Annotated in this window: 50 protein-coding genes and 4 pseudogenes; 27 read left to right on the top strand and 27 right to left on the bottom strand. The window is 39.7% G+C overall.

What is annotated here, in order from left to right; translation table 11 throughout:
• The first annotated feature begins 80 nt into the window (after nt 1-80).
• The 3 genes and pseudogenes from AC5JMK_RS16490 to AC5JMK_RS16480 form a co-directional block, all read left to right on the top strand.
• Nucleotides 81-392 (top strand): hypothetical protein, encoded by a 312-nt coding sequence (locus tag AC5JMK_RS16490; RefSeq protein WP_495910586.1) that lies wholly within the window; start codon nt 81-83, stop codon nt 390-392.
• Entirely contained in the window at nt 393-566 is a 174-nt protein-coding gene (locus tag AC5JMK_RS16485; protein WP_495910587.1) for a hypothetical protein, read from the top strand.
• Between the two features lie 258 nt (nt 567-824).
• Nucleotides 825-1,280 (top strand): annotated as a pseudogene (locus AC5JMK_RS16480) (hypothetical protein); the annotation flags it as partial.
• Nucleotides 1,281-1,311: 31 nt separating this feature from the next.
• Here the strand turns inward: AC5JMK_RS16480 and AC5JMK_RS16475 are convergent.
• The 8 genes from AC5JMK_RS16475 to AC5JMK_RS16440 form a co-directional block, all read right to left on the bottom strand.
• On the bottom strand, nt 1,312-1,500 hold the full coding sequence (locus AC5JMK_RS16475; RefSeq protein WP_495910585.1) for a DUF6887 family protein: 189 nt from the start codon (nt 1,498-1,500) through the stop codon (nt 1,312-1,314).
• Entirely contained in the window at nt 1,497-1,673 is a 177-nt protein-coding gene (locus AC5JMK_RS16470) for a DUF6888 family protein (protein ID WP_495910584.1), read from the bottom strand. Before AC5JMK_RS16470 ends, AC5JMK_RS16475 begins: the two co-directional genes overlap by 4 nt.
• A 400-nt stretch (nt 1,674-2,073) precedes the next feature.
• On the bottom strand, nt 2,074-2,475 hold the full coding sequence (locus tag AC5JMK_RS16465) for a hypothetical protein (protein WP_495910583.1): 402 nt from the start codon (nt 2,473-2,475) through the stop codon (nt 2,074-2,076).
• A 144-nt stretch (nt 2,476-2,619) separates the two neighbouring features.
• Nucleotides 2,620-4,104, bottom strand: coding sequence for a coiled-coil domain-containing protein (locus AC5JMK_RS16460; RefSeq protein ID WP_495910582.1), 1,485 nt, complete (start codon nt 4,102-4,104; stop codon nt 2,620-2,622).
• 2 nt (nt 4,105-4,106) lie between these two features.
• Nucleotides 4,107-4,556, bottom strand: coding sequence for a hypothetical protein (locus AC5JMK_RS16455; protein ID WP_495910581.1), 450 nt, complete (start codon nt 4,554-4,556; stop codon nt 4,107-4,109).
• A gap of 147 nt (nt 4,557-4,703) precedes the next feature.
• A complete protein-coding gene (locus AC5JMK_RS16450) occupies nt 4,704-5,306 on the bottom strand; it encodes a hypothetical protein (protein WP_495910580.1) in 603 nt (200 codons plus the stop codon).
• Nucleotides 5,297-5,719, bottom strand: a complete 423-nt coding sequence (locus tag AC5JMK_RS16445) for a hypothetical protein (protein ID WP_495910579.1) — start codon at nt 5,717-5,719, stop codon at nt 5,297-5,299. The genes AC5JMK_RS16450 and AC5JMK_RS16445 overlap by 10 nt, the downstream gene beginning before the upstream one ends.
• An 18-nt stretch (nt 5,720-5,737) precedes the next feature.
• A complete protein-coding gene (locus AC5JMK_RS16440; RefSeq protein ID WP_495910578.1) occupies nt 5,738-6,199 on the bottom strand; it encodes an ECF-type sigma factor in 462 nt (153 codons plus the stop codon).
• 77 nt (nt 6,200-6,276) lie between these two features.
• On the opposite strand from AC5JMK_RS16440, the gene AC5JMK_RS16435 reads away from it, so the two are divergent.
• The 3 genes and pseudogenes from AC5JMK_RS16435 (at nt 6,277) to AC5JMK_RS16425 (ending at nt 8,361) form a co-directional block, all read left to right on the top strand.
• Entirely contained in the window at nt 6,277-6,774 is a 498-nt protein-coding gene (locus AC5JMK_RS16435; protein ID WP_495910577.1) for a hypothetical protein, read from the top strand.
• Between the two features lie 66 nt (nt 6,775-6,840).
• Nucleotides 6,841-7,969, top strand: a pseudogene (locus AC5JMK_RS16430) (IS630 family transposase).
• Nucleotides 7,970-8,022: 53 nt separating this feature from the next.
• A complete protein-coding gene (locus AC5JMK_RS16425) occupies nt 8,023-8,361 on the top strand; it encodes a hypothetical protein (RefSeq protein WP_495910576.1) in 339 nt (112 codons plus the stop codon).
• A 219-nt stretch (nt 8,362-8,580) separates the two neighbouring features.
• Here AC5JMK_RS16425 and csaB read toward each other — a convergent pair whose 3' ends face one another.
• The 6 genes and pseudogenes from csaB to AC5JMK_RS16395 all read right to left on the bottom strand — a co-directional run bounded on the left by csaB (nt 8,581) and on the right by AC5JMK_RS16395 (nt 15,206).
• Nucleotides 8,581-9,621 (bottom strand): polysaccharide pyruvyl transferase CsaB, encoded by a 1,041-nt coding sequence (gene csaB, locus AC5JMK_RS16420; RefSeq protein ID WP_096676455.1) that lies wholly within the window; start codon nt 9,619-9,621, stop codon nt 8,581-8,583.
• Between the two features lie 535 nt (nt 9,622-10,156).
• Complete coding sequence (locus tag AC5JMK_RS16415; protein WP_096676454.1) at nt 10,157-11,332, bottom strand: AbrB family transcriptional regulator; 1,176 nt, start codon at nt 11,330-11,332, stop codon at nt 10,157-10,159.
• A 46-nt stretch (nt 11,333-11,378) separates the two neighbouring features.
• A pseudogene (locus tag AC5JMK_RS16410) lies at nt 11,379-12,772 on the bottom strand (DICT sensory domain-containing protein).
• A 197-nt stretch (nt 12,773-12,969) separates the two neighbouring features.
• The gene (locus AC5JMK_RS16405) at nt 12,970-14,469 is read right to left on the bottom strand and encodes a UDP-N-acetylmuramoyl-L-alanyl-D-glutamate--2,6-diaminopimelate ligase (RefSeq protein WP_096676452.1); all 1,500 of its coding nucleotides are present in this window, start codon (nt 14,467-14,469) and stop codon (nt 12,970-12,972) included.
• Between the two features lie 188 nt (nt 14,470-14,657).
• Complete coding sequence (locus AC5JMK_RS16400; protein ID WP_096676451.1) at nt 14,658-14,945, bottom strand: glutaredoxin family protein; 288 nt, start codon at nt 14,943-14,945, stop codon at nt 14,658-14,660.
• Between the two features lie 42 nt (nt 14,946-14,987).
• Nucleotides 14,988-15,206 (bottom strand): carbonic anhydrase, encoded by a 219-nt coding sequence (locus AC5JMK_RS16395; protein WP_495910575.1) that lies wholly within the window; start codon nt 15,204-15,206, stop codon nt 14,988-14,990.
• A gap of 930 nt (nt 15,207-16,136) precedes the next feature.
• Here AC5JMK_RS16395 and AC5JMK_RS16390 point away from each other — a divergent pair.
• Nucleotides 16,137-17,780, top strand: coding sequence for a fasciclin domain-containing protein (locus AC5JMK_RS16390; protein ID WP_495910574.1), 1,644 nt, complete (start codon nt 16,137-16,139; stop codon nt 17,778-17,780).
• Nucleotides 17,781-17,931: 151 nt separating this feature from the next.
• Nucleotides 17,932-19,569 (top strand): tetratricopeptide repeat protein, encoded by a 1,638-nt coding sequence (locus AC5JMK_RS16385; protein ID WP_495910573.1) that lies wholly within the window; start codon nt 17,932-17,934, stop codon nt 19,567-19,569.
• Between the two features lie 14 nt (nt 19,570-19,583).
• Here the strand turns inward: AC5JMK_RS16385 and AC5JMK_RS16380 are convergent, their stop codons facing one another.
• Nucleotides 19,584-20,294 carry a rhomboid family intramembrane serine protease gene (locus AC5JMK_RS16380; protein ID WP_096676448.1) on the bottom strand — a complete coding sequence of 237 codons (711 nt, stop codon included), beginning with the start codon at nt 20,292-20,294 and terminating at the stop codon, nt 19,584-19,586.
• A gap of 253 nt (nt 20,295-20,547) precedes the next feature.
• On the opposite strand from AC5JMK_RS16380, the gene AC5JMK_RS16375 reads away from it, so the two are divergent.
• On the top strand, nt 20,548-22,719 hold the full coding sequence (locus AC5JMK_RS16375; RefSeq protein WP_495910572.1) for a tetratricopeptide repeat protein: 2,172 nt from the start codon (nt 20,548-20,550) through the stop codon (nt 22,717-22,719).
• A gap of 185 nt (nt 22,720-22,904) precedes the next feature.
• Complete coding sequence (locus AC5JMK_RS16370; protein WP_495910571.1) at nt 22,905-23,618, top strand: SDR family oxidoreductase; 714 nt, start codon at nt 22,905-22,907, stop codon at nt 23,616-23,618.
• Between the two features lie 96 nt (nt 23,619-23,714).
• Here the strand turns inward: AC5JMK_RS16370 and AC5JMK_RS16365 are convergent, their stop codons facing one another.
• Both AC5JMK_RS16365 and AC5JMK_RS16360 read right to left on the bottom strand, forming a co-directional pair.
• Nucleotides 23,715-24,038 (bottom strand): slr1957 family protein, encoded by a 324-nt coding sequence (locus AC5JMK_RS16365; protein ID WP_096676445.1) that lies wholly within the window; start codon nt 24,036-24,038, stop codon nt 23,715-23,717.
• 721 nt (nt 24,039-24,759) lie between these two features.
• Nucleotides 24,760-25,269 (bottom strand): pentapeptide repeat-containing protein, encoded by a 510-nt coding sequence (locus AC5JMK_RS16360; protein ID WP_096676444.1) that lies wholly within the window; start codon nt 25,267-25,269, stop codon nt 24,760-24,762.
• 15 nt (nt 25,270-25,284) lie between these two features.
• On the opposite strand from AC5JMK_RS16360, the gene AC5JMK_RS16355 reads away from it, so the two are divergent.
• Nucleotides 25,285-25,869, top strand: coding sequence for a YraN family protein (locus tag AC5JMK_RS16355; RefSeq protein ID WP_096676443.1), 585 nt, complete (start codon nt 25,285-25,287; stop codon nt 25,867-25,869).
• Nucleotides 25,870-26,032: 163 nt separating this feature from the next.
• Here the strand turns inward: AC5JMK_RS16355 and AC5JMK_RS16350 are convergent, their stop codons facing one another.
• Nucleotides 26,033-26,422 (bottom strand): hypothetical protein, encoded by a 390-nt coding sequence (locus AC5JMK_RS16350; RefSeq protein WP_096679026.1) that lies wholly within the window; start codon nt 26,420-26,422, stop codon nt 26,033-26,035.
• 242 nt (nt 26,423-26,664) lie between these two features.
• On the opposite strand from AC5JMK_RS16350, the gene queA reads away from it, so the two are divergent.
• Both queA and AC5JMK_RS16340 read left to right on the top strand, forming a co-directional pair.
• On the top strand, nt 26,665-27,837 hold the full coding sequence (gene queA / locus AC5JMK_RS16345) for a tRNA preQ1(34) S-adenosylmethionine ribosyltransferase-isomerase QueA (protein ID WP_096676442.1): 1,173 nt from the start codon (nt 26,665-26,667) through the stop codon (nt 27,835-27,837).
• Nucleotides 27,838-28,176: 339 nt separating this feature from the next.
• Entirely contained in the window at nt 28,177-29,208 is a 1,032-nt protein-coding gene (locus AC5JMK_RS16340; protein WP_096676441.1) for an HlyD family secretion protein, read from the top strand.
• Nucleotides 29,209-29,385: 177 nt separating this feature from the next.
• Here AC5JMK_RS16340 and AC5JMK_RS16335 read toward each other — a convergent pair whose 3' ends face one another.
• On the bottom strand, nt 29,386-31,542 hold the full coding sequence (locus AC5JMK_RS16335; RefSeq protein ID WP_495910570.1) for a polyribonucleotide nucleotidyltransferase: 2,157 nt from the start codon (nt 31,540-31,542) through the stop codon (nt 29,386-29,388).
• A 211-nt stretch (nt 31,543-31,753) separates the two neighbouring features.
• Nucleotides 31,754-32,091, bottom strand: a pseudogene (locus AC5JMK_RS16330) (GNAT family N-acetyltransferase); the annotation flags it as partial.
• A 156-nt stretch (nt 32,092-32,247) separates the two neighbouring features.
• On the opposite strand from AC5JMK_RS16330, the gene AC5JMK_RS16325 reads away from it, so the two are divergent.
• Both AC5JMK_RS16325 and AC5JMK_RS16320 read left to right on the top strand, forming a co-directional pair.
• Entirely contained in the window at nt 32,248-35,499 is a 3,252-nt protein-coding gene (locus AC5JMK_RS16325) for a sll1366 family intein-prone helicase (RefSeq protein ID WP_495910569.1), read from the top strand.
• A gap of 206 nt (nt 35,500-35,705) precedes the next feature.
• Nucleotides 35,706-36,542: an SWIM zinc finger family protein gene (locus AC5JMK_RS16320; protein WP_495910568.1), complete on the top strand. Its 837-nt coding sequence runs from the start codon at nt 35,706-35,708 to the stop codon at nt 36,540-36,542.
• Between the two features lie 117 nt (nt 36,543-36,659).
• On the opposite strand, the gene AC5JMK_RS16315 is transcribed toward AC5JMK_RS16320, so the two are convergent.
• The gene (locus AC5JMK_RS16315; protein WP_096676436.1) at nt 36,660-37,250 is read right to left on the bottom strand and encodes a glyoxalase-like domain protein; all 591 of its coding nucleotides are present in this window, start codon (nt 37,248-37,250) and stop codon (nt 36,660-36,662) included.
• Nucleotides 37,251-37,452: 202 nt separating this feature from the next.
• Here AC5JMK_RS16315 and AC5JMK_RS16310 point away from each other — a divergent pair, with 202 nt between their 5' ends.
• Both AC5JMK_RS16310 and AC5JMK_RS16305 read left to right on the top strand, forming a co-directional pair.
• A complete protein-coding gene (locus AC5JMK_RS16310) occupies nt 37,453-38,091 on the top strand; it encodes an RNA polymerase subunit sigma-70 (protein ID WP_096676435.1) in 639 nt (212 codons plus the stop codon).
• Between the two features lie 88 nt (nt 38,092-38,179).
• Complete coding sequence (locus tag AC5JMK_RS16305) at nt 38,180-39,268, top strand: tetratricopeptide repeat protein (RefSeq protein ID WP_096676434.1); 1,089 nt, start codon at nt 38,180-38,182, stop codon at nt 39,266-39,268.
• A 251-nt stretch (nt 39,269-39,519) separates the two neighbouring features.
• Here AC5JMK_RS16305 and psb30 read toward each other — a convergent pair whose 3' ends face one another.
• Nucleotides 39,520-39,642: a photosystem II reaction center protein Ycf12/Psb30 gene (psb30, locus tag AC5JMK_RS16300; protein WP_016859765.1), complete on the bottom strand. Its 123-nt coding sequence runs from the start codon at nt 39,640-39,642 to the stop codon at nt 39,520-39,522.
• A gap of 674 nt (nt 39,643-40,316) precedes the next feature.
• Here psb30 and AC5JMK_RS16295 point away from each other — a divergent pair.
• The 4 genes from AC5JMK_RS16295 to AC5JMK_RS16280 all read left to right on the top strand — a co-directional run bounded on the left by AC5JMK_RS16295 (nt 40,317) and on the right by AC5JMK_RS16280 (nt 43,577).
• Entirely contained in the window at nt 40,317-40,676 is a 360-nt protein-coding gene (locus tag AC5JMK_RS16295; RefSeq protein ID WP_495910567.1) for a YkgJ family cysteine cluster protein, read from the top strand.
• A gap of 71 nt (nt 40,677-40,747) precedes the next feature.
• Nucleotides 40,748-41,320: a shikimate kinase gene (locus AC5JMK_RS16290; protein WP_495910566.1), complete on the top strand. Its 573-nt coding sequence runs from the start codon at nt 40,748-40,750 to the stop codon at nt 41,318-41,320.
• An 83-nt stretch (nt 41,321-41,403) separates the two neighbouring features.
• The gene (locus AC5JMK_RS16285; RefSeq protein WP_096676431.1) at nt 41,404-42,885 is read left to right on the top strand and encodes a leucyl aminopeptidase; all 1,482 of its coding nucleotides are present in this window, start codon (nt 41,404-41,406) and stop codon (nt 42,883-42,885) included.
• Between the two features lie 206 nt (nt 42,886-43,091).
• Nucleotides 43,092-43,577 (top strand): helix-turn-helix domain-containing protein, encoded by a 486-nt coding sequence (locus tag AC5JMK_RS16280; protein ID WP_096676430.1) that lies wholly within the window; start codon nt 43,092-43,094, stop codon nt 43,575-43,577.
• 172 nt (nt 43,578-43,749) lie between these two features.
• Here the strand turns inward: AC5JMK_RS16280 and AC5JMK_RS16275 are convergent, their stop codons facing one another.
• Nucleotides 43,750-44,826: an LOG family protein gene (locus tag AC5JMK_RS16275; protein ID WP_096676429.1), complete on the bottom strand. Its 1,077-nt coding sequence runs from the start codon at nt 44,824-44,826 to the stop codon at nt 43,750-43,752.
• Between the two features lie 152 nt (nt 44,827-44,978).
• On the opposite strand from AC5JMK_RS16275, the gene pdxA reads away from it, so the two are divergent.
• Both pdxA and AC5JMK_RS16265 read left to right on the top strand, forming a co-directional pair.
• Nucleotides 44,979-46,067, top strand: a complete 1,089-nt coding sequence (gene pdxA / locus AC5JMK_RS16270; protein ID WP_096676428.1) for a 4-hydroxythreonine-4-phosphate dehydrogenase PdxA — start codon at nt 44,979-44,981, stop codon at nt 46,065-46,067.
• Nucleotides 46,068-46,143: 76 nt separating this feature from the next.
• Entirely contained in the window at nt 46,144-46,656 is a 513-nt protein-coding gene (locus tag AC5JMK_RS16265; RefSeq protein ID WP_096676427.1) for a hypothetical protein, read from the top strand.
• 273 nt (nt 46,657-46,929) lie between these two features.
• Here AC5JMK_RS16265 and AC5JMK_RS16260 read toward each other — a convergent pair whose 3' ends face one another.
• Nucleotides 46,930-48,558, bottom strand: a complete 1,629-nt coding sequence (locus AC5JMK_RS16260) for a TAXI family TRAP transporter solute-binding subunit (protein ID WP_096676426.1) — start codon at nt 48,556-48,558, stop codon at nt 46,930-46,932.
• A 339-nt stretch (nt 48,559-48,897) separates the two neighbouring features.
• On the opposite strand from AC5JMK_RS16260, the gene AC5JMK_RS16255 reads away from it, so the two are divergent.
• On the top strand, nt 48,898-49,353 hold the full coding sequence (locus AC5JMK_RS16255; protein WP_096676425.1) for a rhodanese-like domain-containing protein: 456 nt from the start codon (nt 48,898-48,900) through the stop codon (nt 49,351-49,353).
• A 70-nt stretch (nt 49,354-49,423) separates the two neighbouring features.
• Here AC5JMK_RS16255 and AC5JMK_RS16250 read toward each other — a convergent pair whose 3' ends face one another.
• A complete protein-coding gene (locus AC5JMK_RS16250) occupies nt 49,424-50,053 on the bottom strand; it encodes a ribonuclease H-like domain-containing protein (protein WP_096676424.1) in 630 nt (209 codons plus the stop codon).
• A gap of 103 nt (nt 50,054-50,156) precedes the next feature.
• Nucleotides 50,157-50,699: a CAP domain-containing protein gene (locus AC5JMK_RS16245; protein WP_096676423.1), complete on the bottom strand. Its 543-nt coding sequence runs from the start codon at nt 50,697-50,699 to the stop codon at nt 50,157-50,159.
• Nucleotides 50,700-51,109: 410 nt separating this feature from the next.
• Here AC5JMK_RS16245 and AC5JMK_RS16240 point away from each other — a divergent pair, with 410 nt between their 5' ends.
• The 3 genes from AC5JMK_RS16240 (at nt 51,110) to AC5JMK_RS16230 (ending at nt 52,837) form a co-directional block, all read left to right on the top strand.
• A complete protein-coding gene (locus AC5JMK_RS16240; protein WP_495910565.1) occupies nt 51,110-51,334 on the top strand; it encodes a hypothetical protein in 225 nt (74 codons plus the stop codon).
• A gap of 73 nt (nt 51,335-51,407) precedes the next feature.
• Nucleotides 51,408-51,836 (top strand): SufE family protein, encoded by a 429-nt coding sequence (locus AC5JMK_RS16235; protein WP_096676422.1) that lies wholly within the window; start codon nt 51,408-51,410, stop codon nt 51,834-51,836.
• Nucleotides 51,837-51,922: 86 nt separating this feature from the next.
• Complete coding sequence (locus AC5JMK_RS16230) at nt 51,923-52,837, top strand: alpha/beta fold hydrolase (protein ID WP_096676421.1); 915 nt, start codon at nt 51,923-51,925, stop codon at nt 52,835-52,837.
• Nucleotides 52,838-52,999: 162 nt separating this feature from the next.
• On the opposite strand, the gene AC5JMK_RS16225 is transcribed toward AC5JMK_RS16230, so the two are convergent.
• Nucleotides 53,000-53,182 carry a TLTLP motif-containing protein gene (locus AC5JMK_RS16225; protein WP_071780280.1) on the bottom strand — a complete coding sequence of 61 codons (183 nt, stop codon included), beginning with the start codon at nt 53,180-53,182 and terminating at the stop codon, nt 53,000-53,002.
• Between the last annotated feature and the right edge of the window lie 1,034 nt (nt 53,183-54,216).

The raw sequence follows: 54,216 nt of genomic DNA, 5'->3' as shown, positions 1-54,216 counted from the left end.
CCCTTGCAATACCTGTCTGATACTAATCCGCGTCTCTCTAAAAGAGCCGCACCCATTTAATTTAGGACAAATTTAGGACATTGAAGTGGACGTTAGAGGTAGTAAATAACCGTCTAAAAGCAGGCAAAATCGGAGTAGCCGTAAGGCAAAGGGGCGATCGCTTGTCTTTGCGTGCCACACTACCGCCGAAACCAGCAAGCAACAAAGAACATTGGCATCAGCAGGATATTTCTTTGGGTATCTATGCCAATGTGGCCGGACTTCAAGCAGCTGAAGCAGAAGCAAAGTTACTAGGTGGCAGAATTGCTAGTGGGGAATTCAACTGGAGTCAGTATCTAGAAGGCGGTGATTGTAAAGACAAGGGTTATCGCGTCTCTAGTTGTGGGTATTAGATCGATAAATTCAAAGAAGATTACTTTGCCCAAAAAGGAGACGATGCTACCAAACGGCAAACCTGGAAGGAGCACTACGAAAGGTATTTTAATAAGCTGCCGACGAATGAAAATTTGACTCCCGAAATTTTAATCGCGATCGCCACAACCACCATCCGTGAAAGGTTAGAGTAGAGTGCATTTTGTCAATCAGCTAAAATACTCAAAACAATCTAAATAAAAATGATAATCGTGCATGAGGGAGAGAGGAAGGAGGCGAGCGACGCTCGCCTCCTTCCTCTCTCTTTGATTATCATTATTAAAAAAGTTTTTCATAGCTATTTTGTCCAATGAAAAAGTATTGTAACGATGGAATACTTTTGTAAAAAATGGGCAACATTGTTATATAAATTCAATGATCAAACAAGGTAATGAAAAGTTTGGTCTACTGCTATGCCCAAGCGACAAAAACAAAACTCTGACCACGCACACAAACATAATACTCCTACTATAGATAATGAGGTAATTTCTCAGCAATTAGAAGCTTTATTAACTCCAGCTATTTTTGCTCAACAAAAATATTACAAACAGTTAGGATTACGAGATAGAATTCTGAATTTATCTTTCATGGTAGCAGCAGTATTAACGCTATTGTGGAGGCAAGTTCCTGGAGTACAAGAATTAAATCGTCTTTTGGCAAGAGAAGGTTTCTTATGGTGTCCTGTTACTAAAGTTGCTCAACAATCACTATCAGAAAGATTTTTGGTATTTCCTGCTGAATTATTTGAGCGGGTCTTTAAAGATTTACTACCTCAGTTACAACTAAATTGGCAGCAAAGACTGAGGCGACCACTACCAGATAGTGTTAAGTTTGCACTGCATAATTTTGATAGAATTTGGATAGCTGATGTTGCAAAATTTGATTTAAGAGTAGGAACTGCTAACTTGCTTGTTGATTAACTCGTCTTAGCATTTCTGCATCTGCTTCCTCATCCGTCGTGCAAAGCACACCAGGACGATCGCTTAACCTATCCATATATTTGTGAAATGCCTCTGTATCCTGTGGATGAGTTCTAACATAGGCTAGCAACTCTTTATCCGACATCTGCTCAAAATTCATCTGGGTCATTTAATAAATACCTCCCCATTTGGAAATATTTCTACTTCAATTGTGTCGCCAATTAAAACAAAAAGTCTTTTGTTTCGTTCGTCTAAACGAACCACGTTAATTGGCTGCATCAAGTTACTTGCTGCTACACATCTGCGGTAAAACGCTTTTAACTGTGCTGATGTTGGCTCCATCAAACTTCTCTTTTATTCTCGCCTACAAAAAGTACAGACTACAGTCCGTCATTATTATCACTACTCCTTTCTCTGCCTTATCCTCATCCGCTTCGCCTACTGGTAAAACCAGTTTCTCGCCAATTCGTGGTAGCCACCTGCAACTTGAGAACTCAGCAACCATCTTTTTGGAAGTTCCAACAAGCCACATAAGGCAGAGCTTGAAATCTTGAGGATTGTTAGTTATAAAAGCGTTTGACATATGCGCCCCCATTGTTGACTCGCTCAACTCAAGAGTATTGTTTCGCTCTTGTATTACGTTGCAGCAAAGCCACCGAAGTGCCAATAAAGATTCTGATAAAAGTGCGGATTGACATCCGTACTTATCGCGATTCTATAAAATCGCTGTGAAGTGATCGCTTCACAAACCCGCTTTCGCAAGCTGTTGACGAGAAATCTTGCTCATAATATCCGCCGCATCGTCAACCGCGCGCGGAGTTTGCACGGTCAGACTTCTTGGGCTATTGGCAAGCTGCATAATTCGTTCATTCAAGGTGTCGAGTCGCTGCTCGATTCCCTGGTTTGCCACCTTTAAAGCATCCACAAACTGGCTATATCCAGCGCTAGTTTCAGGAGTTTTGATTTCTGCCGCCTTCACCATATCAGCAGTTCTGTCAATTGGGGGCATACTACCCGAATATCTGGGGTCATAAGGGTCAAAATACCAATAAGGCAAATTACCTTGTTTTTTGTTCAACTCCAAATCGTAATTGTAGCCACTGGTATCAATGACACTAGTTCTTTTATTACCTACATTCCGCACCCTCAACTGTCACAATCGGTTTTTACTATGTTTTAGGAGGAGATGAAGCTATCTCATATACCTAAAGTCCCAGAATTAACGGTTAAAGAACGATTTGAAAGCATAATTTGTAGCAAAGAAACAAGAAAAAATTAAGTGATTATGCTATGTGACACCCCAAGGTGCGGAATGTGGGTTATTAGTCTCTACAATCTGTCCGGTCATCTTCATCCAGTTGATCCGGCTTTCGTAGTCAAATAAACCTTCTCCAGGTTTTTGGATATAAGGATTCTCCCAGCCAGGTACGTCGTTGTTTGCTGTAGGTGAACTAGCAGGCGCTGCTGTGGTGGTATCTCTCGACTCTTGTTTTTGAATCTTAGGAGCAGACGCCTCCACTCTCTCCAATGCCGCCGCTTGTCTTCTGGCGCTGTCAGCAGCCAATTCCTGGTTCAGTGCCGCCTTTTGAGTTGCTTCCTGTGCCAGTGTGGCATTGCGAGCTAGTTCATCTTGGACTTTGAGGTTGTCTTCAGCAGCGCTAAATTTTTTATCAGCCAACTCAGCGCCTCTTGACGCCAATTCAATTTCCACCTTGGCTGCTTCAATGCCAACCTTGTCTTTTTTGATGGTGGCTATCCGCAAAGCCGATTCAGCTTCCAACTTGGCTTTAGCAGCTGCGAGTCTTGCTGATTCGGCTTCAAAAACAGCCATTTGGGCAGATATCTTTTGCCGCTTCAGGTCAAGTTGCAAGGACTGGCGTTGATATGCTTGTTCGAGCTTGAGTGCTTCCAGTTTCTTGTCCGCAATCTCCGATTCAATTTGTGATCGCTTCTCTAATATTTGTAGTTCATTTGTACCAAAGCCCAGGCTATTAAGCTGGGATGCGATCGCCCCTTTCATGCCGAGGCTGGTATTGTCATCCTTGAGTTTCTTGGCTTCGGTTCGTTGCAGTATCTGTTGCTGCTTGTTAGCGCTGTCTTGCAGCTGAGTAAGAGAAATATCCTGAGTCGCTTGCTGTACCTTGAGTTGAGATTCAGAAAACACAGTCTTTGCACCCGCCAGTTGGTTACGCCGCTCTCGCTCACTCTTAAGTTTCTCTAAAATCCCCCTATCAGCTTCATCGGATGTATTTTTTAGTACATCATCAATTTTGGCTACTGACGAATCAGGAGAAACACTCAGTCTTTGTAAGGTTGATTGAAATTCAGGAGATGCGATCGCGGCACTGCCTTCATTAACCGCAGATTGTAGATCTGCTAAATCAGCCTTGGCTTTTTCTCTTTCAGCTACTGCTGTATCTAAAGCAGCCTGTCGTCCAGCTTGTTTGTTTGTTTTGAAGCCAGCGAGTTGAGATTGAGCAATCCGGGTTTTGCGTCCCTCGAATTGTTGCTGATTTCGCTCCTGAGATTCAGCAAAGGCTAAGTTAAGTTGGCGTAGTGCCTGAGTAAAAGCCAGTACGGGGTCAACACGCAACGAAGCGAGTGTTGATTCTGCTTCAGCCTTAAACTGTTTCAATTTTTCTGCATTTGCCTGTAGTTGCTGTGTCAACTCCTGTGCTGCTTGCGTACCTCCAGATGCTGCGATCGCTTCTGGGGATTTCAACGCCTCAATCTGAGATTTGATGGCGTTGATTTGTTGGTCGGTTCGTGCCAAATCTAGGTTGAATGGCTTGGAAGCGTCGGAGCGGACATTATTAAAATTTCCTGATATTGCTTGACTATTTCTTCGATTTCAATAGTTGGCAAGCCATCAAAGTTTACAGATTTAGCCCCGATTTCATCAGCTTTAGTCCTAATATCTTTGACGACCGCAACGTATTTGGATTTTTGTTTAGCAACATCAATACCCAATTTTTGGGCTTCTGCCAGAAAAGCATAAATACCGTCAATTAACTTATTGGCATCAGTCAGCCCAATCTTAGAGCCAGCTATACCGCCCAAAGACAATGCTTGGTCTTTAAGCTGTTTGCGTTTTAATTCCTCACGCACCCGGTCTGTATTTCTAAGTTGAAATACATTTGCTCCTGTTTCTAACTCTCTAGATAAAGGCTTTCTCTGGTCTGGCTGAATTGCTACAGATGATTCGATTTTGTCTGCCAGCTTCAAAAGCTCTTCAGGAGTGGGAGTAATATCGACAGCAAGATTCCCAGTCTTGTCAGCGATCGATGAACCAAAATCATGCTGAAAAGCATGAAAAATCTCATGGACTATGTTACCAATAACTTCATCCGTTACTTGATTGATATCGCCTACTTATAATTTTTGATACAAATCAGGTCGAATTCTGTAGGTGTTGGATGCCGTAAGGTAATCCCCTCTACCTGCAACCTCAGCAGATGGCACAACAGTGGGGATTTTTTCAGCAGGTAAATTTTGTCCAGTTACTATCCGAGCTACCGATTGCACTGCATCCACATACAATGGCGGCAGGGTGTTTGCCTGTTGTGCTTTTTGTCGTTTTAGCCGCCCAACCTCAGATGCTTTACGAGCTTCCTTTTCGGATGCTAGAGCCTGCTTTTCAATTACTAATTGCCCCTTAGTCGGTTGAGGTAGGTTGCCAACATTGACAATTTCTCTGGTTGCACTCTCAATTGCCTGTACCAGTCCACTTGATAGTTTTTTTTGTAACTGCTCCAATACTGAAGATAGTTCATCGTTAAGTGCTTTCAGTCGCTTAGAGGTTTTTTGAATGTCTTTTTCTGGATTAGCAATTTCTATAGCCCTTTTAGTTTCCCGAAGTGCTTCAATTTCCTTAGTTGTCTCTTCTAGTGCCGCACTTGAGCGAGCTAGGCTTTGAATATCTTGGCGATTCGCTTTCTTGGATGAAATTTTTGCTTGTAATTCAGCTAATTGCAACAAGTACTTGAAAGATTGATACTAAATCTTTCAAGTACTTGTTGCAGGGTTTCTAGCTGCTTAACTACCACATTACCAATAGGATTGGCGCGGATAGTTTCTACCAGTTCCTGCTGTATCTTGGGTATCGCCTGAATTGATTTTTCTGTGGCGCGCTGGGCGATTAGTTCTAAAGAACCAATTTGACTTCCCAGAGATGACTGTACGCCTTTGGCAATTCCACTTCCCAACTGCATACCAATGGGCGCGCCAATTCCGAGCAGTACACCTTGCAGTGCTTGCTGTACTGGGGAAAGGATTAATCCAGCCAGAGAACCAAATAAATTTTTCTGAGGCAGCCATTGTCTGTGGGCCAGGCAAAGGCTTCCACAAAACTTTTTCGGGCTGAGTCTCTTTCTCTGCCTGATTAACAACTTCTTCCCATTGCTGCCTTACGCCCTTTTTGCCCACGCATCTCTAAGCTGCTGTAAAAATTCATCTGGACTAACACCAAGCTCAATTGCCCGTTCCACTAAATCAGCCACAGTCTCAGGCTTGATTTTGCGCTTCAGTTCCACCAGTCGAGCGATCGCACCAGCAATCCCACCCTTTGATTTATCGTCTGCTTCTGGCAGTGAAGCGTGAAGTTCCGATAACGCCGCCTCAACTATGCCAATATCATCCAGACTTTCCACACTGCGAATTTTTGGTAATTCAAGTTTTGGGCTTGAGTTTATCGGCTTGGGCTTGAGATGGACAATATTAGTTTGTTGCAAATCCCGCCAGTTTCCCTCTGCCGCCCAACGCTCAATCGTCCGGCGACTCACACCCAAGCTATCAGCAATTTCCTGAATGTGAACCCCGGTGATAAATTTAGCCTTTGCTATCTCTTTGCGCTGGTCGGGCTGCGACATTTATAACGACATAAAATGAAATGGCAATACTAAAATGCCCATGCTATCAAGTGTCTAGACCTGTCGGAGGTGTCGCGATGTACGAAATTGAAAGAGAGGTTGGCGAGAATTACACTTTGCGACTTTGGTCAGAAGTAGAGCGCCCTGCATCACATACCAGAGCAGTGAGAAATATTGCCTACCTAGTAAGCAAGTCCCTAGAAATGCTTTTGCATATAGAGGCTGAGTATAGATGCGATCGCAGTTGGCACTTCAAAATCTTTTTTGATGCAGGACAACAGACTGCTAATGTAAGTCAGGCTGTTAGTCAAATAGAGTTACTTAATCCATTTAGCGTGCATGGCTTTGTGGAGAATATTGTCCGAGAAATCAAAAGGTTTATTTACCACACCACTCAAACCTGGGAAATTACAAATCTTAGGTATGAAAAGAGGTTGGTTGTTAGTCAAGGCGATCGCTCAACTAGAGATATTGTGCTTGACGAAGTTATTTCGTATATTTCGCATGATGGTAGTGTTAGCAACGTCGTCATTACAGCCACTTTATCTGAAGGCAGGGTGGAACTACTAGTCTGACAAGTTAACTTTGCTAGGTGAGACGGATTCTGATAAACTATTTGAAGTGTGGTTGCGAGTAGGCTCATGGCAAAGAAGTATACAGTATCTTTGAGTAAAGAAGAAGTAGAAAAACTGCGATCGCTAATCAAAACAGGTAAAAGCAAAGCAAGGAGTATGACTCGCGCTCATATACTGTTGATGGCATGGGAGGGAGAAACTGACAAAGCGATCGCACAATGTCTAAGAGTACACGTTTCTACCGTAGAGCGAACCCGTGCCAGATATGTAGAGGGAGGAATTGAATTAGCTGTACAAGACCGTCCTCATCCACCAAAGCAACCAAAGTTGAATGGTGAACAAGAAGCCTTTCTGATTGCAACAGCATGTTCTACTGCACCAGAGGGAAGAAATCGTTGGACGATGAAACTATTAGCAGAGCGCATGGTGAGTTTAAATATCATCGATTCAGTTTCTGGGGAAACTGTACGCTCTTATTTAAAAAAAACGAAATTAAACCTTGGTTAAAGGAACAATGGTGCATTCCGAAAATAGATGCTGAATATGTTTTAAGGATGGAAGATTTATTAGATTTATACAGCAAACCATACGATCCAAAACATCCAGTAATTTGTTTTGATGTTGCGAAGCTTCCCGAAGGGTACGCCCATATCCTTTGTTGGATGACACTAGAGAACCATTACCACCCGAACCAGGGCAACCAGAGCGTTATGACTATGAATATAAAAGGAATGGGAGTGTCAACTTATTTGCAATTTTTGAACCGCATAAAGGTTGGCGGCATATTGAAGTTACACAACAGAGAACTAAAAAAGATTTCGCCATCCAAATGAAGAATTTAGTGGACGTTCATTACTCACAAGCAGAGTCTATTCGTCTAGTAGTTGATAACTTGAATACACATAATCCATCGGCTTTGTACGAAGTATTTCCACCAGAAGAAGCACGTCGGATTGTCCAAAAGTTAGAGTTTCACTACACCCCCAAACACGCTAGTTGGTTAAATCAAGTTGAGATTGAATTTTCTGTTTTATCACGTCAGTGCTTGGAAAGGCGAATTGCTGATGTACAAACATTATCCCAAGAAATCGCCTTTTGGGAAAGCGATCGCAATTTTCACAAGGCGAGTGTAAATTGGCGCTTTAAAACTACGGATGCACGTAAGAAAATGGGACGCGTATACCCAGATGTCTGACCTAGCAAAGTTAACTTGTCAGACTACTAGACAATTATTTGGGAGAACCGCGTATGACTACAGCAGTTTTAGAGCAATCAAATTTATCTTCTAAAGAAACCAAAGAAACAAGCACCAAAACAAAACTCTATAAACTAGACGCTTTAGTCAAAGCCACTCAAAAACCCATAGAAGAAGTAAAAATCATGCTAGCTCGCGTGAGAGCGGCAATTTACCCACGAGAAGATGGGTCAGAATTGGTTGCTGAATCTCACTTTGACAAGGTTGTACTGGAGTGGGCAAAGTCGAATAAACAGGACTTGCAGCAATGCAACTACGGTCGGGCAGACCGAAAGTTAACGCTTGGGGAGAGTCCCACCTCTGGGTTAGATGACGCAAGGAACCTAATCTAAGTGGTCTCGTTGAACCAAGAATCCCCTGGTTTTTAGCGCGAATGAGCGTAGCCATATTCACGCAACCAGGGGAGTGTCAATGGTTTATTGATAAATCAAGGAAGTATCCCAAATGTTCAAAAAATCCGCCTGCAATTGAAATCGCAGCAGACTGTTTGATTGATTAGAGTTGTATGAAGGTGTTTAGAGACGCAAAATTTCGCGTCTCTACCGAACTGTTCACTGACTTAAGGCTTGATACAACACTTCGCGATGAATCAGCGCTCTGTCTACTAAAAACTGGATTTTTTCTGATGACAATGGATCACCATTGGCATAATGCTCAATCCAAGTTTTACTAATAACATTGGGGTCGTCTGGTAAATTTGCTAAATCCCACCCCGGCATATCTAAATCTTCCATCAAACGGTTAACTTTTGGGTCATAACTTAAAGCAAAACAGCGACAACCTTCGCTGGCTGCCATGATTAAACTATGCAAACGCATTCCGATCGCCATTTCAATTCCCCGAAACACACCTTTTAATAGTTGTGGTTCTTCCAAGCAGAGAATTTGACTAACATCTTTGAGTGCTGGTTGAATTGCTTGGGCGAGATTCAAATCTTGGGCCTTTTGGAAAGGTAGCAGCACAATAAAAGTCTGCGTAGCTTTTTGAAAGTCTACCAAGGCGCGAGTCAGATGACTCAGGCGAGTTGGGGTAAGTTGGGGATGCGATCGCAACGTCACAGCAACTCTTGGTGCTGATAAATTCCAAAGTCCGGGGACTGGTTTGGATTGTAACGCCCACACCGGATCGGGTGCCTTGATGTGGGGAATTTGCCAATCAGATAGTAAACTGGCCGAAGCGCGATCGCGTACACTCACTTGCGTACAACCTGCAAAAGTTTGTCGCGCTAACCAACGTGTCACCCCACGATGTAAAGGGCCGATACCCTGCGCCCAAGCGATTGTTTTTAAGCCCATTTTTTGAGCTACGCTCATCATTGTCCCATAGTAAAATGGGCTGATGGCACTAGTGGCATCTTGGATTAAACTACCACCACCCCAAATTAAAGCATCACAAGAACGCAAACCTTTGATTAAGCTGGGAAAAGCCATACGTTCATAAGCTTCTACGCCATAGCGATTTCGTGTTTCCTCTGGATTGCCAGAAAGAACCACTGGTGTGACATCAGATGGTAACATTTGCAGTAGCGTTGCCAACAAAGCCTCATCGCCACCATTTCCTTTCCCGTAGTATCCAGACAATAACGCCCGCATCTTAGCCTTTTGAGATATGTAGATATTCAGATTATTGTATTGGTTGGCGTGTATCAACAATTTTTGTTGAGTCTACTTTAGCGGGATTTAAGTTTACACCGAATTGATTTATATTATTTGAAAAACTAAAACCCCGACTTATTAGCCGGGGCGACTTTTACTACACCTCTTGCACAATCAAAAAATATCAGTATTAAGAAGCTGAAACTTGCCAAATTGCCGAATTGAGAATTGGAATACCGCTCAGGGTTTAAACCCTTAGCTAAATCCTGTACCAGACGCACTATATCGCGTCTGGTACAACCCCAAAATTATGACGAAAAATCCTTAACCGAACCGTATTGACACCACCTACGTGGGTTTAAAACTCTGTTAGTCCGCATCGACGGACTTGGTTTGTATAGCGGCGATTACGAATATCGCCAGAAGTGAATAAATTTTTACTTTTAGATTTGATATCCAACCTACGTATTTTCTCACGATTCAGTTCGGACTGTTATAGTCATGTTGCTATAGCGATTGTTTTAAAAAGCTGTTATACCATTTCTCTTCTATCTTCTTTATTTTCAAAATAGCGAAACAAAAATAACCAAATTGGCAGGAAACTATTAATAGCAATTAGTCGTACAACATGACCGGCTGTAACAATTTCGACATTATGATCTAGTGTTAAAGCAACTAAAATAATTTCCGCAGCTCCTCCAGGTGCTGTCACCAAAAGACAAGTTAACCAGTCCCAAGAAGTTAATTGCATTGCAAGTAAAGTAGCAGCTACGCCAGCAGTAAGAGTCATTGCGACTGAGATCAAGGCGTATCCTATAGTTCGTTTTTTGAAAGTCGGTTTTTCGCCCCAATACTCACCAATAGTAATTCCCAACAGCATTTGACCCAGTAATTTGATTAATATTGGTGGGGTGAAGTAGATATCACTTCCCAAAGATAGCCAATTTAGAATTGGATTAATTGTTATTCCCACGACTAACGAGGCGAAAAAAGGAGCAGCAGGAATTTTCAATAATTGAGTTATGTAAACTGCTAATGTACTAATTAATAATACTAACAAAAGTAACTCTAAAGAATATGGCTCGTTAGTAGAGGATATGGGTGGTTGAATAGAGGTATGATTTGTGACTCTTGCTATTAAGGGAATGAGGAAAACTACGCTTGTGACTCGGAGTGCTTGTACTAAGGCTACCAAAGTGACATTTTTGTTGTAATCTGCTGCAATAGCTGACATCACACCCACACCACCAGGAACTGTAGCCAGCATTGATGTCAAAAGATTGGTTTTGGTCAAACGAGAATAAATGTAGCCAATGCAACTTCCACACAGCATGAGAAACAGAGTGAGGAAAACAAAAACTGGAACGCCAGCAGTAATATTAGCTAAATTAGCATGAGCATTAGAAGCACCGATAGTTATACCCACCAACATCATTCCCACCTGTCTAGCAACGCGGTTAGGTTTAGGCGAATAGTTATAAAAAATCCGACATGTCTGGAATACCAGCGCACCAGAAATGATTCCGCCAAAAATCCAAGCAATACCACCAAAATTGAAATGAGATAGAGCTAAACCAAAGGGTATAGCTAAAAGTAACTCTACACTCAGGATCTGGAGTTGCTTGATAGATATCTGTTGTTGCTTAACAACAGGACTTTCTGTGGTGCTATGTTCTTGATTGGGAACAACAGTTAAACTTTGATTCATTAAAAAGTGTTTCTTAAATCAACTAGTAACCAAACTAGCGCGATTATTAAACATTTGGGATGCTCCCCGCTAACTGGACTGTAAAAGTGGAACCTTCGGAAGGTTTGCTTTTAACAGAAATAGAGCCACCACACCCGTGTAGTAGTTGCTGTACAATTGTTAGACCTAAGCCTGCACCGCCAGGATCTTCTATTGACAGTGGACGCACGCGATAAAAACGGTCAAAAATTTTGGGAATTTCGCTTTCGCCAATACCGATACCGCTATCACGAAATTCTAATTGAACATAATTGCTTTGGAGGCGTCCGCGCACCCAAACTTGTCCTCCTTTGGAGTATATTTAATGCTATTAGAAAGCAGATGAATGACAATTTGCCTAACTCCTCCACTTACACACCAAACAGCAGGGAGTTCTATTGGTACGGTGTAAGCTAACATAATCCCTTTTTCTTGTGCTAGGGGTTGATAGGTACTAACTACTCCAGGTACAATGTCTGCAAGGTGTACTGTTTCTAAATGCATTGCTTCCAAATTATGCTCAATTTGCACCAATTCCAAGACGCCATGAATTAGCGAATTTTGGCGATCGCATTGAGTATTGAGCATTTGGGAATAGCGCTGTCGTTGGGTGTTTTTTAGACTAGGCGAATTTAATAGACTTAAGGCTGTCTTCATGTGTGTCAAAGGTGTACGTAGTTCATGACAGACATTACTTAAGAATTCGTCTTTGAGTTGCAAACTGTTGTGTAGTTTTTGTTTTTGCTGTTCTATCTTGGCTATCTGCTGAGAAATAATTTGACGGTTAATTTCATCGTGTCGTTGGAGTTGTTTTGTCAACAATTGACTCATCAGTGCTGGTTCAAGCACACTTGTACAAATCAAATCATCTGGTGCAATCGGATATTTTTCTAGTACTATTGCTTGTTTGATACCATCTAATACCTGTTGGATTCTTTGTGGTTCAATAGTAGTTATAGTCAACAAATTTCTATAATTTTTAATTTCTCTTTCAGTTACCGTTAAACTGCAAAAATTGGCTGATAATACTATTAAGAAATACTCTCGATGTATTTTTGATTTAGGGTATAAATCTGTCTTGGACTGTTTGCCATAGATTTGGGATGGTGAAGTTATAGGAGGAGTGTTTTTCTGAGTCTCCCCATCAACCAAAGTATTCCCCAGATTCTCAACTTGGCAATTATAAACAACTCCAGAATTATCAAATTGCTGTTGGTAGCGTTGAATTTCTGAATGCCAAATTTTTCCTGGCGGCAATTTTACCCATAAAGTTGCTGGAATATGCTGCTCTATTAATAAGTCTATTTGTGACTTCAATAGTGATAAGAGAGTAGCAGGAGTCACCGACAAAACTGGAGGAGGTGTTTGTCCACCCAAAGCCAGTTGAAATATTGATAGTTCCTGAACCAGAGAAACATTCATTTGTTATTTGTTATTTGTCATTGGTACGGAAATGGAGAATAATTTTATACTAATAATTTCCTGTTCCTAGAACGCCGATTCAGTATTTATAAATTGTCTTTAATGAGTAAGACAAGGAGAGGAGGAAACAGATAACAAATATTCTCCCTTTTCCTCCTTGTCTGTTTGTCCCCTTTTTGATCCCCGATCCCCGATTCCTAAGCTTTAGTCCTTAGCTTTTCTTCTAAGGCGTCGCGTGCGTGTTCTCTGTCGTCAAAGTGGATTTTTTCGGTTCCGAGAATTTGGTAATCTTCGTGACCTTTACCAGCTAGCAGGACACCATCTCCAGGTTGTGCTTCCAAAATTGCACTCTTAATAGCGGTAGCGCGATCGCAGATCACTATTGGCTGAATTGTTTCCGGTATTCCTGTTAAAATGTCCTCCAAAATCCGCTCTGGATCTTCAGTACGGGGATTATCGGATGTCACTACTGCTACGTCAGCTAGTTCGGCGACAATTTTACCCATTTTGGGGCGCTTAGTTCTATCCCTATCTCCTCCGCAACCAAATACACAAATCATCTTACCAGGAATAAACGGACGCGCTGCTTTGAGCAAGTTTTCTAAACTATCAGGAGTGTGAGCATAATCTACAATCACACTGATGTCCTGTTGTGGATTCACCTGTACTCTTTCCATGCGTCCAGGAACACCCGGGAACTCTGGTATCACAGATATCACCAACTCTAAATCTAAACCTAAATGTAAAACTGCTCCGACTGCTGCCAAAAGATTTTCCAGATTATATTGACCAACTAGAGGTGAACGAAAAGCTACATCACCTGTTGGTGTGTGCAGTTTACCACTAACACCATTGGGTTCGTAACTTAAATCACTCATCCATAAATCAGCACTGGAATTTCTGACACTATAACTCCAAACTTTATTTGCATCTAAAGATGTAATTAATCGCTGTCCGTAGGGATCATCGGCGTTAATTATTGCTCGCTCTTTGAGATAATCAGAATTAAATAGCAAAGCTTTGGCCGCGAAGTAATCTTCCATATCGCGGTGAAAGTCAAGATGGTCTTGAGTAAGATTACTAAACACCCCAACTTCAAATTGGCAACCCATTACCCGTCCTTGTGCCAAAGCGTGGGAACTAACTTCCATTACACCATATTCATTACCAGCAGCTATGGCTGCTGCTAGCTGGTGTTGCAGTTCGACTGCAAATGGTGTGGTATGAACAGCAGTTTGAGTGAAACCTGGCCAGCGAGTATACAAAGTACCCATTAAAGCCGTAAGTTTATTGGCTTTGTTAAGGAAATATTCAATCAAATGGCTGGTTGTGGTTTTACCGTTTGTACCTGTGACGCCCACAAGTTTGAGTTTTTGCCCAGGATAGTCATAAAAAACTTTAGCTAATTGGGCGCAGGCTGTTGTCATGTCTGTGACGGTAATGACACAAGCGTCTGGGGTGGAAGGGTGTTTCTGTGCTGCGTTAGGAGATATGATTGCCGCTACAGCACCAGATGCGATCGCACTTTGCCAAAAATCCCCGCCATCAACCCGTGTTCCAGGCATACCAATAAATAAATCTCCTGGAGTGGTAGCATGGGAATTTGTTGTTAATCCTGTCACCTCACTATCCATTGCTGGATGTTCAGGTAAATGCACAATCCCTTCTACACTGGCTATTAACTCCCGCAGTATCATGTTGTGAACCTCTTCAAAAAAGGAACTATAGGCTAATACTCGACTACACGAACTATGCTGGGTTCGTAGTGAGCGCTTAAGCGCTCATAGAGGACTAAAGTCCTTACTACAAACTACTAGGGTTAGAAACTAAACCTAACCGATAGCTTGCGCTTTATTCTGCACTATTTTCCTTTTTCTACAAATACTTATAGATACTTCCGGAGTAAATTTTCCAACTGTTGTACTGTCGCACGGGGAGAAGGGCGGGGTATAAGTTGCATTTTCTCTTTATCTTGGACGCTATTTGCCTGATGGGCTACAAACAACACAGGAACCTCATATTGGTAGGCTTGGAACCAATTGTCATCAGTGGTAATGTCCCGAATTTCTAGCTGTAGAGATGAAATATTTTCCATCTCTATAATTTTTTCTAATTTTTCCTGTAAACCCTCACATAAATGACATCCCGGCTTACTGTATAAGATCAATTGCATTTGTTGATACCAATTCTCACATTGCCAAGCAATAGACTTTTGTTAGGTTACGATAGATACTTTACTAGTATCCACATCGTAACGAACGCCAACAATTTTAAGTTTATTTTGGCGAACAAGTCTAGATAAAATTGTTGAATCTTCTATCAACTTATTGGCTTGGTATTTAATATTGGCTACAACTGCATGAGCCTGTAAATTTTCTGGGGACGATTTGATTGTTTCAATAGCAGGTTTGATACCTTCAACTATCAAACCCATTCTGCCAGAAATTTGCTATTGATGTCGAGGTTAAGACTGAGGCTAGAATAGCTGACAGTGAAGTAGGTTTAGATGTCGAGTTAGAATTTTTCTACTCAGACTCCAATGGGCATCATGAACCTAACCCAAGGTTTTTAAGAAAAGCAGAAAAATCCATCAAACACGCTCAAAAACAGATTTACAAATGTTAAAAAATCTCTTTCAACTCGTACCCATAAATGTAGTTGTGGGTGCGACTTGCAAAGAGAAATTAACGCTGCAAAAAATATTCTGAATCTTGGAAGACAAGCTAGGGGAGGGCATCCCCAAAGTAACGCTACAGGAGTCGGAATCAATACCCTACTTGGCGCAAGCCTGGTAGGGCAAATTCTGACGGTGAATGTAGAATCCCCTCGGCTTTAGCCAAGGGAGTGTCAAGAGCATAACAGACATTTAACACCTGTCATCCCTTGCTTTCGGTAGATATATATTCCTTGCTTTTGATATATGACTCAGGCACTCAAAAACAGGTATTATTAGTAAGCAGCTTAATACTGACTCTAGCAATTGCCTACTTTAGATAGTGTAATTAGTGATCACTTTCTAGATTGCTCATCATCAATCGATGATGTGGCTTGTAATCTAGCTAACATAGATAGAATCACAAATAAACTGCTCCTTCACTATCTATGACTTAACTTAAATATTTGCCAACCAATGCTAGAAAAAATTTATACCTTACAAAGTATTGTTTTTTTGATGGATCTGTTGGACATTAGAGCTATGAAACTTCTTAAGTGGAAGTCAAGACAAAAACTTATGTTTGAATTTACAAAATCAACTGATATCATCACAAATAAAAGCAAGAAGGATTGTATTTTGCATGTCTAAGTCAATGTAAAAGTTCTGTTTGATGAACTGTCGATATGTGTTGTTGAGGAGGAAGTGTTCATGCGTAGTTTATCTAGTTGGTCGTTCACAAGTAGCGCATTAGTGGCTTTAGGAATGATGGCTACTGTGACAAGTCCAATAATAATGTCCGCTCCTGTATCCGCTCAAGTTAATGCCCCAACTCCAGCACCTGCACTCACACCTGCACCTGCTGTGACTACTCCTAGCTTTGCTGATGTGCCAGCAGATTATTGGGCGTTGCCATTTATTCAAGGTTTAGCTGCAAGAAATGTAATTGCTGGTTTTCCAGATGGAACCTTCAGACCAAATCAACCTGTAACCCGGGCTGAAATTGCTGCTATGTTCCAAAAAGCTTTTACGCTAAATCCAGTTCGTCAGCTACCACCAGAAGGCTTCAGAGATGTGCCTTCTGATTATTGGGCAGCATCTGCAATTAAAGCTGCTTATGAAGCTGGATTTCTAGCAGGTTATCCAAATAACTTGTTTCAGCCGAATCAAACAGTTTCCAAAGCAGATGCTATTACTGCGATAGCTAGCGGACTCAATTTATCTCCCAGTGGCTCTGTAGAACAAACTCTTTCTACTAATTATGTAGATGCTGGGCAGATCCCATCTTATGCTATTAATCAGGTCGCGGCAGCAACCCAAGCTAATCTTGTCGTCAACTATCCTGATGTCAGAACGCTTAATCCTCAAGGAGGTTTAACGCGTGCTGAGGCGGCTGCACTTTTATATCAAGCGTTGGTGAGACTTGGACAAGTGCAACCATTACCTAGTAATGTGGCAGCTGTAAGTTACATTGTGGGTGGTAATCCTCAAACTACAGGTGATATTGTTTCGCTAGCTGAGTCTAGTGGTAGTTTTACAACTCTGACTTCTTTACTGAAGACAGCAGGTTTAGCAGATGCTTTGAGACAACCAGGGCCATACACACTTTTTGCCCCGACAGATCAAGCATTTGCAGCTTTACCTCCAGATGTTTTACAGCAGTTACAGCAACCAGAAAACAGAGAAACGTTAATCAAGATTTTGAGATATCACGTAGTTTCTGGTGATCTGCCTGCAAACAAGCTTACATCTGGTGAAGTCAAAACTTTGGAAGACGAAGCTGTTAATGTAAAAGTTGATACTGCGAATAACCAGATTGCGGTCAATAATGCCAGTGTCATCCAACCAGATGTTAAAGCGACTAATGGTGTTGTACACGTCATCAACCAAGTTTTGATTCCACCTGAATTAGCACAGGGTGAACAAACAGAAGGTGAAGATACTGCTGTCAGAGTTAAGAGAAACTATATTGCCGTTGGTGGTAACATTGGTTTAGGTGGTAATACGGCTCTTGGCAGTGGAAACTTTGCAGTCACCAGCAAATTTGGTATTACAAACAATTTCTCAATCCGGCCAGGAGCAGTTATTGGTGATGATACTGTCTTCCTAGTTCCCATCACTTTTGACTTTGCTTTCCGACCAACTGATATTGGTGGTAGTGATGCTGTTATATCTCCTTACATAGGTGCTGGCGTAGCTATCGGGACTGGTGATGACACTGATATTGGTTTGCTACTGACTGGTGGTGTAGATTATCCTTTGTCTTCTCAATTTATGATCACAGGTTCTGTGAATGCTTCTTTTGTAGATGACACAGATGTTGGCCTGATGTTAGGAATCGGTTACAGATTCTAAATTAATAAAAGAAAAGATTGTCGAATCCCCTATGATGATATGACCCCGCTCCTAAGTTTAGATAGTAGGAGTGGGGTTTTATTGATGAAAGTCAGTCCAGTTTTGATATCTTAGATAGAATCACCTGATCAAAAGATTCGCAGAAATATCAATGGATTGGATAACTGTACTGCGATCGCTCCAATCAGACTTTATCAAAAGGCTAACATCTGGTTGTCTGCTGCATTGTCAAACAGAGGGTCAATATAGTGAAACGACGATAATCTCTGGGGAAAGATTAAAAACTCTTAGAGACTTTTGCTGGCTAATGGCAGAAAAATATAAACGTGTATCATCAGTTCGTGATGTTTTCATCAGCTACCTCAAAGGAAAGTTAGGAGAGGAAGTAGTGAAAGAACGACTAGCTGATTTGATCACAGAAGTAGATTACGAAAAAAGAATTGGCGGAGATGGTAAAACAGATTTTACGATGACGGCTAATCCATCTATTGGTATTGAGGTGAAATCTCGTTACGGTAACATTGATAAAGTCAGATGGTCAATTAGTGCCGAAGAAGTTGAGAAAAATGCAGTTGTGGTTTGCATTTTAATTCAAGAGCAAGTCAATGAGGCGCAATCAGAGTATCATCTCTTCCTAGCTGGTTTTCTTCCGACTCAAATGATTAAGCTGAAAACTGGGAGAATTTCCTTCGGAATACAGCAATTACTTTATGGTGGTGGTTTACGCGGTTATTTAGAACAATTACAAAATTCTAAAAATCATCAGCCAAATGAAAAAACCTTCATAAATCATAAACAAAATGTGAAATCAGAATTAATCTATCAACAACCAGATAATTACCTCACAAAACCTGCTTTAGATTCAGTTAAAAATATAAATACTCAAAGTGAAGAGTTAAATCTGATTTATATCAAACTCGGCGATGAATGCAGCAAAAAAGGACAATATCATGCTGCTATCATCAATTATAATGAAGCATTGCAAATTTATGCTCATGATGCCGATACATACTATAAACTTGGTTTAGCACGTTATCAAGTAGGAGATTATGAAGGTGCAATTGCCGATTATGCTCAGGCAATTAGAATTAATCCTAGATATATTAAAGCTTACAATAAAAGTGGTTTAGCACGTTATCAGTTAGGAGATTATGAAGGAGCAATTGCTGATTATACTCAGGCAATTAGCATTAATCCCAATGATGCGATCGCTTACAAAAATCGTGCTGATGTGCGTTATTTTCTAGGAGACAAACAAGGAGCTATTGAAGACTATACTCAATTAATCAAGTTGTATCCACAGCCAGAAGGGAAGATAAATTTAAAAAATATCAAAATTGGAGATTACCAGGAACAAGTTGAAGATTTTGTCCAAGAAAATGAGCTTGATGCTGATGATTTTCTTGCTTATAAAAAGCGTGGCAACTTTCGCTTAGAATTGGGAGACTATGAAGGAGCAATCATAGATTATACCCAAGCAATCAAAATTAATCCTCATGATGCCGATGCTTATTATAATCGCGGGAATGCTCGTTATGATGTACAAGATTACGAGGGAGCGATCGCAGATTATACAGAAACCCTCAAAATTAATATCAATGATGCCGATGCTTATTATAATCGTGGCAATGCTCATGATGATTTAGGAGATAAACAAGGAGCGATCGCAGATTTTCAGAAAGCTACAGCGATATATTATAAAGAAGGTAATCTGGCAAAACATAAAAAAATTCAAGAAAGAATTTTAGATTTAGAAATTGAAGATTCTTTGGATGATTTAAAATTTTAGTGCTTATTCATAACTCATTTTAGTTGTAATCTTTTCATTGTAGTTATACCCATAATGAATCCTGCAATCTGCGCCCAATAATTAACACTATTAAGTGGGTTAACACCACCTGGAATATTTAAACTACCAATTCCATAAAACAATTGTTGGACAAACCACCAAATTGTATAGAAAACAGCTGGAATTTGCATAGGTATAAATATAACTAAAAGAGGCATTACAGTATCAATTTTAACCTTGGGAAACTTGAAGATATATGCTCCCAAAACAGATGCGATCGCACCATTTGCACCTATCAGTGGTACGGTCAAGTTGGGATTAGCAAGAATTTGGATTATTCCTGTCAGAATGCCACACATTAGATAAAATACTAAAAATCGACCATGACCAAGAATATTTTCTAAATTTCTGCCAAAAACCCACAAAAACAGTAGATTACCCAAAATTTGGCTAAAACTACCGTGAATAAACATTGCAGTTAACAGAGAAACAGAACGCGACAGCACAAATATTCCAGCAGCAGAATTACCAGCAAAGAAACTAGCGATCGCACCATGCATTTGTGCTGGAATTAAACCCCAATTAACCACAAAAACACCTAACTGTCCACTAATTTCTAGCTTGAATTCCCATAAAAACAAAGCAAGGTTCATACCAATTAACCAATAAATCATTATCGGTTTTTTACGCGAATTAATGAAAAGGTTATCGCTAATAGGAATCATTGAAAGTAATTGGTGGTTGATGGTTGCTGGTTGGTATAGCCGTAGCCATTTTTGTTAGGACGTTAACATTTGATAGACGCAATGAGAACTCTTATAGTCTATGTCCTAATCTTGATGGCTATAGCTATAGTTGGTGGTTAGTATTTACTTGTGGTTATTTATCACTAATCACTATCCACTAACTACTAACCACAGTAAGAAAAGTGTGGCAAGATCAAAATCAGGTCGTAGCGTATTCAACTAGGTAAACCAAATGCTGGGAAACATACTTGTTGGAAGATACCAAATTATCAGTCATTTGGGCGGAGGAGGCTTTGGTGAAACTTTTGTCGCTTATGATACTCAATTACCTGGTAATCCTAAATGTGTTGTCAAGAAACTTAAACCCCAAGTCACAGATCCAGAAAGTCTGCAAACAGCTAGACGTCTATTTGATACAGAAGCCCAGGTTTTGCATAAATTAGGTACACACCATCAGATTCCCCAACTTTTGGCATACTTTGAAGAAAACGAAGAATTTTATCTGGTACAAGAATTTATTGAAGGTCATAATCTGAGCAAAGAAATCATACCAGGAAAGCCCCTCAGTCAATCTCAAGTTATTTCTCTTTTGCAAGAGATTTTGCAAATATTAGATTTTGTCCATCAACAAAAAGTTATCCATCGTGACGTCAACCCCCATAATTTACTAAGAAGAGAACCAGATGGCAAGTTATTTTTAATCGATTTTGGAGCAGTCAAACAAATTACGACTCAGGTAATTAATCCTAGTAGCAAAACTAAATTTACCGTTGCGATTGGTACTCCTGGCTATATTCCTGGGGAACAAGCCCAAGGTAGCCCAAAATATAGTAGCGATATATATGCTGTCGGTATTCTTGGGATTCAAGCACTCACTGGCTTATATCCTGAAGAACTTGAAAAAGACGCAGAAACTAATGAAATTATTTGGCAAAATCATACTGAAGTCAGCCAGGAATTTGCTCAGTTTTTAGATAAAATGGTGCGTTATGATTTTCGTCAACGTCATTCATCAGCAACTTTAGCTTTACAAGCGTTAAAAGATTTGCATAATCCCAACTGGCAAACAGTAGCATTAAATATTCCTGATCACAATCAACCATCAATTACAAATAAAAAACCCAAAAAAAATATTATCAAAAAGATCTTAGCTGGAATGGTAATTTTAGGAGTGGGAACAGTAGCATCTTTATATATTATTAATAGTATTAATTCTGTCAACGCTAGCGAATTATATAAAAAAGCTAATACACTTTATGAATTACAACGCTATCAAGACGCTTTGTCAGTATATGAAAAAGCAGTAAAAATTCGACCAGAATATGTTGAAGCTTGGAATGGACAAGCTAGTGCGCTGAGTAAGTTAAGAGAATACAAAGCAGCCCTCACAGCTTATGATAAAGCAATTCAAATTGAACCGGATTATTTAGAAGCTTGGATAGGTAGAGGTTTTGTATTAAAAGATTTGCGTCGATATCAAGAAGCGATCGCCTCTTTTGATAAAGCCTTGCAACTAGAAAATAATTCTCCCCAAGTTTGGAATGCAAAAGGAGAAGCTTTAAACAGTTTAAAGCGATACGATGAAGCAATATCGGCTTATGAACAAGCAATTAATTTGCAAAAAGATGATTATGAAGCTTGGTACAATAAAGCTCAAACTCTACAAAATTTAAAACGTTACGAAGAAGCAATAAAAGCATACGATAAAACTCTTGAAATCAAACCAAGTTATGCAGAAGCTTGGTATAATCGCGGCAATTCTCTTGTGAATTTGCAACGTTCTCAAGATGCATTGACAGCCTATGATCAAGCCGTACAAACTAATCCAAATTATTACCCAGCGTGGTTAGCAAGAGGTAATATTATGATGAGTTTACAGCGCTATCCAGAAGCAGTTGAATCATTTAATAGATTTATTGAATTAAACCCTAATAATTTCCAAGCATGGTATAACAAGGGTTGGTCGCTACATCAAATGCAAAAATACAACGAAGCTTTAGCAGCTTACGAGCAAGCAGCAAAATTGAAACGAAACGATGATCAACTTTGGTATAATCGGGGCAATTCGCTATATCTTTTACAAAAATATGAAGAAGCGATCGCCTCATATGATCGCGCCGCCCGTTACAACCCAAAACACTACGAAACTTGGTTTTCTAGAGGAAATGCCTTGTTTAATTTACAACGTTATCAAGAAGCGATCGCTTCTTACAATCAAGCAATAAAAATTAAACCAGACTATCAGCAAGCTATCCAAGCACGAGACAAAGCCCAAAACCAGTTGTCAGTTACTAAACCAAATGCATTTATTAGTCAACCGCACGTAACTCAGCCAAAAACTGGTGTAGAACCAATTCAAACATCAAAACCAATACAATTAATTCTGCCAAAACCTCTACGTTAGCTCAGAAAGTTCGTAGTAAGGACTTGAGTCCTGATTTTTAACCACTAAAATGCTGATTACAAACCCTTAATAAAAGTCTCATTTAATACTTTGCGATCATTCCAGAGTCATAACTATCAGGCGATTTGTCTATCTCGATTTGACGATGAATCTTTTTCAGTAATTTCATTGGGAGAATAGAAACGATGCATCAGCAGAAAGTTGTGATTGTTACTGCTGCAAGTCGCGGTATCGGAGGAGGTTGTGCGCGAGAATTAGCAGCACAGGGTTACAAAGTTTCACTCATAGCTCGAAGCAAGAGTGTGTTCCAGTTGGCTGAAGAGTTGGGAGGTATAGCAACCCAAGGTTCGATTGCAAATTCCCAAGATTTACAGCACTTGGTACATACGACGTTGGCTAATTTTGGTCGCATTGATGCAGTAGTGAATAGTTTTGGAGATCCACCCCGCCCAGATTTACTATCAATTTCCGATGAAATGTGGCTAGAAAATTTTGAAATGCTATTTTTGAGCGTTGTTCGCATAGCAAGGCTGGTTACAGAACCGATGCAAAAACAAGGAGGTGGGGTGATTGTCAATATTTCCGCATCTGACTCCCATGAACCAGATTTGGGAACACCCTTTAGCGGTACACTCCGCACTGCAATGGAAGGATTTACAAAACTTTATGCCAAGTGTTACAAAGCCAATAAAATTCGTATGATTTCTGTTGCGCCTTACTTTGTGGGAGATAGAATGGAAGAATTTGAAGGCTGGAATCTGCCGACAGACCTAATGTTGGGTCGTCCTGCTACCTATGCTGAATTTGCGAAAATAGTTGCTTTTCTGATTTCTGAAGATGCCAAGTTTATCACAGGTACGACTATCAAAGTTGATGAAGCTTATTCTGCTGCAATTTAGAACTACAAAAGGTGCTGCGATCGCAGCACCTTTTCTAACCATAAAATCAAAAATAAATCTTTTCTTTTCCCTTTACGCCTTAACTTTTCTCTTGCTTTAATAAGCATCCTCAACCTCAAGTTGAGCCACCGTCACCGCATTAAAAGCGAAAGCTGCAACCAATGGTATCGGACATCTCAGCCAATAGGTCACAAAAGCCGCAATCATAGTTGCAATTACTGCTGTAAACGACCAAAAACGTTCTTCACAGGTTAATCCTTTTTCAGCTTTAATAATTCTAAGAACTTGCATGGGAATTGGTTCTGGCATTACTGCGCCAGGAGGAAAAGCCCAGTAACTATTACAGCGCTCAATAAATAAATCTGTCCAGCCATTATCCTTGCACCATTCTTCAATCCATGCATCAGAGTAATGTTTCATATTCCGACTACCAATTCGCTTCAAGAAGTTCAACATAATAATTAGAAAACCAATAAGTATAATTTTTTTAGTTAATCTTAATAATTGATCAATCTCTTTTAAGTTATTTTACTACGGCAATTATTAAAACTTGTTAAGAACAAAATCTACCTCTAAGCAACTTTAAACTAGTCTTTTCTTACATAAACAGACTAGCAGTACTTTCATTCTTATTGCATCGATTGAAAATAAACTTTACCTGAAAATTGGTAACTAAATAATTTGCAACAATTGAGTAAGCATATGCTTTTTAAGTAAATCGGTAAAAGGTAAAGGGGAAACACTAATTTGCATTCATTTGATGGATGATTAAAGCTCAAAATAGTCAAGACTTACGCAACTGCCATATGATTTTAAATTCCGTAGTGAGGATTAAAGTCCTCACTACAAATAAATGAGTATAATTGCTTAATAGTTTTTCATTTTATTTTTATTCAATTTACAAATTTACTAAGCAAGCTTAACCATACTAGAGAAAGATATTTGAGGAAAAACTGCAAACTATAGATGTATCAAAATTACCAAAAATACAGACAATCTTAACAATCTAAAAATTTATCATCGCCACTACGACGAGTTTAAAGTTAATTCCTTAAGCCGCCTGTCCCACAAGAATTCCTTTGGTGTCTTAGTGTCTTTGTGGTTAAAACACAAAGACCTTAAGACACCAAGTTACCAACAATTAAGGACAAGCCAAAGTATCGCGGGTATTCCGCCCTGTGACTGGATTAGTGCCTTTAGCTACTTCACATAATTTCTTAAGCATGTCCTCACGGATGTAAGTATCAGTAAAATCTGCACCATCAATTATTGCTCCATTAAACATAGTGCCAGTAATAAATGCGCCTTCTAGGACTGCATTCGTCAAATTGGCTTTAGTCATTCGTGCTGATTCTAAGTCGGTATAACTGAGATCAGAATCGGTGAAATCTACTGAGGTTAAATTTGCCGAAAAGAATCTGACACCACGTAAATTGGAATCACTGAAGTTGCTATTGCGAAGATTAGCATGGTCAAAGCTGGAATCTGTTAAGTCCTGCTTGGAAAAATCAGCTGCTTCTAAAGTTCGGTTGTTGTAGTTAATTGCCACAGCACTTTCGGGGAAAGCTAGAGCAACTGTGATAGCCATCACAGCCAAAAACAACACACTTAGTATGCTTATTGTAATGCGATCGCTCAACTTAGAACTCATTGTAACTTTTAACCAATGACGAACCATTCTCCTTACCATTATCTCGATATCGGCAACGCAGGAGAAGACCTAGTAGCACATTGCTTACAATCTCAAGGTTGGGTAATCCTTGATCGTCGCTGGCGTTGTCGTTGGGGAGAAATCGATATTGTTGCACAGTATGTCGAAGATGACGCAGGACCATTGGGGCATGGGGGACATGCAAAACAAGACAGACAAGGTGGTAATATTTATTCTTTGTCTCCTCCCTGTTTTTTGTCTCCTGTTCTTCCCCTCACGGCCTCTCCTACACTGGCGTTTGTCGAAGTAAAAACCCGCAGTCCTAAGAATTGGGATGCGGGGGGAAGAAGTGCGATCGCCTCATCCAAGCAAGTCAAACTTTGGCGTACAGCACAGATGTTTTTAGTAGCACACCCTGATCAAGCAGATTACCCTTGTCGATTTGACGTTGCTATTGTTAGTTATCGTCAAATATCAACAAAATTTACTAAGGATAAATTTCAAGAAAAAAACCTAATTAGCTCGTATATAGCAGGGTATAAATTAACATTGCAAGAATACATTCCTGCGGCTTTTGATGTTGCCGATGATTTTGGGTAGTGGCTACTGTGAGTTTTTTTGTTGTTCAAAACAAAAAATTATCAACAATTACCATTAGCAATTACCAATTACCCCATACATCTTTGTTTTTTTGCTCTAATTATATTTCAAGGCTGACCTATAATTTTTAAAGCTGATAACTGATAACTGTTCACTGATTTGGTTATGCCAAAGTTTCTGGACAATAACCTAATCCTCTAACAAATTGTTGTCTAAATGCCTCAATTTCCTCTTTTTCTGGGCTACCATGAGAAACAATAGCAACTTGATAACGACGCATAACATCAACAGGACACTGACCTGCCTCTAAACTCCAAAGTGCCATTTGTACTCGCATTGGCGGCTCGTAGCTAATTCCTAATTCATTCAAAAAAGCTCGAATGTCACCATCTTCTTGGGCTGATACCTGTTTTCTAAGTTTGACTCTAACCACCCAACCATCAATTTGATGAATTACGGTGATGAAGGAAACAGGTATTTGGGGTTTAGCGTGCAAGTATTGAACAACCCTCAGAGTGAGACTGGCATTTGCCAGATAATACAAGTATTCCATCTTGGTGCTTGGGATCAAAGCCAATCCTACATTTCTATTATTGGTAGAGCGAGTCACAACCTGCTAGGGTAAAAGTCCCCGTTTTTAGATAGGGAGGTTTACCCAATTTTCATATAGTTGCTTCAGTGGTACTTAATGCTATCTATCTTAAAGTCGAAGATTCTATTTTGTCGGCAATACTTTAGAGTTCTTTTAGAACCTACTATTTTCAACCAGCTTGTTTAAGAAAGTCTAAAATCTAAATGCAGGAACAACTCACAAAAACAAATTCTCATTTAAGATCTGAACAAACACCAGAAAATTCCGAACTAGATCTCTCATTAGCTGGGTACGATTATGAATTACCAACCGAACTAATTGCTCAAAACCCAGTAGTTCCCAGAGATAGTTCTAGACTGTTAGTTGTAAATTCTCTGAATGTAGGTATAGATACTATACCCCAACACCGGATCTTCCGAAATTTACCAGAAATCCTACGTCCGGGGGATTTACTCGTGATGAATAATACACGAGTTCTTCCAGCCCGGTTATATGGTAAGAAATTAACAGGAGCAGAGGTAGAAGTATTACTGCTAGAGGAAAGACAGCATAACCGTTGGTTAGCCTTGGTCAAGCCGGGAAAACGTTTTAAACGCGGTTCGCAAATTGTTTTTACAGCGAAGGTTAACACTGATGGGGATCATCCCACCACTCCACTTCCCTATCATTCACTAACTGCGACTGTCATAGCAACCGACACCGCGACTGGAGGGCGTTTGCTACAATTTGAACTGCCAGAAGAAGTTTCTTTGCTACAATTGCTGGATGTATTTGGTGAAATACCCCTACCACCATACATCACAACAACCGAAGCCCAAAGTGAACAGTATCAAACAGTATATGCTCAAAATCCAGGAGCGGTTGCTGCTCCCACAGCAGGATTGCACTTTACTCCAGAATTATTACAAAAGTTACGCGAACAAAATATTAATCAAGCTTTTGTAACATTGCACGTAGGTGTAGGAACATTTCGTCCAGTAGAAGTGGAGAACCTCACTACCCATACAATGCATGAAGAATGGATAGAAGTACCTCAAAATACTGTAGAACAAATTCGTGCTACGAAGGCTGCTGGTGGCCGCATTATTGCTGTGGGTACGACGGTAGTCCGTGCTTTGGAAGGATCTGCAACTAAAGATGAATTGCAACCGTTTTGTGGTAAGACTAATTTGTTTATTTATCCTGGTTATAAATGGCGGGTAGTGGAAGGTATGATTACTAACTTTCATTTACCACGTTCAAGTTTACTAATGTTGGTAAGTGCTTTAATTGGTAGACAGAGATTACTAAATATTTATCAAGAAGCCATAGCATCTCGATATCGTTTTTATTCGTTTGGTGACGCGATGTTAATTTTGCCAGAAGCAACAATATAGTAGTTTTTATTGTGGGATGATCCAGCTAGTTCATCTCACAAATATATATATCATTCTGAAAAATTGCGATCGCTCAAGTTTGTAGTCAGGACTTTAGTCCTTAAATTTAAAAGTATTTATGATCAAGCTGTCTAAAGATATACAAAATACACTTAATTTAAGTTGGTATAAGTGGTTAATTAAGCAAAATTATAAATAAATATTCAAAGTAAAAAAACAAGGTAAAAGCATATAATAATATCAATATTACTCCTCGCACTTAGTGTATTAAAGCACTTATATATTTGTTGTCAATTGTTAATAAGAAATCTTGAAATATTACTTAAAAGAGGGTGGCTGATGGAACGGGTAGATTCTTTACAACAACACGCACAACAAGTTACAGGAGTAGAGGAACAAAAAACTCCAGTTGCAGAGCAAGAGGTTACAGCTATCACTCCTGCTGCATCAAATAGTAATATCAAAAACAGAGTACCTCTATCTCAAAGTCGTCTGCTGCCTGTTGTGGTAATTGGAGTACTTTTAGGTGCAGGAGCGATCGCATCCGGAATTTACGCTTATCGCCAATGGCAGTATAGCCAAAGTTTTCCGCAAACAGATAACGCCTATATTACCGCAGACATTTATCCTGTGACTGCTCGTGTCTCAGGAATAGTCAACCAGATTCCAGTCAACGAGAATCAAGTGGTAACTCCGGGAACACTGTTAGTAAAACTTGATCCTCAAGATTATCAAGTATCTCTCACCCAAGCGAAAGCATCTTTAGAGTTAGCCAAACAGCAAGCAGCTTTAGCACAGAAAAAATTTAAAAATGTCCCTGTTTCGGCTTCAGTACCGCGACTATTACCAGCAGATAACAATACTCAAGCTAGACAGAATTTCCTCCAAGCACAAGCAGCTCAACAAAGAGATATCAACGAACAACAATATAAAACTGCATTGGCTGCGATCGCTCAAAAAGAGGCAGAAGTCAAAAAAGCTGAATTACAATTATCCTACACCAATATTAATGCCCTTGTTCCTGGAAAAATTGGTAACAAAAATATCCAAATCGGACAACGAGTAGAACCTGGTCAAACTCTTTTCACTGTCGTGCAACCAGATCCTTGGATTATTGGTAACTTTCAAGAAAGCCAGTTAGAAAAGATACAACAAGGACAAAGAGTAGACATTAAAATTGCCGCTTTTCCAAGTCGTAACTTTGCGGGTAAAGTAGATAGCATTGCTTTGATTCCGCCAAACAATAATACTAATACCAAGGATGTACGTAGAATTCCTGTCAAGATTATGTTTGATCCGGCGAGTATTAAAGGTTATGAATCGCGCATTACTCCTGGAATGTCAGCAGTTGTAAAAGTGACTGGTAAGTAATTCAGTTATCAGTTTATTAGATAATCGTTTACTACAGTCTGCTAAAAGTAGACTTAGACTATTAGCCCGCAGTTGACTTGCGGGCTTACTTCTTTAGTTTGCGATCGCTTCTGCAATTATACTTTGTAGTCAGGACTTTAATCCTTTTGTAGAGCGCTCACTACCAGACCTCCTATTTTATTTATTCGATGTTGCTTGTTCGCGTGCTGCTGCCGCTTGCTCAGGATGAATACCTAAACGAGTAAGATTGATTCTACCCTTATTGTCAATTTCACGTACTTTGACAATTACTTCATCACCAACTGCAACTTCATCTTCAACCTTACCAACACGGTAGTCAGCAAGTTGAGAAATGTGGATCATGCCTTCTTTACCTGGCAAAAACTCCACAAATGCACCAATAGGTATAATGCGGGTCACTCTGCCTACGTAAACATCACCCTCATTCAGCTTCCGCGTCATGCCTTGGATTATGCTTTTTGCTCTCCTGGCCTTGCTTTCATCCACCGCAGAGATAGTTACAGTGCCATCATCTTCAATGTCAACTTTAGCACCAGTCTCTTCAGTGATGCCTTTGATGGTTTTACCTCCAGGCCCAATCACCAGACCAATCATGTCTTGATCAATCTTGATCGTCAACAGACGTGGAGCATAGGGTGACATTTCTGTGCGTGGTTGGTCAATTGTCTGGAGCATTTTCTCCAGAATATGCAAGCGTGCGCCTCTTGCTTGATCGACGGCTTGGGAAATAATATCCAAGGACAAACCGCTAATTTTCATATCCATTTGCAAGGCTGTAATCCCGGTATCCGTACCAGCAACCTTGAAATCCATGTCACCTAAAAAGTCTTCGATTCCTTGAATGTCTGTCAGGACTCGTACTTGATCACCTTCTTTAATCAAACCCATAGCCGCACCACTCACAGGTTTGAGAATTGGTACACCAGCATCCATTAAAGCCAGGGTGGAACCGCACACCGAACCCATTGAGGTAGAACCATTGGAAGAAAGCACTTCCGATACTACGCGAATTACGTAGGGAAATTCCTCTTTAGGTGGTAGCACTGGTAAAATAGATCTTTCCGCCAGCGCCCCGTGACCTATTTCTCGACGTCCCGGCGCTCGCATGGGTTTGGTTTCCCCAACGGAGAATGGCGGGAAGTTGTAATGGTGCATGTAACGCTTTGCTTGGTCTTGTTGCAAATCGTCGTTTAAGTTTTGAGCATCTCCTGGTGTACCGAGCGTACAAGCAGATAATACTTGAGTTAGCCCCCTATTAAATAAACCACAACCGTGGACTCGCTTGGGTAATAAACCAGTTGCACAGGAAACAGGACGAACTTCATCCAACTTGCGACCATCGACCCGGACATTATCTTCGATGATCTGACGGCGCATCAGCTTTTTGGTGATGTCTTTGAAAGTATTATCCAATGCCTTGGCGTTAGTAGTTGCAGCCACTCGAATTGGATCTTCTTCTGGTAGTTCCGCGATCGCAGTTGCTACGGATTCTTTGACCGCATCCAAAGCTGTATCTCGGTCAGTTTTATCGAAATCAAACTGTGAGAGGATTTTTCTAATTTCGTCGGTAGCGCGATCGCTAATAAAGTTACTCAGTGATTGGTCTGGTTCTGGTCGTGCTTCATGCACTATTTCCAAACCCAATTCTGCAATTAAATCATGCTGCGCTTGAATTAAATCTTGCACAGCTTCGTAACCAAATTCAATCGCTTCAAGAATATCACGTTCGGGTAGCTGATTAGCTCCCGCTTCCACCATGATTACACCATCCGGCGAACCTGCAACTATTAAATCCAGGTCTCCAGCTTCGATTTCTGCATAAGTGGGATTAATGATAAAATCATCACCCACCAAACCGACGCGCACGGCTGCCATAGGCCCATTGAAGGGAATTTTTGCCATCAGGGTAGCAATAGAAGCACCAGTAACAGCTAGCACATCTGGCGGTACTAGCTCATCCATAGAAAGAGTCAGCGCAATAACTTGCAGATCATCCCGTAACCAAGAGGGGAACAAAGGACGTAAAGGGCGGTCAATCAGACGGCTGGTGAGAATTGCTCTCTCTGGTGGACGACCTTCACGTCGCAACAATCCTCCAGGGATTCTACCTGCTGCGTATAATCTTTCTTCATAATCTACCGTGAGGGGCAAAAAATCAATGCCTTCTCTGGCTGCTGATCGCGTAGCTGTAACTAGAACTGCCGTATCCCCAGATTGTATCAACACCGATCCACCAGCCTGGGGTGCTAGTAAACCCACCTTCAGTCGAATATCCCTTCCATCGAAGGATATTGACTTCTCAAATTCTCCCATTCAGTTTTTTTTCCTTACTATGCTCGCTATTCTCTCTCTGTGGCAATCCTAACATTTATGATCTAATACTGGCTTGAGCAGTATATAGAATTCATGATTAACAATTTCGTTACAAAAAGTATCGGGGAAAGGGCATGGGGCATTATTCTTCCCCTTATCTCCCTTATCTGCCTTGTCCCTATTCCCCGATCCCTTTTCTCGATCCCCTTTCCCCGATCCCCAATGCCCGCTTGTCAGGTTGTACAATAGAACCAGCGTTGCAAATATGGCTACATCGATCTGGAAAGTTTGGTTTGAGATAAAATACTCCCCATATTTCTTTGGCTTGCTGTGTAGCAGATTTCGCTGCTTTTTTGATGACAAAAGCATCCTGATTTAACCAATAAGCTGCAAATTCTGATGGTGAGAGGGGTTGTTTTTGGGATAGGTTTTTCCTTCTAAAATCACAACATTCAGTAATTTCCTTACCTCCTCTTGTTCTTCTGGATGCATATAATCTAATTCTACTTTTATACGATTTTTTAAATTTTTATAAAGGGGTAACTGCATTGCTCATAAACTTTATTAAGATTATTTTTATTTTTAAAAAAATATTTAATACTTATTCATAATATGTATTTAAAATTTAAAAAGTTAGGAATTCACAAAAGTGGAGAATAAGCAGATTCAAGGCTTTGATGTTGGGAAAATTTGAGTAGTTGGCAAATGGCAATATTACACGGTAGTTGGTTAATACAAAATCAAGGTAACTGTTTATTTATCTGGGGAGAGACTTGGCGATCGCTAGGGACGAATATTGATCCAAACACATTAACAGAAGTACCACTATTACCTTATGCGATCACACCAAGTGAATTAAGCGAGTGGCTAAGTTATCGTAATATTAAAATTCCAAATTCAAGATCGCAATCTGTAGAGACACAAGCGATCGCATCAGGGCAAACAGGGCGGCGTCAAGCGAAAAAAACTACAGAAACTTTGCCAATCTCCTCGCAAACGATTATTGCTTTTCCCACTAATTTTGTAGAAGGCAAAACCGAGGGAGTAACAGCGATTTATCCTGTACATTCAGCAATATTAGGTTCAGAACAATCATCTGAACAATACCTACAACCGTGGCGAGTAGAGGGTTTTTGTCTCAATCCCACAGAAGCAGTAAAGTTTTTGGCTTCTTTACCTTTGAGTGTTGCCAAAGTTGAGGATGATTTTTTAGGAGGAGATTTACGATTTTGGTCACAAATAGCCCGTTGGAGTTTGGATTTAATCTCCCGATGTAAATTTTTGCCTACTCTTGAACACCAAATAGATGGTTCTTTCATTGCCAAATGGCAAGCACTTTTAGATAGTGCTTTGGATGGAACCCGTCTAGAAAAATTTTCCCAACTTATGCCATTAGCTTGTCGGACATATCAGGGACAAGAGGGAATAGAGAATGATTCTCAATCCTCATTAAGTGTAAATTTCCCACCAGAACCACAAGAATTACTACTGGGATTTCTCAATAGTACGATTGATACTCAAATCAGAGAAATGTTTGCTTCCCAAACTGTGCTGGAAGCAAGAGTAATGGCATCTATTCCATCGGCGGTACGACAGTGGTTGCAGTCTCTAACAGGTACACTAGGTACTGTCAACGCTGAACCTATAGGTTTGGAACGACTAGAAGCGGCACTAAAAGCTTGGACAATGCCGCTACAATACCAGATGGCAGGAAAAAATCTGTTTCGTACTGCTTTTGTTTTGCATCCACCGGAGTCAGACGAAACAGATTGGACTTTAGCGTATTTTTTGCAAGCACCAGATGATCCAGAATTTTTAGTGGATGCAGAAACAATATGGCAGCATTCAGTTGAAAACTTTGTTTATCGTGGTCGTACTATTAAACAACCACAAGAGACATTTTTACGTGGATTGGGATTAGCATCGCGTTTGTATCCAATTATCACACCCAGCATGGATACCACTTATCCCCAATCTTGCAACCTTAGCCCCATCCAAGCCTACGAATTTATTAAGTCGGTGAAGACACGGCTTGAAGATAATGGTTTAGGTGTGATTTTACCTGCGAGTTTAGCAAACCGGGAAGGATGGGCGAACCGTCTGGGTTTGAAAATTTCTGCCCAAACACCAAATCAAAAACAGGGACGTTTAGGTTTACAAAGTTTACTAAATTTCCAATGGCAATTGGCAATTGGGGGACAGACTCTTTCCAAAAAAGAATTTGACTCCTTAGTGGCGTTGAATAGTCCCTTAGTTGAAATTAACGGCGAGTGGGTAGAATTGCGCCCCCAAGATATCAAAACAGCCCAAGCCTTTTTTGCATCTCGTAAAGACCAAATGGCCCTTTCCTTGGAAGATGCTTTACGTTTGAGTACGGGAGATACCCAGACAATTGAAAAATTGCCCGTGGTTAGCTTTGAAGCATCAGGCGCATTGCAAGAGTTGGTTACTACCCTGACAAATAACAAAGCAGTCGAACCCTTACCAACACCCGCCGATTTTCAAGGAGAGTTGCGTCCCTATCAACAGCGTGGAGTTGCTTGGTTGACATTTCTCGAACGCTGGGGTTTGGGTGCTTGTCTGGCGGACGATATGGGATTGGGTAAGACGATCCAATTTATCGCTTTTTTACTACATTTAAAAGAACAAGATGCATTAGAAAAACCAACACTTTTAATTTGCCCAACTTCAGTCTTAGGAAACTGGGAAAGAGAAGTTAAAAAATTTGCCCCGACGCTGAACGTTTGGCAATATCACGGTGATAAGCGTCCCAAAGGTAAGACATTTGGAGAAATAGCAAACAAGCATAATTTGGTAATTACCAGTTATGCGCTCATTCACCGAGATATCAAGTCATTACAAACTGTTTCATGGCAGGGAATTGTTTTAGATGAAGCCCAAAATATTAAAAATGCAGAGGCAAAACAATCTCAATCAGTGCGCCAATTAGAAGCAGATTATAAGATTGCTTTAACGGGGACACCTGTAGAAAATAGGCTCCAAGAACTCTGGTCTATTTTGGATTTTCTTAATCCAGGATATTTAGGAAATAAACAATTCTTTCAACGACGCTTTGCTATGCCAATTGAAAAATATGGAGATACTTCTTCATTGAATCAATTGCGTTCATTAGTGCAACCATTTATTTTGCGTCGTTTAAAAAGTGACCGTGAAATTATTCAAGACTTGCCAGAAAAGCAGGAAATAAATGTTTTTTGTGGTTTGAGTTTGGAACAAGCAGAACTGTATCAAAAAGTAGTAGAAGATTCACTTGCTGAAATTGAAACAGCCGAGGGAATTCAGCGTCGGGGGATGATTTTAGGTTTACTCGTTAAACTCAAACAAGTCTGCAATCATCCCGCCCAGTATTTGAAAAAAACTACTCTCTCAGAACCGCAGTTATCTGGTAAATTACTACGATTGCAGGAAATGTTAGAAGAGGTTTTATCGGAAGGCGATCGCGCTTTAATTTTTACCCAATTTGCTGAGTGGGGTAAACTACTCAAACCCTATTTAGAACAACAGCTAGGACGAGAAATTTTCTTTTTGTATGGTAGTACTAGCAAAAAACAACGTGAAGAAATGATTGACCGTTTCCAACATGATCCTCAAGGACCACCAATAATGATTTTGTCACTCAAAGCTGGGGGTGTAGGACTAAATTTAACTCGTGCAAATCACGTCTTCCACTTTGATCGTTGGTGGAACCCCGCAGTAGAAAATCAAGCCACAGACCGAGTTTTTCGTATTGGTCAAACCCGCAATGTCCAAGTACATAAATTTGTTTGTACTGGCACTTTAGAAGAGAAAATCCATGACATGATTGAAAGCAAAAAGCAACTAGCTGAACAAGTTGTGGGTGCAGGTGAAGAGTGGTTAACTGAACTCGATACAAACCAACTCCGTAATTTACTTTTATTAGATCGTAGTGCAGTGATGGAAGAAGATTCAGAGTAACAGGGATCAGGGATCGCAGACAAGGAGGACAACTAATCAGTTATCAGTTATTCAGTGATCAGTTATCAAATTAAACTGTTAACTGATTCATCCCCGATCCCCAATCCCCAATCCCCAATCCCCATTACCCCTTATCCCCTCCAGGAGACCCCTACCTTCCCCTTATCCCCAGAGGGGACCCCACCTTCCCCAATCCCCAATCCCCAATGACAAATTACACATTACAAGCAAGTCGAGAATGGTGGTCACAACGGTGGCTAGAATTATTAGATTCCTATCGCTTTAAGAAGCGTTTAGAACGTGGTAGAAACTATGCACGTCAAGGAAATGTGCTTAGTATTGAGTTTGAGAGTGCAAAGGTGTTAGCGAAGGTTCAAGGTAGTGAAACAGAACCTTATATAGTTTCTCTTTCTCTTGACTCTTTTAGTGATGAAGAGTGGGGTTATGTAGTAGAAACAATGTCTCAAAAAGCAATTTTTGCGGCTAAACTTTTGGCAGGAGAAATGCCACAAAATATAGAAGAAGTTTTTAGTGCTAATGGGATTTCGCTATTTCCTTTTACTCTATCTGATGTCCACAGTAGATGTTCTTGTCCTGATAAAGCAAATCCCTGTAAACATATTGCAGCAGTTTACTATCAGTTAGGCGATCGCTTTAGCGAAGATCCTTTTGTACTCTTTCTATTGCGGGGACGCACAAAAGAGCAAATTATTAGCAACTTACGTCAGTTACGTAGTGCGAATATTGAAGTCCCAACAGATAAAACTCTAGACGATAAAGAGTTGGTTTCACAAACTCAATATTCTTTAAATATAGAATCTTTTTGGCAATATCATGAGCCTTTAGAATCTTCTTTAGTTGTAATCGCGCCATCAACTAGTGAAACAGTTTTAGATGTTTTAGGAGCAATTCCTCTTGCTAAAGAAGAGGAAAATCTTGCAAGCTTAACTGCGGCTGATCTAGCTATGAAATATTTAGATACAATTTACAAAGATGTTAGCCAAAAAGCCTTTTTGGCTGCTATGAATGTAGGTGTAAATTGATATGTCAAAAGTCAGATTAGTTTATATATATTTAGCTCACCCCGACTACTTATCCCTTTTCCTTAGCAAGAAGAGGGAATGGGGGTGAGGTTGTGTATTTTATTTAGTTCAAATTCTTCAATTTGCAACTTCAGCCATCTCAATAACTCGCCCTTCGTAATCTTTAACCAAAAAGTTCAAGGGTTTTCTGCTGCGAATTTTGAATTTCAACCCCCGCACCTCTACCCGCATTAAAATCATTTCCATACATTCGTGGTCAAAGCAAACGTGGCGTTGTTGATTTTTGGTACCTAAACTAGCTCCCGTAATTACATGCAACTGAACGTTTTTCTTAAGTTGATACCAAAGTCCTTCACTTCCATTCGACATTTTGTTAGCAAAGGAAGGACTGCTTCCTAAGTAAAGCGGATCAACTCCTGTTGCGCCTATAGTTTGCTCATAATTGTAGTAGTAGTGTAGCGGTACTTCTGCTGCTGGTAAATCTAGGAGTCCTTCATACAACTGTCGTGCAATTTCGAGATCCGACACCATAACCGTATATACCTTTGGCGCACTGGTAAGAAACATCCACATGGCGCCGGCATAGGCTGCTAGTAGCATCACCATTATGCCTTGAGTAGAGAAAAGGCTATCTAGTGGTATGGAAGGCAAAAAAGAGCCAAAAGTATATGTATTAACCAAGAATGGTGTCACACTTGCTATAAACATGAACAGAATCGGGAATTATATATAAGGGAGTCGCTTTTGTTTTGTAAATTATGACTTAAATAAAGTCTTTATTTCTAGTGTACCAAGTGCTAATCTGCCTTGGTGTTAGCTCAAAAACAGGCTTACACCAACAGACTATGCGATTAATTACTATAGATTGCTATTGCTAAGTTAATTCTAACAACATAAGCTGATTCGGACTGTGCAAATACCTCATTTTCCTGAAGCTAATCATCCCCTAGTGAAGTCACTGTTCCATCACACTGATCCAGAACTCGTCAGGTTGTTCCAGCAACATCCAGAGTCGGGAAGATACTTTACAGCTATTTTTTGCCGTTATAGCCCCATAGTTTATACAGTGATTCGTCATTCGGCGCGATCGCCTGTGCAAGCAGATTATTTATTTGCTCTAACTTGGCGACATATCTACTATGAATTGGGTGGATTTAATCTCGGTAGCACTCAACCTGGTAGAGAAAGTCTGAGCTTACAAAATTGGCTCATTGATCAGACTGCTTACTGCATCAACGAGATTGAACTTCCTCCAACTGAAGCAATTCATTATTCTCTCAAAGCGACTTCTGTACCGTTATGGTGTTATTTAGAACAATCATTAGATCAAATGGCACCAGTATTACGCTTGATGGTTCTGATGGCTCAAACCTTCCATTGGAGCGAAACAAGAATTGCTGCCTATCTACAAGCTGAAGGAGAAGCGATCGCTCCTAGCGAAGTAGCCAATTTTCTCCAAGAAGGTTATCGTATGCTAGAGGATAAGTTACCAACAGATATTCGTGCTATCTACTTGGGTGAAAATTTACTGCCACCAGCTATTGCGTAGAAACCACTAAAATATGTGTATTTATTAGTAACAAATAATCAAAAGTAATTAAATTATTCTTGAAGCCGCAATTTTACGGTCAAATTTTATGAAAGAATGGTATTTGATACCTTTTTCTTATTTTTCTTGTCTCCCTTTCCCTTTGCTCTTTTTAGTTGCTAGTTTTATATCTCATCCCATAGTGACTAATGCTGTGGATATTACTGAACAACTCCATGGTCAGACAGATAAATCTGTAGTCCAACAATCAACTGACCAAGCAGATACTTTACTGCGAATTGGTCAGCAGCAACAAGCTTCTGGGAGATCTGACAAAGCAATCGAGTCTTGGTTACAAGCACTCTCAATTTATCATTCGATTGGTGATCTCAATGCCCAGGGTTTAATTTACGATTACCTTGGTAGAGGTTATGTCCAGTTGGGTCGTTACAAAGAAGCAGAAGACGCTATACGCCGACGCCTAGCGATCGCTCGTGATACCCATGACTTTCAAAGTCAAATCTTCGCCTTGAATAATATAGGTACACTATTGTTGCAACAAGGCGAACCCACTGCTAGTTTGCAAACTCTTACAGAAGCTCTGGAAATTGCTCGCCATGTAAAAAATCTTGAAGGTCAAGGATTATCTTTGAGTAATTTGGGGCTAGCAAATGCGAGGTTAGGAAATTACAATAAAGCCATCAAACTTTATGAGAATGCTCTAAGTTTCCGACGTCAGGTTCGTGATTCCATTGGTGAGGCTAATACTCTGAATAATTTAGGTGAGACCTACCTAGCAGCAGGAGATTATCAAGGTACAATTGGGATTTACGGATCAGCATTGCGGATTGCAAAATACAGTGGCGATCGCGTAAACGAATTACGAGCAATTGATGGTTTAGTAATTGCTCACAGTTCTGTGGGACGCTATGAACGTGCCTTTGATTTGTTACAGCAACGATTAACACTAGCTCAAGAATTACAAAATCGACAAGAAGAATTAAAATCTTTTGAGTCTTATGCTAAGTTATACGAGCAAATAGGTAATTTCCCAACCGCCCGTAATTTTTATGAAAGGGCTATTACCATAGCAAAAATGCTAGAAGACAGTAAGCAAGAAGTACGATTAATTGACCGACTCACTCAAATGATGCGAAAAGCTAACTTATTATCTCAAACAAACAGAACAAAGAAATGACAAATAACCACCAATAAAGAAAAAGCAAAGCCCGCTAAATGCGGGCTAGAGCAAAGGAAATTAAAATTAATTGAATTTTATATTAGACCTCTTGCAAAATTATTTTGTGGTATGATTAAAAGTTTTCTTCAAAATGCACATCAAAATCTATACAGAGAACTTTTATTACTTTATTGGTATTTCTGATTGAAATGGAACGCAAATTTTAAAAACTTTCTATCATACCATGAATTATTTTTGCAAGAGGTCTATTAGAGGTCGCCACCGCGAAAAGCTAGTACAAAAATTACTGCTGGCCCAGCTAGCATGATCAGTGCTACGAATAATAGCTGAAAAATTACTTCCCAATTGATATTGGCTATAGCCTCAAACATTAGTTGCTCCCAAAAAACTAAAAAGAATGTATTACTCTATTTTGACATCCTCACTGCCCTATAAGTGCAGTGATTCTTCGCCACGCCAGTAACCTACGCACTTTGTAGGGGAACTGGTCGCCGAATGGGGTTGACGTTTCATTGAGAAAAGCCTGAAATCAGGTCTTACACTCTCTCTACACCCGTTTTAAGTCTCGGAATGCCCTTCCGCGACTAATCGACTACAAGTTATTAAATTTTGAGTTTTTCCTTTGGGTCGTTGACCGTAGCTGTTTCAACGCGTCTTGAGCCTAGAGGGGGATCGTTAATCCAAGTGTATTTTAACATCAAAGCCGGTACTTCAAGGACGGGGCTTGTATCCCATTATTTTCGGTCAAACCCGGAATTAATCATATCTGGCGATCGCCTATTAAATTTAATTTACTTAACAAAATTATAAGAAACCACATAAAAAACTAAGGTAGCAAGATGTATATGGCTGAATCCTGAAATTAGTAAACAGTAACAGCCACAGTAAAATAAGTGTCATCAGCACCTTCCAGCAAGCTTCAGAACCTGATAACTGATAACGGACGCGTAGACGCTCGTAAGAGTATAATCGCGTCTCTAGCTAACTGATAACTGTACAAACGCGATTAATCGCGTCTAACTGATAATTGAAAAAGGTAAAAAAAATGACAATCTGGCAATGTATAAAACAATGTGGAGCCTGCTGTCATCTCGATCCTAAATACCGTCCAGACTTACACGAATATTTAAATCCAGACGAACTAGAACTTTATTTAAGTATGGTAGGTGAAGATGGATGGTGTATTAACTACGACCATGATAGTCGTGAATGCCGCATTTACTCTGATCGCCCACGTTTTTGTCGAGTAGAACCAGACGTATTTGAAGATATGTATAGCATTAACTCAGAAGATTTAAACGATTTTGCCATTGAGTGTTGCCAACAACAAATAGAAGGTGTTTATGGCGATCGCAGTCTCGAAATGCTGCGCTTCAATCAAACCGTCGGATACATCGCAAAGTAAGAATAGGTGATTTGTCTAAAATCTACTAAAATCTAAAATCCAAAATTGCTAGAACTGGAGTGCAGCGACAGGTGAATGAGCGATTACAAGGAATCAACTTGTACTTAATAGGTATGATGGGTGCTGGTAAAACCACACTAGGGCGAATGTTAGCTCGTGAATTAAGATACGGCTTTGTAGATACTGATAATTTACTAGAAAAAGCAGCAGGAAAAACCATCAATCAACTTTTTGCTGAAGAAGGAGAAGCAGCATTTCGTCAGTTAGAAAGTCAGGTATTGGCACAAGTATGTGCTTTTACCAAGCTAGTCATTGCTACAGGTGGGGGAATAATACTGCGACGAGATAACTGGAGTTACCTGCATCACGGCATAATTATCTGGCTAGATGTACCAGTGGAAATACTATATAAACGTTTAGCAGAAGATACCACTAGACCATTACTGCAAGATACTGATCCTCAAGGAAAACTGCGATCGCTCCTCGAACAAAGACAAGCACTCTATAACCAAGCCGATCTGCGAATTACCATTACAGCAGAAGAAACCTCAGAACAAATCATCAAACGAATCATAGAAGCTATTCCTAGCATTCTCAAACAAACACAAGCAAATGGTCAATCGATTTTGGATTTTGGATTTTAGAAAATGGAATTGATTTATCAACAATCCATAAAACACAAATTTTACGCAATACTGGTACAAGAACTTTTACACACAACAAACAAATGGAAATTATACTTAGTAGTACCTCGCTTTTAGAGTGGACTGGAGATGGTTTGGCAGTAGGATTATTTGAAGATGCTACAGAGTTAACTGGCGAACTGGAGACTTTAGATCAGAAATTTGCTGGGTATATAAAAGAACTAATTGCAGAAGAAGAATTTAAGGGGAAAATCGGTAGTACTGCTGTCACAAGATTAGCTAGTGGTAGCCCAGTTCGTAAAATTATCTTGGTGGGTTTGGGAAAACTAGATGCAGTCAAATTGGATACTCTGCGTCGTGCTGCGGCTGTGGTTGCTCGCCAAGCCAAAAAGCAAAAAATTAAAACTCTAGGGATTAGTTTGCCTGTTTGGAATAACGATCCTGCCCAAACAGCCCAAGCCTTGGCTGAAGGTGTGGAGTTGGCACTGTATCAAGATAATCGCTTTAAGTCAGAGCCAGAGGATAAAGAGCCACAAATAGAAACCGTAGAATTACTGAATATGAGTGGACAAGAGGCTGCGATCGCTCGTGCGAATCAAATTAGTTCTGGAGTAATTTTGGCTAGGCAACTAGTAGCGGCTCCTGCGAACGAAGTCACACCAATTACAATGGCAGAAACCGCAACGGCGATCGCTTCCGAAACAGGAATGCACATAGAAATTCTGGAACAAGAAGACTGTGAAAAGTTGGGTATGGGCGCGTTTTTGGGAGTAGCAAAAGCTTCTGATTTACCACCAAAATTTATTCACCTCACCTACAAGCCAAATGTTACACCCAAACGCAAATTGGCAATTATTGGTAAAGGCTTAACCTTTGATTCTGGCGGACTTAACATCAAAGGCGCAGGTAGTGGGATCGAAACCATGAAAATTGACATGGGCGGTGCAGCAGCCACTTTTGGTGCAGCCAAAGCAATTGGTCAACTCAAGCCAGATGTGGAGGTTCACTTTATCTCCGCCGTCACTGAGAACATGATTAGTGGTCATGCGATGCACCCTGGTGATATTCTCAAAGCATCTAACGGTAAAACAATTGAAGTAAATAACACCGATGCTGAAGGACGGTTAACTTTAGCTGATGCTTTGGTATTTGCTGATCAACTTGGAGTTGATGCGATCGTTGATTTAGCGACCCTCACTGGTGCTTGTGTAATTGCCCTTGGTGATGAGATTGCTGGTTTGTTTACACCTGATGATACTTTAGCCCAAGAGTTGGAAACAGCCGCTCAGGGCGCAGGCGAGAAAATTTGGCGGCTTCCAATGGAAGAAAAATATTTTGAAGGACTAAAATCTGGTATTGCGGACATGAAAAACACAGGTCCTCGTCCGGCTGGTTCTATTACTGCTGCCTTATTTTTAAAACAATTCGTCAAAGATACTGTAGCTTGGGCGCATCTGGATATAGCTGGAACTGTTTGGGCTGACAAAGAAAACGGTTATAACGGGTCTGGTGCAACTGGCTTCGGTGTTCGCACGCTTGTAAATTGGGTGCTGAATCACTCGTAAATTCTTAGAAATAAGCAAATTAATTTTTTATTTGCAAGAGTTCGGATAAGACCAAAACCTTGTGTAAAGGCCGTAAAATTACGGTCTCTACATGACAAAATCCTGAACCGAACCGTATGTAAGTTCATAAATCAAACCGGATTCCTATATTTTTGATAGTTTTAAGAAATTGTACATAGTAATATCTATTGGGAGATGGAGTAAGCGTGAAAGGAGGAAGTAAATATCAGCCACTTTTAGAATATCTCCAAAGAAGTGATTGCCCTGAAATCACTATTTCTTTTACAGAAATTGAAAAATTAATTAATCACACTCTACCCAACTCAGCTAGAAAAGAACGCCGATGGTGGGGAAATCGCAGCACAGGTTCACCCCAAGCTTCAGCGTGGATGAAGGCGGGGTATGTAGTAGAACCTAACCTAGAAACACAAACCGTCACTTTTCGCCGCAAACCAACTGATAGCTACAAAGTGCAAACTGCAACCAATACTATCAACTGGAACAACGAAACCATCAAAGCACTACGCCTTAAAATGGGACTTTCCCAAAAAGAATTTGCCGAAGAGTTAGGTGTTCGCCAACAAACCGTCAGCGAGTGGGAAACAAGTGTATATGAACCAACTCGTGCCACATCAAAACTTTTAAGCATGATAGCTGAAAAAGCTGGATTTAAATATAAAACAGGAGATTGACATCCTCCCACCATTGCACCTGTACTCGTAAATGATGTATTGACAAAAATATTCGCTACCGTGTATTCTTGTTAAGTAGGCTTTTTGGAAAAGTCGTTTTTGCACTATTTCAGGTTAAGGGGAAAAGTCCCCTTAATCTTTTCTCCTAATAACTGCTGCGAAGTCCATCTGGTCATTTCAATTCTGGGTGCGCTCTATCTTCTAATGAAGGCGCACCCATACTATTAATAACAGCAATCATTTGATAAAGACGCCCCAAATCTCTTTGATTGAAGTAAAGAACTAAGCGGGGTAGTTCCAATGTTTCATCTTGTCCTTCTTGAGGTAAAGCTTGGCTTTTTTCAATTCGTCCTGTCACCAGAATGTCGCTAAAATTAGCATTTAATTGCTCTACCTCCGCATCTGATAAGTCTGTTCTGAGGCGAATTACCAAGCGATCGCCTACATAGCGACTAGAATGATAAACCTGGTAAAAACGGGTAATCGCATTACAAGCCACCACCAAATCATCTGTTACTGTATATAGACTTGGATCTTCAGGACTTACCAAGCCATTTTGCACCAATTGTTTATCAATATATTCACTCCAAGAGCGCCAGTAGTCTCCACCAGGACGGTCAATTAAGACTACGGGTACTGGGCCAAACTTACCCGTTTGACTTAGAGTCATACACTCAAAAGCTTCATCTTGAGTGCCAAACCCACCAGGAAATAAAGCAACAGCATCACTTTCTTTTAAAAGAAATAACTTGCGAGTAAAGAAATATTTAAAATGAATCAGCTTCGGATCACCCTCAATAATTGGGTTTGCTTGCTGTTCAAAGGGTAGTTGAATATTTAGACCAAAAGAATTTTCTCGTCCAGCACCTTCATGACCGGCTTGCATAATCCCACCACCACCACCGGTCATGACCATGAATCCTAGTTGAGTAACATAGCGAGCAAAGTCAACAGCCATGTGATATTCTGGGCTTTCTGGTGACAGGCGAGCCGAGCCAAATATGGTCACTTTTCGGACATGTCGGTAATCATGAAAGAGTTCAAAACCACGCTCCATGTCTATTAAAGCAGCCGACATAATTTTCCAATCCAGGCGATCGACTTCACTCTCAGCCAGACGCACTATGGTAGCTAGCGCCTGCTGAATATACCGTCGATTCTTCAACTTTGGTAAGCGCTCAAATAATTCGGCGATATCGGTTTGGAGAGACTCTAACTCTAGTATGTTAAACGACGCAGATGAGGTCATGAGAACTGTAGCCAATGCGGCACTATATTGTACCTAAATTTGCTCTAATGTGGAATTTATCAGTGTATACAATAGGTGCAAAACCCAGTCTTTTCAAAGCTGGGATTTGCACTAAAGGCAATTTTAATTGCCGTCAGACATGGTAATACAATATGTCTCAGTCCCAATCGAATCAAAACAACCTCATATCACCATTACAGCATCGCCCACGTCTAGCGATCACTTTAGGAGATCCAGCCGGAATCGGCCCAGAAGTGATATTAAAAGCTTTGGCAGATCCAGAACTGAGCAAAATTTTTGATGTGACGGTTGTGGGTAGCCAAGATTTACTATTGAGAAATTATACTAAGCTTCTTGTCAGTGGTAATTTAGTACCTCTAGCTAATCCAGAAAATCTATCTATTCTGGATGTAGCATTAGAAGCACAAGTTAAACGCGAAATTGTGATGGGGACAGGTAATGCAGCCAGTGGTGCAGCTAGTTTTGCCTATATGGAACATGCGATCGCTCGCACTCAAAAAGGTGAATTTGATGCGATAGTGACTGCTCCGATTGCCAAATCTGCTTGGAAAGCAGCAGGATATGATTATCCAGGGCAAACAGAACTTTTAGCCGAAAAGTCAGGTACAGATAAATTTGGCATGTTGTTCGTAGCGCGATCGCCCCACACTAATTGGACATTACGGTGTTTATTAGCCACTACACATATACCTTTATGTCAAGTACCTGAAGCATTAACACCAGAGTTGCTGACAAAAAAACTCGATTTGCTGGTGGAGTGTTTAGAGAAAGATTTTGGTCTTGATAGTGGCAGAATTGCGATCGCGGGTTTAAATCCCCACAGTGGTGAACAGGGACAACTCGGACATGAAGAACTAGATAAAATTATTCCCTGGTTAGAACAAGAACGTCAAAAACGTCCCCAATGGCAACTATATGGCCCAATCCCGCCCGATACAATGTGGGTTGAGCCAGGTAAAGCGTGGTACGGTGGCGTTGACTCAACCAAAGCCGCAGACGCTTACCTGGCACTTTACCACGATCAAGGTCTAATTCCGGTTAAATTAATGGCATTTGACCGCGCCGTCAATACATCTATTGGTCTACCTTTTATTCGTACCTCACCAGATCACGGTACAGCGTTTGATATTGCAGGTAAAGGAATTGCTGATGCAACCAGTATGAAAGCAGCGATCAACTTAGCAGGTGAATTAGCAAGAGTGAGAGGACAAGGCGAATAATTACCAACAAACTCTTGACTCTTGACCCTTGACCCTTGACTATTATTTGTGGTGTTTTTAACAATCACAATCAACGATGAATAATAACAAACTTCGCAACATACTCATCGGGACTGGAATTGCTGCTGTTGGTGCTATTGGAACTAAAGCCGCAGTAGATTATTTCCGTAATCGTGGGAAGGAAGAAGTTGTTGATGAAAGTCAAGGCGACGCTGTAGCTACATCTCCCCAAGAAGTTGCTTATGCAACTGTAGAAACAAACTCTGTACAAGATTTTCTAGATAAAAGTTTTGGTGAAGCAGGGCGTTATGTCCCAAATCGTCCACCCAAAATATTTGATTATGAAGACAATCAATATATGGTCATTTGGGCATACGACAATAAGCAACAAAAAAATCAAATGTTGGCTTTTATCTACACAGATCAAGGTCGGAAGATGATCGCTAGTGTTGGGTATACCAATCAGAAAACTGACTACAATCTTAATTTAGATAGCACACCTTTTGCTGTGGAAGTGAATAATCAACAATTGCGTTCTGGAAAATCTGAAACTGGTGGAACAAGTGATGTTGATTTTGTGTTGGCTTAAAAATTTTTGAATTGATTTTTTTTGTTAAGGTGGTTGAAAAGCCACCTTTTTCTTAATTTTTTATAAGGTTGCTTCGTTAAGAAAATGTACCCATAAAGCGCCTGAGTTTTTAGCAGCTTCAGCAAGCCGTCGATCAGCTGTCCAAAATTCTGCTTCATATAAATTTCTCGATTTTTTTCAATTTCAAGTGAAGGTAAACCAATCTTTAGTAATTCTAATATTATTTTTTCCAGAGTTTGAATATTTAGTAAGTAGTGAAAATTTTAGATTATATTATTTCAGTTCAATGGCATCTCTGGTAATTTTATACGCTTCTACAAAAGTTCGATAGGATTCTTGAGAAATCTGTTCAGCAATTAAGTCACTTGCTACTTGTTCAAGAATTTGATCTAATTTTGTTTGTAGTAAATCTTTCCTGATGGTTTTATCTTGTAATAATGCGACAACTGCCTTAATATACTCCGCAGAAATTTCTCTTTGTTTTTGCTCAATTTCTTGATAATAAATTTCTTTTTCTCTGTCTATTGCTTCTCTTGTAGTTTTATAAGCTTCATTAAAAGTACGAAATGACTCTTGAGAAATTCTTTCGGCGATTAAAGCCTCGGCAGCATTTTTAAAAGTATGATCAAGTTGTTTTTGTCTATCTTCCAGCTTACCTATACCTTTATCCATCAGTTTGATAGCCGTATTAATATAATCATCGGCTTTATCTTTTTTACTACGCTCTACCCATAATTTAAGTTGTTGGAACCAGGAAGCTACTAGTAAGAATATTGTTAAAATTAAAGCTAAAAAATCTGCATTTTCTTGAACAAAAGATGGTTTATCTCGTTCGTAAAAAGCGATCGCACCTGGATGAATTGGAATACCTGTACCATCATTATCTCTAGGACGTTTAATGCTAGCAACTAAAGGTTTGACTTCGGCATGATTTTCAGCGATCGCATCTGCTATTTCTTGACGATTTTCAAATATAATTCGTGTAATTTCTCTAATTACGTTGTCATCGATTTTTTGGCTAGCCACCAATAGCCGATCTATAGCTACTGTATCTAATTCAGCCAATGGCATCGGCGGATTACCCCTGTATGCTCCTTGGGGAATTTTCGCATTTTCAAAGGCAGGATACTTGATTTTCATTGCTTGTGCTTGAGCAATTGGTAGCAAGCGCCCATCTTGGTCTTGAACAAGCTTGGCAATACCAAGATTACCTAAAGCGCGGACACGAAACAGCACATCTGCTCTTTTTGATTTAAAGTCTTCTTCTGCTTGCCTATCATCGTAATAATTACTCTGTAAACCTAAAATAATCACATCTGCTTTATCTTGTTTTACCAAACCATAATGTTCTGCGATTTTCAAAAAAGATTTATATTGTCCACCTTTAGCTGGTAAAGCAATGGTTTTACCCCGTAGTTGTTCAAATTCCTGAATATTTGGATCTCTGACAACTAACTGAAATAAATCTTGATACAACACTGCTACAGCCCGTGGAGAAGCTTGAATCTGAGAAATTGCTGAGTGAGATTGACGACTTTCAATTAGATCCATTTCTTGGCCAATAACATCTGCTTGAGCCGTCACTAATTCAGCTTTTCCTGTCTGTAACATTTCTAAATTTTGTGTCGTACCGCCTGTTGCAACTACTTTAATGTTAATGTTGGATTTCTTTTGTACAACCTTTTGAATAGCTTCGCTAATAATATAACTTTCTCCTTCTGGATCTCCCGCAGCCAGGATAAGTTGCGGTGAAGTGAGGCGGAGAATTAGATTCCAGATAATAAATAAAACTAAACCAACACTGGCAAAACCAAGGCTAATAAATACTAATTTTGATTGAGGATCAAGGTTTTCAAAAACATTGATAAACCCTAAAGTTCGAGGATTTTTAGATGTAGACATACATGTAAAATTTTATTCAGTCAGGCATTTAAGAATAAGATATTTTGATGTATTATATTTGACGAAGATTAATTTTTGGTTAAGTGTTAAAAATTATCTACAAACTGACAAAATGAATTTTGAAATCAAGCAATATACCTCCAGATAGATAGGAAGAAATTCATCAGCTTCATTCTCAAGAAAGAGAAGTTTTAGTAGCTTTTTTAGGTACATTTTGGTCAGTGATTCAAATTCTGCACTCATCTGTAGGAGATTCAAAGCCGGAGGACGCTTGTTTGTTCATGTCTTGACGTTCTCAGGCTTTGTGAATTTGCTTAGTCTAATAAATGAGGAAAAATTATGGATAACAAACTTGTAGAAAATATTATTCCTTCACAACCCCCAATCAATGGACAGTCTGATGTGCATGTATTGAAATCTCGTTTAGAGTGGGGAGAACCTGCGCTAACAATTCTAGATGTGCGCGATCGCCAAACTCACAACCAAGGTCATATCACAGGTGCGATGCCAATGCCATTAAATGAATTGGTAGATCGTGCAACGGCAACCATCGCTAAAAGCCGTGATATCTATGTTTATGGTGCTAATGACGAAGAAACAGCCCAAGCCGCACAGTCGTTGAGAAGCGCTGGCTTTGAACATGTTTGTGAACTTAAAGGCGGTTTACCTGCATGGAAAGCAATTGGTGGTGCAACCGAAGGTGTTGTAGAAGCACAAGTTGCTCCTAGTGCTGGTGCATACAATGTTGTGGATCGCATGAAAGAACACACAGAACATGCGGAAAAAGAAGTATAAATTTTAGTCATTAGTCATTAGTCATTAGTCATTAAGTCATAAACAATGACCAATGACTAATAACCAGAAGTCAATGTTCAAAAATATCTTTGAATTGCAACAAATCTAGGGAAACTATAGTCGGTAAAAACTGAAAGCATTCTTGAGCGATTTGCAAACGTTCTTCTCGTTTAAGCATTGCGATTAATTTCTGTTGAACTTTGAGTAAGTAACGGACATCGTTAGCAGCGTAACTAAGTTGAGCTTCGGTGAGTCGATCAGCGTTTCCCCAATCAGAACTTTGGGAACTTTTATCTAGTTCTACTTGTTCTAATTCTTGCACCACATCTTTCAGTCCATGACGTGGGGTGTAGGTGCGAACTAATTTACTAGCTATTTTGGTACAGAAAACTGGATTGACGTGAATGCCGAGATGGTAACGTAAGGTAGCAACATCGAAACGGGCAAAGTGAAAGACTTTAACAATATTCGCCGCTTCTAGCAATTTTTTTAAGTTAGGCGCTTCAGTTTGTCCTTTAGCAACACGAATGGCTGTTACTTGGCCTTGGCTATTACATAGTTGTACCAAGCACAAGCGATCGCGCTGCGGTATTAATCCCATTGTTTCTGTATCAACTGCGATCGCATCAGCTTGTAAATACTGGGATAGAGAAGCATCTCTAAGGTCGCGATCGCAAACTTGAAAATCTTGTAATTCCATGTAATCGTCACAAAAAAAGCAGTGTCTACTAGAAAATAATCTCACTAGACACTACATTATTGTAGTTGTTGGTTAGTGGTTAATGGCTAATAAAAATTACCAATTACCGATTACCAATGAAAATTTGTGTCAAATAAACTTCACCCTTACTATTGGTCGCTACACCAATTCCGGTTAGATTGTAATTGCCTTTAATGTTGACTAGATGTTCAGGACTTTTGATCCAGCCAGTGACAGCTTCTGCTGCTGGGTCACTATATCCTAGATTGTAAGCAACATTTTCGGCGGCGCTGATGTAGCGAATAGGAACAGCATTAACTCGTCTTTCAAATCCTTGATGACTAAAGGGGACTTTACCTCTAGCCATATTTTGACTATGAATTTTTGCTTGTTTAGAGATATTAGCATTTAGAGTTAGTTTTTTTAGACCCAGAGAAGCACGATATCGATTAATTCGCTCAAAAACTAATTTTTCCAAATCAGTTGTTTTGAAAGTAACAGCAGACGTAATCTGAGGTGGTGAAGTCAGTAACGTCTGATTGGCGAATAATTTTTTTGTTGAAGTGTGACCTAGTGAAGTGGTTGTTAAGCCACCAGCAAGGACAAGCATACTTAAAGCAGTGCCAAAAGCAGATTGTCGGATCATGAACGATTACTTAAGTAGTTTACTTGATTGATGAGACACGCACCCTGGATTTTTGTTTCTTGAGATACTTGTATATTTTTCAGGATTCAAGAACTTTCCAAATGTTTGTCTATCCCGATTTTGGCGTTAATTACAGTTAATTACAATCCTCTAAATGTGAAGTAATTTCAAATAAAAAATGAAAAGTTCAAGAAGTTAAATAAATACCTAATTTTATCCTCTGTATTTGCACTTAATTAATTTTACTGTTTTTTCTACATCATCACACATTTATACCTTTACATCTTTTTTAATAAAAATTAAATAACTATTAAATGGTCTCAATTCCTACTCTTGAAAGCTGGAAAAATTGTTATTTTCCTGAGCGAATAAAGCTTTAAATAGCTGGATTCCATTATTGAGCTAAATTGATGAGTCAAATTAATGGATTTGTTAGACGTCGTTATTTCTTGAAGCTAGCAGGCGCAGGAAGTATTGGTATGGTAGCCAGTGTTACTGGTTGTGATCTATCAGCCAATATAGAGCAAGCGATCGCGCCCCAAACAACTTTAGCTGATGCTGTAACAGCTAATCGCATTCCAGTTAATCCAGAAAATCTTTTATTTGTCAAGTTCGCATTATCCCAAATTAGATGAGCTTACCCTGACTGCACAATCACCTGCAAAATCATCTAAACTCAAGGTGTATGCTCGCTTGCTGAACTGTGTTATGTCCTCTATCCTAAACTCGCTGCCACCAAACCTTGCCAAAATTGTCCAGCGCTTTCAACGTGCTACTGACCCGAAACGACGCTATGAGCAGCTCATTTGGTATGGTCAGAAGCTGAAGGAATTTCCAGAAGCTGATAAAATCTCAGAAAATAAAGTACCTGGATGTGTTTCCCAAGTTTATATTACGGCTGCTTTGGCAGACGATAAAGTCATATTTCAAGGCGATTCAGATTCTCAATTAACTAAAGGATTAGTCGGTCTTTTAATTGAAGGTTTGAATGAACTTACCCCTGCTGAAATTGTTCAACTTACTCCAGATTTTATTCAAGAAACTGGCTTAAATGTTAGCCTGACACCTTCTCGTGCTAATGGTTTTTATAATATCTTCAAGACTATGCAAAAGAAAGCTTTGGAATGTCAAAATTAGGAGAAAAGGGAAAATATAAATTTTGTGTTTACAGTTTAATTAATAATAAAAGTTATTAAGAATCAATCATCATAAAAATTTGTCTCATGTCAAATAATTTATTATCATCTCCTACTAATTTTGGTATCGGTGGAGTAGTCAAAGAACTCACCTGGAACTGGGAGAATCAGCAATCGCAGATTGTTTATGAAACTATTGGTAATGGATCGCCGCTATTGCTACTTCCTGCTTTTAGTACTGTGTCTACACGAGAAGAAATGAGTGGGATAGCTAAGTTACTTGCTCCCTATTTTCAAGTTGTCGCTGTAGATTGGCCTGGATTCGGAGATTCTTCTCGTTTACCTGTAAATTACGAACCTGCAATTTATGAGCATTTTCTCGAATATTTTGTTACCTCGGTATTTAATATTCCTGTAGCAGTGGTTGCTGCTGGTCATAGTGCAGCTTATGTTCTGCAATTAGCTCGTAAGAATTCCTCAGTATTTTCACGATTGGTTTTAGTCGCACCTACTTGGCGTGGTCCCCTACCAACAATGGGTGTAGATCGACAACTAGCAAGGGTATTTAGGGAAATAGTGCGATCGCCTATTGTGGGACAAGTACTCTACAAGCTCAACACCGTACCATCTTTTTTAAGTTTTATGTACCGTCGCCATGTCTATGTAGATGCGGCCAAACTTACCCCTAGCTTCATTGAGCATAAGTGGCAAAATACCCAACAACCAGGAGCTAGATTTGCACCTGCTGCTTTTGTGACGGGAAATCTCGACGCTGTACACAATCAGGCTGATTTTTTGGCGTTGGTTCAAGATTTATCTGTACCTTTACTGGTGGTTATTGGAGAATCTTCTCCCAGTAAATCCCGTGCTGACATGGATGCTTTGGCAGAAATAAGCGGAGTCCAAACAACAACACTTCCTGGTTCTTTAGGAATGCATGAAGAATATCCAGAAGCAGTGACAAAAATTATTTTGCCCTTTTTGAGGACTATCGTATCTTGACATTCATAAATATAGATAAAAAACAAGATCCCCGACTTCTCTAAAAGACCGGGGATTTTTGTTATGTGTTCAACTTCCACAAATCACATGCGATCGCTATATTTTAGAGCAAGACATCGTAGTTGTTAAAAAACACTTTTTTTTAATTCATTTTTAATTTTTTCACTTCTGCTTGAGGTTATAGATGATGGATGGCTGGGTATTTGGAATATTTACGGAAGAGTAATTAGCAATAACTAACAGAGGTAATGTCAAAGTTAGCAAACCGATCACAGTTCCGATGATGTCTGCCAAACGATGGGAAGATGCGTCGGTTGAATTGGCAGACTGGCTGTTTGAATTCATAAAAAGTATGTTTGATCACTTTAATTTTGTATTTAGACTCTGTTATGTCAGAGTCTAATTACTATTTTAGCTACTTTTTAACTGTAATTTTTTTTATTGTCAAGCATTGTATCTCTCTTAATCAAGCTACTTCCAAATTTTTTGTATCTGCAACACTTGATACTAAATTTTTCTGACAAAAATTTTATAATCATGTAGTTATTACTGCTTAACTTTTTGTTAACCTCTACAATATCTGTATTGTTTATTATCTAAATTTAGAGCATTAAAGAATACAATCATCAATTTTATTTTCATTATTTTTTGTAATCTTATATACAGTAGTTTTGATATATGGGAGTCAAAAAGGCTTAAAAACTGAGTTTAGAGGTTTTTTATTTTTGTAAATTGACTCAAAAATATACTAAATTAAATTATGCCTATATATTTATTTTTATCTTCTTGAGATTAGTAAGTAATAGTACTGAAAAAATGACGTTGAGAGTATCTAAATAAGAAAAGCCTTTAATCCCTAAATATACATTGATAATATAAAAATATTTGTTTGATATTTTGTAATTTCCATCAGTGATTATACTCAAAAAAAATTAAGCTAATCGAAAAATAGAAAAAATACTATTCTTTTCGATTTTGTCAATCTATAAATAGGTAGATAAAAATTATTTCATACTTAAGTAATTAATATAGTCTTTACTCCGCAGTATAATTCTAAAGCAAAAATTAGCATAATTCTTAGAAACTAGTGGTCTATCGCATTAATTATGAAGGGTTATAGATCCCCGACTTCGTAAAGGTTGTCGGGTATCTGAACACCCACGACTCATCAAAATTAATGCGATGAATCCTAATATTAGGATTCCTATTTGATTTTTGTTGGCGTAGCCTACACTCTGCGCTTAAAAAAACTCAGTATATATTCTGTTGTCTGTAAGAGTTCCTCATTCCCTATCTTCACGAATAAATCCATAAACAAAACTGGATGTAACTGCCTAGCTAGTAGTATTTGAGGAAAGGAAAACAGAGACATTACCTTG

Source organism: Pelatocladus sp., assembly GCF_059505505.1.
This window is presented reverse-complemented; position numbering and strand designations above follow the sequence as displayed.

Coding starts and splice junctions, on each gene's coding strand:
- AC5JMK_RS16360 (WP_096676444.1), bottom strand. CDS start 25,269: ATGAGTTCTAAGTTGAGCGATCGCATTACAATAAGCATACTAAGTGTG.
- AC5JMK_RS16230 (WP_096676421.1), top strand. CDS start 51,923: ATGTCAAATAATTTATTATCATCTCCTACTAATTTTGGTATCGGTGGA.
- AC5JMK_RS16285 (WP_096676431.1), top strand. CDS start 41,404: ATGGAAATTATACTTAGTAGTACCTCGCTTTTAGAGTGGACTGGAGAT.
- AC5JMK_RS16425 (WP_495910576.1), top strand. CDS start 8,023: ATGACTACAGCAGTTTTAGAGCAATCAAATTTATCTTCTAAAGAAACC.
- AC5JMK_RS16390 (WP_495910574.1), top strand. CDS start 16,137: ATGCGTAGTTTATCTAGTTGGTCGTTCACAAGTAGCGCATTAGTGGCT.
- AC5JMK_RS16385 (WP_495910573.1), top strand. CDS start 17,932: ATGGATTGGATAACTGTACTGCGATCGCTCCAATCAGACTTTATCAAA.
- AC5JMK_RS16255 (WP_096676425.1), top strand. CDS start 48,898: ATGGATAACAAACTTGTAGAAAATATTATTCCTTCACAACCCCCAATC.
- AC5JMK_RS16415 (WP_096676454.1), bottom strand. CDS start 11,332: ATGAATCAAAGTTTAACTGTTGTTCCCAATCAAGAACATAGCACCACA.
- AC5JMK_RS16400 (WP_096676451.1), bottom strand. CDS start 14,945: ATGCAATTGATCTTATACAGTAAGCCGGGATGTCATTTATGTGAGGGT.
- AC5JMK_RS16355 (WP_096676443.1), top strand. CDS start 25,285: ATGACGAACCATTCTCCTTACCATTATCTCGATATCGGCAACGCAGGA.
- AC5JMK_RS16315 (WP_096676436.1), bottom strand. CDS start 37,250: ATGTTTATAGCAAGTGTGACACCATTCTTGGTTAATACATATACTTTT.
- AC5JMK_RS16245 (WP_096676423.1), bottom strand. CDS start 50,699: ATGATCCGACAATCTGCTTTTGGCACTGCTTTAAGTATGCTTGTCCTT.
- AC5JMK_RS16395 (WP_495910575.1), bottom strand. CDS start 15,206: ATGGGTTTGATAGTTGAAGGTATCAAACCTGCTATTGAAACAATCAAA.
- AC5JMK_RS16475 (WP_495910585.1), bottom strand. CDS start 1,500: ATGACCCAGATGAATTTTGAGCAGATGTCGGATAAAGAGTTGCTAGCC.
- psb30 (WP_016859765.1), bottom strand. CDS start 39,642: ATGTTTGAGGCTATAGCCAATATCAATTGGGAAGTAATTTTTCAGCTA.
- AC5JMK_RS16275 (WP_096676429.1), bottom strand. CDS start 44,826: ATGACCTCATCTGCGTCGTTTAACATACTAGAGTTAGAGTCTCTCCAA.
- AC5JMK_RS16435 (WP_495910577.1), top strand. CDS start 6,277: ATGTACGAAATTGAAAGAGAGGTTGGCGAGAATTACACTTTGCGACTT.
- AC5JMK_RS16340 (WP_096676441.1), top strand. CDS start 28,177: ATGGAACGGGTAGATTCTTTACAACAACACGCACAACAAGTTACAGGA.
- csaB (WP_096676455.1), bottom strand. CDS start 9,621: ATGCGGGCGTTATTGTCTGGATACTACGGGAAAGGAAATGGTGGCGAT.
- AC5JMK_RS16375 (WP_495910572.1), top strand. CDS start 20,548: ATGCTGGGAAACATACTTGTTGGAAGATACCAAATTATCAGTCATTTG.
- AC5JMK_RS16250 (WP_096676424.1), bottom strand. CDS start 50,053: ATGGAATTACAAGATTTTCAAGTTTGCGATCGCGACCTTAGAGATGCT.
- AC5JMK_RS16470 (WP_495910584.1), bottom strand. CDS start 1,673: ATGGAGCCAACATCAGCACAGTTAAAAGCGTTTTACCGCAGATGTGTA.
- AC5JMK_RS16325 (WP_495910569.1), top strand. CDS start 32,248: ATGGCAATATTACACGGTAGTTGGTTAATACAAAATCAAGGTAACTGT.
- AC5JMK_RS16380 (WP_096676448.1), bottom strand. CDS start 20,294: ATGATTCCTATTAGCGATAACCTTTTCATTAATTCGCGTAAAAAACCG.
- AC5JMK_RS16295 (WP_495910567.1), top strand. CDS start 40,317: ATGACAATCTGGCAATGTATAAAACAATGTGGAGCCTGCTGTCATCTC.
- AC5JMK_RS16405 (WP_096676452.1), bottom strand. CDS start 14,469: ATGATACTGCGGGAGTTAATAGCCAGTGTAGAAGGGATTGTGCATTTA.
- AC5JMK_RS16350 (WP_096679026.1), bottom strand. CDS start 26,422: ATGGAATACTTGTATTATCTGGCAAATGCCAGTCTCACTCTGAGGGTT.
- AC5JMK_RS16235 (WP_096676422.1), top strand. CDS start 51,408: ATGTCCTCTATCCTAAACTCGCTGCCACCAAACCTTGCCAAAATTGTC.
- AC5JMK_RS16365 (WP_096676445.1), bottom strand. CDS start 24,038: ATGAAACATTACTCTGATGCATGGATTGAAGAATGGTGCAAGGATAAT.
- AC5JMK_RS16440 (WP_495910578.1), bottom strand. CDS start 6,199: ATGTCGCAGCCCGACCAGCGCAAAGAGATAGCAAAGGCTAAATTTATC.
- AC5JMK_RS16240 (WP_495910565.1), top strand. CDS start 51,110: ATGAGTCAAATTAATGGATTTGTTAGACGTCGTTATTTCTTGAAGCTA.
- AC5JMK_RS16320 (WP_495910568.1), top strand. CDS start 35,706: ATGACAAATTACACATTACAAGCAAGTCGAGAATGGTGGTCACAACGG.
- pdxA (WP_096676428.1), top strand. CDS start 44,979: ATGTCTCAGTCCCAATCGAATCAAAACAACCTCATATCACCATTACAG.
- AC5JMK_RS16335 (WP_495910570.1), bottom strand. CDS start 31,542: ATGGGAGAATTTGAGAAGTCAATATCCTTCGATGGAAGGGATATTCGA.
- queA (WP_096676442.1), top strand. CDS start 26,665: ATGCAGGAACAACTCACAAAAACAAATTCTCATTTAAGATCTGAACAA.
- AC5JMK_RS16305 (WP_096676434.1), top strand. CDS start 38,180: ATGAAAGAATGGTATTTGATACCTTTTTCTTATTTTTCTTGTCTCCCT.
- AC5JMK_RS16370 (WP_495910571.1), top strand. CDS start 22,905: ATGCATCAGCAGAAAGTTGTGATTGTTACTGCTGCAAGTCGCGGTATC.
- AC5JMK_RS16225 (WP_071780280.1), bottom strand. CDS start 53,182: ATGAATTCAAACAGCCAGTCTGCCAATTCAACCGACGCATCTTCCCAT.
- AC5JMK_RS16260 (WP_096676426.1), bottom strand. CDS start 48,558: ATGTCTACATCTAAAAATCCTCGAACTTTAGGGTTTATCAATGTTTTT.
- AC5JMK_RS16265 (WP_096676427.1), top strand. CDS start 46,144: ATGAATAATAACAAACTTCGCAACATACTCATCGGGACTGGAATTGCT.